Source organism: Streptomyces sp. NPDC040622, assembly GCF_055593965.1.
The window spans coordinates 57,151-114,307 of record NZ_JBVIXD010000005.1 but is presented as its reverse complement, the minus strand read 5'-3'; the positions used below and the strand labels follow the sequence as shown (position 1 = coordinate 114,307).

The 57,157-nt window shown below is 70.4% G+C and carries 48 protein-coding genes and 2 pseudogenes (2 of these 50 running past the window's edge); 27 read left to right on the top strand and 23 right to left on the bottom strand.

What is annotated here, in order from left to right; translation table 11 throughout:
• The 3 genes from ACZ592_RS15340 to ACZ592_RS15330 all read right to left on the bottom strand — a co-directional run.
• Window positions 1-542: the 5' portion of a sigma-70 family RNA polymerase sigma factor gene (locus ACZ592_RS15340; protein WP_471582025.1), read on the bottom strand. The gene continues 43 nt to the left of window position 1, outside the view; the window shows 542 of its 585 coding nt (coding positions 1-542); the start codon lies at window positions 540-542; its stop codon lies off the left edge, out of view.
• Between the two features lie 140 nt (window positions 543-682).
• The gene (gene aceB / locus ACZ592_RS15335; RefSeq protein WP_471582024.1) at window positions 683-2,302 is read right to left on the bottom strand and encodes a malate synthase A; all 1,620 of its coding nucleotides are present in this window, start codon (window positions 2,300-2,302) and stop codon (window positions 683-685) included.
• 227 nt (window positions 2,303-2,529) lie between these two features.
• Window positions 2,530-3,207, bottom strand: coding sequence for a nucleotidyltransferase family protein (locus tag ACZ592_RS15330; RefSeq protein WP_471582023.1), 678 nt, complete (start codon window positions 3,205-3,207; stop codon window positions 2,530-2,532).
• Between the two features lie 159 nt (window positions 3,208-3,366).
• On the opposite strand from ACZ592_RS15330, the gene ACZ592_RS15325 reads away from it, so the two are divergent.
• Window positions 3,367-3,678 carry a DUF5955 family protein gene (locus tag ACZ592_RS15325; protein ID WP_471582022.1) on the top strand — a complete coding sequence of 104 codons (312 nt, stop codon included), beginning with the start codon at window positions 3,367-3,369 and terminating at the stop codon, window positions 3,676-3,678.
• Window positions 3,679-3,770: 92 nt separating this feature from the next.
• Here ACZ592_RS15325 and ACZ592_RS15320 read toward each other — a convergent pair whose 3' ends face one another.
• Both ACZ592_RS15320 and ACZ592_RS15315 read right to left on the bottom strand, forming a co-directional pair.
• Window positions 3,771-4,493: a response regulator gene (locus ACZ592_RS15320; protein WP_471582021.1), complete on the bottom strand. Its 723-nt coding sequence runs from the start codon at window positions 4,491-4,493 to the stop codon at window positions 3,771-3,773.
• Window positions 4,490-5,815, bottom strand: a complete 1,326-nt coding sequence (locus tag ACZ592_RS15315) for a sensor histidine kinase (RefSeq protein WP_471582020.1) — start codon at window positions 5,813-5,815, stop codon at window positions 4,490-4,492. Before ACZ592_RS15315 ends, ACZ592_RS15320 begins: the two co-directional genes overlap by 4 nt.
• A gap of 191 nt (window positions 5,816-6,006) precedes the next feature.
• On the opposite strand from ACZ592_RS15315, the gene ACZ592_RS15310 reads away from it, so the two are divergent.
• The gene (locus ACZ592_RS15310) at window positions 6,007-7,092 is read left to right on the top strand and encodes an ABC transporter permease (RefSeq protein WP_471582019.1); all 1,086 of its coding nucleotides are present in this window, start codon (window positions 6,007-6,009) and stop codon (window positions 7,090-7,092) included.
• Complete coding sequence (locus ACZ592_RS15305; RefSeq protein ID WP_471582018.1) at window positions 7,089-7,775, top strand: ABC transporter ATP-binding protein; 687 nt, start codon at window positions 7,089-7,091, stop codon at window positions 7,773-7,775. Before ACZ592_RS15310 ends, ACZ592_RS15305 begins: the two co-directional genes overlap by 4 nt.
• A 52-nt stretch (window positions 7,776-7,827) precedes the next feature.
• Here the strand turns inward: ACZ592_RS15305 and ACZ592_RS15300 are convergent, their stop codons facing one another.
• A complete protein-coding gene (locus tag ACZ592_RS15300) occupies window positions 7,828-8,646 on the bottom strand; it encodes an IclR family transcriptional regulator (RefSeq protein ID WP_471582017.1) in 819 nt (272 codons plus the stop codon).
• A 366-nt stretch (window positions 8,647-9,012) separates the two neighbouring features.
• Here ACZ592_RS15300 and allB point away from each other — a divergent pair, with 366 nt between their 5' ends.
• Complete coding sequence (gene allB, locus ACZ592_RS15295) at window positions 9,013-10,386, top strand: allantoinase AllB (RefSeq protein WP_471582016.1); 1,374 nt, start codon at window positions 9,013-9,015, stop codon at window positions 10,384-10,386.
• 4 nt (window positions 10,387-10,390) lie between these two features.
• Window positions 10,391-11,506 (top strand): allantoicase, encoded by a 1,116-nt coding sequence (alc, locus tag ACZ592_RS15290; RefSeq protein WP_471582015.1) that lies wholly within the window; start codon window positions 10,391-10,393, stop codon window positions 11,504-11,506.
• Between the two features lie 72 nt (window positions 11,507-11,578).
• Here the strand turns inward: alc and ACZ592_RS15285 are convergent, their stop codons facing one another.
• Window positions 11,579-12,319, bottom strand: coding sequence for an SDR family NAD(P)-dependent oxidoreductase (locus tag ACZ592_RS15285; protein ID WP_471582014.1), 741 nt, complete (start codon window positions 12,317-12,319; stop codon window positions 11,579-11,581).
• A gap of 311 nt (window positions 12,320-12,630) precedes the next feature.
• On the opposite strand from ACZ592_RS15285, the pseudogene ACZ592_RS15280 reads away from it, so the two are divergent.
• Window positions 12,631-12,771: pseudogene (locus ACZ592_RS15280) on the top strand (TetR family transcriptional regulator); the annotation flags it as partial.
• A gap of 77 nt (window positions 12,772-12,848) precedes the next feature.
• Here the strand turns inward: ACZ592_RS15280 and ACZ592_RS15275 are convergent.
• Window positions 12,849-14,234, bottom strand: a complete 1,386-nt coding sequence (locus ACZ592_RS15275; RefSeq protein ID WP_471582013.1) for an AMP-binding protein — start codon at window positions 14,232-14,234, stop codon at window positions 12,849-12,851.
• A gap of 398 nt (window positions 14,235-14,632) precedes the next feature.
• Between ACZ592_RS15275 and ACZ592_RS15270 the strand changes: the two genes are divergently transcribed.
• Together ACZ592_RS15270 and ACZ592_RS15265 are read left to right on the top strand one after the other, a co-directional pair.
• Window positions 14,633-15,484 carry a DMT family transporter gene (locus ACZ592_RS15270; RefSeq protein ID WP_471582453.1) on the top strand — a complete coding sequence of 284 codons (852 nt, stop codon included), beginning with the start codon at window positions 14,633-14,635 and terminating at the stop codon, window positions 15,482-15,484.
• 150 nt (window positions 15,485-15,634) lie between these two features.
• Window positions 15,635-16,060, top strand: coding sequence for a ribonuclease (locus tag ACZ592_RS15265; protein WP_471582012.1), 426 nt, complete (start codon window positions 15,635-15,637; stop codon window positions 16,058-16,060).
• 16 nt (window positions 16,061-16,076) lie between these two features.
• Here ACZ592_RS15265 and ACZ592_RS15260 read toward each other — a convergent pair whose 3' ends face one another.
• Window positions 16,077-16,286, bottom strand: coding sequence for a hypothetical protein (locus tag ACZ592_RS15260; protein WP_471582011.1), 210 nt, complete (start codon window positions 16,284-16,286; stop codon window positions 16,077-16,079).
• Window positions 16,287-16,678: 392 nt separating this feature from the next.
• Here ACZ592_RS15260 and ACZ592_RS15255 point away from each other — a divergent pair, with 392 nt between their 5' ends.
• The 4 genes from ACZ592_RS15255 to ACZ592_RS15240 all read left to right on the top strand — a co-directional run bounded on the left by ACZ592_RS15255 (window position 16,679) and on the right by ACZ592_RS15240 (window position 20,485).
• Window positions 16,679-17,914, top strand: coding sequence for a sensor histidine kinase (locus tag ACZ592_RS15255; protein ID WP_471582452.1), 1,236 nt, complete (start codon window positions 16,679-16,681; stop codon window positions 17,912-17,914).
• Window positions 17,911-18,582 carry a response regulator gene (locus ACZ592_RS15250; protein ID WP_471582010.1) on the top strand — a complete coding sequence of 224 codons (672 nt, stop codon included), beginning with the start codon at window positions 17,911-17,913 and terminating at the stop codon, window positions 18,580-18,582. Before ACZ592_RS15255 ends, ACZ592_RS15250 begins: the two co-directional genes overlap by 4 nt.
• A gap of 103 nt (window positions 18,583-18,685) precedes the next feature.
• The gene (locus ACZ592_RS15245) at window positions 18,686-19,891 is read left to right on the top strand and encodes a cytochrome P450 family protein (RefSeq protein WP_471582009.1); all 1,206 of its coding nucleotides are present in this window, start codon (window positions 18,686-18,688) and stop codon (window positions 19,889-19,891) included.
• Window positions 19,892-20,092: 201 nt separating this feature from the next.
• Window positions 20,093-20,485, top strand: a complete 393-nt coding sequence (locus tag ACZ592_RS15240; RefSeq protein WP_471582451.1) for a PaaI family thioesterase — start codon at window positions 20,093-20,095, stop codon at window positions 20,483-20,485.
• A 55-nt stretch (window positions 20,486-20,540) separates the two neighbouring features.
• Here ACZ592_RS15240 and ACZ592_RS15235 read toward each other — a convergent pair whose 3' ends face one another.
• The gene (locus tag ACZ592_RS15235) at window positions 20,541-21,542 is read right to left on the bottom strand and encodes a Gfo/Idh/MocA family protein (RefSeq protein ID WP_471582008.1); all 1,002 of its coding nucleotides are present in this window, start codon (window positions 21,540-21,542) and stop codon (window positions 20,541-20,543) included.
• A 133-nt stretch (window positions 21,543-21,675) separates the two neighbouring features.
• Between ACZ592_RS15235 and ACZ592_RS15230 the strand changes: the two genes are divergently transcribed.
• The 8 genes from ACZ592_RS15230 (at window position 21,676) to ACZ592_RS15195 (ending at window position 29,895) form a co-directional block, all read left to right on the top strand.
• Window positions 21,676-22,434, top strand: a complete 759-nt coding sequence (locus ACZ592_RS15230) for a GntR family transcriptional regulator (protein WP_471582450.1) — start codon at window positions 21,676-21,678, stop codon at window positions 22,432-22,434.
• 152 nt (window positions 22,435-22,586) lie between these two features.
• Window positions 22,587-23,585, top strand: coding sequence for a sugar ABC transporter substrate-binding protein (locus ACZ592_RS15225; RefSeq protein WP_471582007.1), 999 nt, complete (start codon window positions 22,587-22,589; stop codon window positions 23,583-23,585).
• Window positions 23,586-23,680: 95 nt separating this feature from the next.
• Window positions 23,681-24,700: a sugar ABC transporter substrate-binding protein gene (locus ACZ592_RS15220; protein ID WP_471582006.1), complete on the top strand. Its 1,020-nt coding sequence runs from the start codon at window positions 23,681-23,683 to the stop codon at window positions 24,698-24,700.
• Window positions 24,697-25,752 (top strand): ABC transporter permease, encoded by a 1,056-nt coding sequence (locus tag ACZ592_RS15215; RefSeq protein WP_471582005.1) that lies wholly within the window; start codon window positions 24,697-24,699, stop codon window positions 25,750-25,752. Before ACZ592_RS15220 ends, ACZ592_RS15215 begins: the two co-directional genes overlap by 4 nt.
• Window positions 25,749-26,579, top strand: coding sequence for an ATP-binding cassette domain-containing protein (locus ACZ592_RS15210; protein WP_471582004.1), 831 nt, complete (start codon window positions 25,749-25,751; stop codon window positions 26,577-26,579). Before ACZ592_RS15215 ends, ACZ592_RS15210 begins: the two co-directional genes overlap by 4 nt.
• 211 nt (window positions 26,580-26,790) lie before the next feature.
• Window positions 26,791-27,948 carry an ROK family glucokinase gene (locus tag ACZ592_RS15205; RefSeq protein WP_471582003.1) on the top strand — a complete coding sequence of 386 codons (1,158 nt, stop codon included), beginning with the start codon at window positions 26,791-26,793 and terminating at the stop codon, window positions 27,946-27,948.
• Window positions 27,949-28,551, top strand: coding sequence for a sugar kinase (locus ACZ592_RS15200; RefSeq protein WP_471582002.1), 603 nt, complete (start codon window positions 27,949-27,951; stop codon window positions 28,549-28,551). It begins immediately after the preceding gene.
• 72 nt (window positions 28,552-28,623) lie between these two features.
• Complete coding sequence (locus tag ACZ592_RS15195) at window positions 28,624-29,895, top strand: sulfite oxidase (protein WP_471582001.1); 1,272 nt, start codon at window positions 28,624-28,626, stop codon at window positions 29,893-29,895.
• 49 nt (window positions 29,896-29,944) lie between these two features.
• Here ACZ592_RS15195 and ACZ592_RS15190 read toward each other — a convergent pair whose 3' ends face one another.
• Window positions 29,945-30,898, bottom strand: coding sequence for an ornithine cyclodeaminase family protein (locus ACZ592_RS15190; RefSeq protein ID WP_471582000.1), 954 nt, complete (start codon window positions 30,896-30,898; stop codon window positions 29,945-29,947).
• 224 nt (window positions 30,899-31,122) lie between these two features.
• On the opposite strand from ACZ592_RS15190, the gene ACZ592_RS15185 reads away from it, so the two are divergent.
• Window positions 31,123-31,947, top strand: coding sequence for an SAM-dependent methyltransferase (locus tag ACZ592_RS15185; RefSeq protein ID WP_471581999.1), 825 nt, complete (start codon window positions 31,123-31,125; stop codon window positions 31,945-31,947).
• Between the two features lie 76 nt (window positions 31,948-32,023).
• On the opposite strand, the gene ACZ592_RS15180 is transcribed toward ACZ592_RS15185, so the two are convergent.
• Together ACZ592_RS15180 and ACZ592_RS15175 are read right to left on the bottom strand one after the other, a co-directional pair.
• Window positions 32,024-32,920: a helix-turn-helix domain-containing protein gene (locus ACZ592_RS15180; RefSeq protein WP_471581998.1), complete on the bottom strand. Its 897-nt coding sequence runs from the start codon at window positions 32,918-32,920 to the stop codon at window positions 32,024-32,026.
• Between the two features lie 82 nt (window positions 32,921-33,002).
• Window positions 33,003-33,245 (bottom strand): DUF397 domain-containing protein, encoded by a 243-nt coding sequence (locus tag ACZ592_RS15175; protein WP_471581997.1) that lies wholly within the window; start codon window positions 33,243-33,245, stop codon window positions 33,003-33,005.
• Between the two features lie 213 nt (window positions 33,246-33,458).
• Here ACZ592_RS15175 and ACZ592_RS15170 point away from each other — a divergent pair, with 213 nt between their 5' ends.
• Window positions 33,459-34,004 carry an ATP-binding protein gene (locus ACZ592_RS15170; protein ID WP_471581996.1) on the top strand — a complete coding sequence of 182 codons (546 nt, stop codon included), beginning with the start codon at window positions 33,459-33,461 and terminating at the stop codon, window positions 34,002-34,004.
• 1,330 nt (window positions 34,005-35,334) lie between these two features.
• Here the strand turns inward: ACZ592_RS15170 and ACZ592_RS15165 are convergent.
• Window positions 35,335-36,300, bottom strand: coding sequence for a restriction endonuclease (locus tag ACZ592_RS15165; protein WP_471581995.1), 966 nt, complete (start codon window positions 36,298-36,300; stop codon window positions 35,335-35,337).
• A gap of 626 nt (window positions 36,301-36,926) precedes the next feature.
• Between ACZ592_RS15165 and ACZ592_RS15160 the strand changes: the two genes are divergently transcribed.
• The 4 genes from ACZ592_RS15160 to ACZ592_RS15145 all read left to right on the top strand — a co-directional run bounded on the left by ACZ592_RS15160 (window position 36,927) and on the right by ACZ592_RS15145 (window position 49,088).
• The gene (locus ACZ592_RS15160) at window positions 36,927-37,082 is read left to right on the top strand and encodes a hypothetical protein (protein WP_471581994.1); all 156 of its coding nucleotides are present in this window, start codon (window positions 36,927-36,929) and stop codon (window positions 37,080-37,082) included.
• 682 nt (window positions 37,083-37,764) lie between these two features.
• Complete coding sequence (locus ACZ592_RS15155; RefSeq protein WP_471582449.1) at window positions 37,765-41,508, top strand: LamG-like jellyroll fold domain-containing protein; 3,744 nt, start codon at window positions 37,765-37,767, stop codon at window positions 41,506-41,508.
• 107 nt (window positions 41,509-41,615) lie between these two features.
• Entirely contained in the window at window positions 41,616-48,599 is a 6,984-nt protein-coding gene (locus ACZ592_RS15150) for a polymorphic toxin-type HINT domain-containing protein (protein WP_471581993.1), read from the top strand.
• A gap of 6 nt (window positions 48,600-48,605) precedes the next feature.
• Window positions 48,606-49,088, top strand: a complete 483-nt coding sequence (locus tag ACZ592_RS15145) for a hypothetical protein (protein WP_332885865.1) — start codon at window positions 48,606-48,608, stop codon at window positions 49,086-49,088.
• 118 nt (window positions 49,089-49,206) lie between these two features.
• On the opposite strand, the pseudogene ACZ592_RS15140 reads toward ACZ592_RS15145, so the two are convergent.
• The 7 genes and pseudogenes from ACZ592_RS15140 to ACZ592_RS15110 form a co-directional block, all read right to left on the bottom strand.
• Window positions 49,207-50,515 (bottom strand): annotated as a pseudogene (locus ACZ592_RS15140) (tyrosine-type recombinase/integrase).
• On the bottom strand, window positions 50,515-50,742 hold the full coding sequence (locus tag ACZ592_RS15135; protein WP_189702397.1) for a helix-turn-helix domain-containing protein: 228 nt from the start codon (window positions 50,740-50,742) through the stop codon (window positions 50,515-50,517). Before ACZ592_RS15135 ends, ACZ592_RS15140 begins: the two are co-directional and overlap by 1 nt.
• On the bottom strand, window positions 50,742-52,187 hold the full coding sequence (locus tag ACZ592_RS15130) for a replication initiator (RefSeq protein WP_365597173.1): 1,446 nt from the start codon (window positions 52,185-52,187) through the stop codon (window positions 50,742-50,744). The genes ACZ592_RS15135 and ACZ592_RS15130 overlap by 1 nt, the downstream gene beginning before the upstream one ends.
• A 151-nt stretch (window positions 52,188-52,338) precedes the next feature.
• Window positions 52,339-53,097: a DUF2637 domain-containing protein gene (locus ACZ592_RS15125; protein ID WP_365597170.1), complete on the bottom strand. Its 759-nt coding sequence runs from the start codon at window positions 53,095-53,097 to the stop codon at window positions 52,339-52,341.
• 36 nt (window positions 53,098-53,133) lie between these two features.
• Window positions 53,134-54,525 (bottom strand): FtsK/SpoIIIE domain-containing protein, encoded by a 1,392-nt coding sequence (locus ACZ592_RS15120; protein ID WP_435885835.1) that lies wholly within the window; start codon window positions 54,523-54,525, stop codon window positions 53,134-53,136.
• Between the two features lies 1 nt (window position 54,526).
• Window positions 54,527-54,715 carry a hypothetical protein gene (locus ACZ592_RS15115; RefSeq protein ID WP_365597167.1) on the bottom strand — a complete coding sequence of 63 codons (189 nt, stop codon included), beginning with the start codon at window positions 54,713-54,715 and terminating at the stop codon, window positions 54,527-54,529.
• On the bottom strand, window positions 54,712-55,065 hold the full coding sequence (locus ACZ592_RS15110; protein ID WP_365597164.1) for an SCO3933 family regulatory protein: 354 nt from the start codon (window positions 55,063-55,065) through the stop codon (window positions 54,712-54,714). Before ACZ592_RS15110 ends, ACZ592_RS15115 begins: the two co-directional genes overlap by 4 nt.
• 179 nt (window positions 55,066-55,244) lie before the next feature.
• Here ACZ592_RS15110 and ACZ592_RS15105 point away from each other — a divergent pair, with 179 nt between their 5' ends.
• Window positions 55,245-56,114, top strand: a complete 870-nt coding sequence (locus tag ACZ592_RS15105) for a winged helix-turn-helix domain-containing protein (RefSeq protein ID WP_365597161.1) — start codon at window positions 55,245-55,247, stop codon at window positions 56,112-56,114.
• A 591-nt stretch (window positions 56,115-56,705) separates the two neighbouring features.
• Here ACZ592_RS15105 and ACZ592_RS15100 read toward each other — a convergent pair.
• Both ACZ592_RS15100 and ACZ592_RS15095 read right to left on the bottom strand, forming a co-directional pair.
• Window positions 56,706-56,951, bottom strand: a complete 246-nt coding sequence (locus ACZ592_RS15100; RefSeq protein ID WP_471581992.1) for a DUF7848 domain-containing protein — start codon at window positions 56,949-56,951, stop codon at window positions 56,706-56,708.
• Window positions 56,939-57,157, bottom strand: partial view of a hypothetical protein gene (locus tag ACZ592_RS15095; protein WP_397923807.1) — the 3' portion only. 24 nt of this gene lie beyond the right edge of the window; the window shows 219 of its 243 coding nt (coding positions 25-243); its start codon lies beyond the right edge, outside the window — the gene reads right to left on this strand; it ends in the stop codon at window positions 56,939-56,941. The genes ACZ592_RS15100 and ACZ592_RS15095 overlap by 13 nt, the downstream gene beginning before the upstream one ends.

Sequence of the window (57,157 nt, the reverse complement as noted above, 5' to 3'; positions counted from 1 at the left end):
TCGCGCAGGCGGGTCTTGACGGTGCCCAAGGGCAGGGCGAGGAGTTCGGCCACCTGCCGGTAGGTCAGGCCGCGGTAGTAGGCGAGCGTCACGGACTGGCGCTGCACCTCGGTCAGGGCGCGCAGGCACCTGCGCACCTGCTCACGCTCCAGGCGCGTCTCCACCTGCTCGCTGACCTCGTCGAAGTCGGGGGTGTGGGAGAGCAGGGCGGCCTTGTACTCGCGGGCCGCCGACGCCTCCACCGAGCGGACGCGGTCCACCGCGCGGTGGTGCGCGAGGGTGAGGACCCAGTTCATCGCCGTCCCGCGGTCCGGCCGGTAGCGCGGCGCGGTGCGCCACACCTCGACCAGGACTTCCTGGGCGACCTCCTCCGACTGGGCGTGGTCGCGCAGCACGCTGCGCACGACGCCGAGGACGGGGCCCGCGACGGCGTCGTACACGCCGGAGAAGGCCTGTTGGTCACCGCGGGCGACCCGGGCGACCAGTTCTTGGAGATCGGGACCCGGGGCGGACCGGGATCCGATGGGGACGACTTCATTCACGCGGTGTTCCTCCAGGGCGCGGGCCTACGTACACCTCTGATCCGGAGCCGTCCGCGTCCCGGATTGGTCGGTGGCCGCACGCGATCCGCCCCCGGCGCTGTGCGGTGCCGGGGGCGGATCGGGGAACGTGTGCGCGAAGGTCAGCGCAGCTGCTCGTACGCGGGCAGGGTGAGGAAGTCCGCGTAGTCGGCGTCCAGGGAGACCTGGAGGAGCAGGTCGTGGGCCTGCTGCCAGGTGCCGGCCGCGAAGGCCTCGTCGCCGATCTCGGCGCGGATGGCGTCGAGCTCCTGGGCCGCGACCTCGCGGGCCAGGTCGGCGGTGGCGGTCTGGCCGTTCTCGAAGACGACGCCCGCGTTGATCCACTGCCAGATCTGCGAGCGCGAGATCTCGGCGGTGGCCGCGTCCTCCATGAGGTTGAAGATGGCGACGGCGCCGAGGCCGCGCAGCCAGGCCTCGATGTAGCGGATGCCGACCTGGACGGCGTTGACCAGGCCGTCGTAGGTGGGCTTCGCGTCGAGCGAGTCGATGGCGATGAGGTCGCCCGCGGCGACGTTCACGTCCTCGCGCAGGCGCTCCTTCTGGTGGGGCTTGTCGCCCAGGACCGCGTCGAAGGACTTCATGGCGATCGGGACCAGGTCCGGGTGCGCCACCCACGAGCCGTCGAAGCCGTCGCCGGCCTCGCGGTCCTTGTCGTTCTTGACCTTCTCGAACGCGACCTTGTTGACCTCCGCGTCCTTGCGGGACGGGATGAACGCGGCCATGCCGCCGATCGCGTGCGCGCCGCGCTTGTGGCAGGTGCGGACGAGGAGTTCGGTGTACGCCCGCATGAAGGGGGCGGTCATCGTCACCAGGTTGCGGTCCGGCAGGACGAACTTCGAGCCGCCGTCGCGGAAGTTCTTGACGATGGAGAAGAGGTAGTCCCAGCGGCCCGCGTTCAGCCCGGAGGCGTGGTCGCGCAGCTCGTAGAGGATCTCCTCCATCTGGTACGCGGCGGTGATCGTCTCGATCAGGACGGTCGCGCGGACCGTGCCCTGCGGGATGCCGACGTAGTCCTGCGCGAAGACGAAGATGTCGTTCCAGAGGCGCGCCTCCAGGTACGACTCCGTCTTCGGGAGGTAGAAGTACGGGCCCTTGCCGAGCTCGATGAGGCGCTTGGCGTTGTGGAAGAAGTACAGGCCGAAGTCGACGAGCGCGCCGGGCACCGGGGTGCCGTCGACCTGGAGGTGGCGCTCGTCCAGGTGCCAGCCGCGCGGCCGCATGACGACCGTGGCGAGCTCGTCGGCGCCCTTGAGGGCGTACGACTTGCCGCTGCGCTCGTCGGTGAAGTCGATGCGGCGCCCGTAGGCGTCGGAGAGGTTGAGCTGGCCGAGGACCACGTTCTCCCAGGTGGGAGCGGAGGCGTCCTCGAAGTCGGCGAGCCAGACCTTGGCGCCCGAGTTGAGGGCGTTGATGGTCATCTTGCGGTCGGTCGGGCCCGTGATCTCCACGCGGCGGTCGTTCAGCGCGGCCGGGGCCGGCGCGACCTTCCAGGAGTCGTCCTCGCGGATCGCGGCGGTCTCCGGGAGGAAGTCCAGCGTGGAGGTGCGGGCGATCTCGGCACGGCGCTCGCCGCGCCGGGCGAGGAGCTCGTCACGTCGCGGCGTGAACAGCCGGTGCAGCTCGGCCACAAAGGCCAGGGCCGCGTCGGGGAGCACCTCTTCCTGCCGGGGCAGGGGCTCTGCGTCGACGATGGCCAGCGGCGACGGCGCTAGTGCGGACATGAGCTTGTCACTTCCTTCAGAGAGCTGCACGGACGGTGCCGGGCGAGCCGCCGGGCAGACACGATGGCACTGGGTGCCACAGGAGCCGAGGTACGGCTGCGGGGCCCCGTCCGAGGTAACGGGCCTTCTGGTCAGTGGATACTAGTTTCCTCATAGTGGAAGTTCAATGGTTTGTTGACGTCGAGATTCTTCTCGTCGACAGAACGTGTCGCTGAGTGCCATGCCGGTCACTCCATGTGGACGGTACGCCCTGCCGCCCCGGACGCCCTCGTTCCGGGCCCCGGCGCCAGACGCCCCAAGTCCTCCTCCGTGTCGATGTCGTACGCCTCCGCCACGTCCCCGCACTCGACGAGTGTGATCTCTCTCGCATGCTCCCGGACGTAGTCGCGTGCCCCCCGGTCGCCGACCGCACTCGCCTCGATCCCGGCCCAGTGCTCGCTGCCGAAGAGGACGGGGTGGCCCCGCCGTCCGTCGTACGCGGCCGCCGCGAGCGTCGCGGGCGAGCGGTAGGCGCCACGCACGCGTGCCGTGGCGCTCGCGCCGATTCCCGGCTGGTCGACGAGCGAGACCAGCGCGGCCGTCGCGCCGCTCGCGCGCAGGGAGGCGAGCCCGACCCGCAGCGACGAGCCCATGCCCTCCTCCCAGTCCGGGTTGTCGACCAGGACGCAGCCGGGCAGCGAGGCCCGCGCCCGTACGACGTCGGCGCGGGCTCCGAGAACCACGTGCACCCGCGCGCACCCGGCGTCGCGCAGCACGCCCACCGCGTGCTCCACCAGCGGTCGGCCCCGGTGCTCCAGGAGTGCCTTCGGCCGCCCGCCGAGCCGCCGCCCGCCCCCCGCGGCGAGCAGCAGCCCGACGACCTCGCCCGCTCCGTCGGCCCGCTCGTTCATCGGTTCTGTCGTCATGACTCCTGGATACACGTCGGGAGGCGTCCGCGAAGTGGCGCATCCCGCATCGGGAACGGTTTACTGGCCCGCGGTCCCCGGGTGCCCGACCAGCACCAGTGGACCGTGGAACATGCAAGGAGAGCAGTCGCACGACGGCGTGCGAGGGGGAGAGCTGAGTTGCGGAGCGTGGAGCAGGAGCGGGTGAACGGGAGCGACGAGGACCCACGGGTGGCGGAACTGCACGCGGCGGTCGCCCGGCTGCGGCGTGAGCTCGCCGCGCATCCGGCCGAGTTCGCCGACCGCGGCATCGCCGAGGACGAGCTGGCCGCACTCGCGGAGATGGCGTACGGCGGCGCCCCCGAGATCCCCAGGATGCGCAGGTCCCTGCTCCTGGTGGCAGGCGCGATCGGCTCGGTCAGCGCGCTGGCCGCCGGCCTGGCGGGAGTGCGGATCGCGGTGGAGATGTTCGGGGACCCGGGCGGCCGCTGAGCGGAAGAAACGGTTCTGCGGCCCATGGGCCCGACGGTCGTGCGTGACGGGGGCCGCGGTGTGTGACGGGGGCCGTGCGGGTCCGTGCGCCGTCAGCCCTGGCTGCGGATCAGGCCCTGCGCCGTCGCCGCGGCGACCGCCGCGGTGCGGGAGTCCACGCCCAGCTTGGCGTAGATGTGCACCAGGTGGGACTTGACCGTGGCCTGGCTCAGGAAGAGCTCCTTGCTGATCCGCTGGTTCGACAGACCGTCCTTGACCAGCCGCAGCACCTCCAGCTCGCGGCGGCTCAGCGCCTGCGCGGGCGCCCGCATCCGGTCCATCAGGCGGTGCGCGATCGCGGGCGCCAGCGCCGAACGCCCCGACGCCGCCGTGCGGACCGCAGCCGCCAGTTCCTCGGGCGGCGCGTCCTTGAGGAGGTAGCCGGCCGCGCCCGCCTCCACCGCCGCGAGGATGTCCGCGTCCGTGTCGTACGTGGTGAGCACCAGGACCCGCGGCGCCCCCGGCCGCGCGGTGATCGCCGCCGTCGCGGCCGCGCCGTGCATCCCCCCGCCGAACTGCAGGTCCATCAGGACCACGTCGACGCCTTCCGCGCCCGCGGTGCCGTGCGCGGCTGCCCGCTCCACCGCGGCCTCCGCCGTCGCCGCCTCCGCGACGATCTCGAAGTCGGGCTCCGCGTCGAGGACCGCGCGCAGTCCGGCGCGGACGACCGGGTGGTCGTCGGCGAGCAGGAGCCGGACGGTGGGGCGGGCCCCCGTCCTGGTACCGGTGCCGGTTTCCACGGCGTCCGTCCTGCTGCCTTCCCGGGCGTCCGTCATGCGGCGGTCTCCTTCGCGTGTGCGGGCAGCGGCAGCGAGATCGCCACCGCGGTGCCCTGACCGGGCGCCGACTCGACGGTGAACGTCCCGCCGAGCGACCGCGCCCGCGACCGCATCGCCACGAGCCCGAAGCCCCCGTCACCGTCGCCGTTCCTGTCGCCGTTCCGGTCGCTGTGGCGCGCCTCGCCGGGAGACTCCCCGGCGGGGTCGAAGCCGCGGCCGTCGTCCACCACGTCGAGCGTGACGGAGGCGTCCATGAAGGTCAGCGTGATCTCGGCGCGGTCGGCCCCCGCGTGCCGCACGGTGTTGGCGAGGGCGGACTGCGCGACGCGGAGCAGTGCCACCTCGTACGGGGTGGGCAGTTCCGTCGGCGTACCGCTGAGCGAGAAGTGGACGCGCGGCGCCGGGCTCGCCGCGCACAGCCGCTCCAGGGCCCCGGCGAGCGACCCGTGCGCGAGACCCGGCGGGGCGAGCGCGCGGACGAAACGGCGCGCCTCCGCGAGGTTGTCCTGCGCGGCCGCCCGCGCCTGCTCGACGTGGGGTGCGGCGGGCGAGCCCGGCGGCAGCGCGCGCTGGGCCGCCCGCAGCAGCAGCTGGATCGAGGACAGGCCCTGCGCCAGCGTGTCGTGGATTTCCCGCGCCAGCCGCTCGCGCTCGGCGAGGGTGCCCGCGGTGCGCTCGGCGGCGGCGAGTTCGGCGCGCGTGGTCATGAGCTCGTCGATGAGTTCACGACGGTGCTCGCTCTCGCGGTACAGGGCCTCGTAGCCCCGCACGGTGGCGACGGCGACGGCGGCGCCGAGCAGCGGTCCGATGAAGCTGCCCGGCGTGATGTGCGCGCTGTGCACCAGGAAGCTCGCGATGGCGGCCGCCGCCGTGGCGAGGACCACGGGCAGCGCCCAGCGCGTCGGCAGCAGGTGCAGCTGCAGGAAGTACAAGGGAAAGGCCGCCCACAGACCGTCGGGGGAGAGCACGAGCAGCACCAGCCAGCTCGCGCCCAGCGCCGCCAGCCACCAGGCGGCCGCCCGCCGTGAACGGGCGACGGCCGGGCTGACCGTGCCCGCTGCGTACACCGCGCCCATCACCAGCGCCGCCGCGACGACCCCGGCCCGGTGCGCCGTGTCCCCGCCCGCGCCCGTCAGCGCCTTCACCGCGGCGAGTGCCAGCAGGCCCGCGAGGAGGGCGTGCAGGCAGAGGCGGAGGGCGAGGGTGACGGGAGTGCGGGGGCGGACGCGGGGGCGGACGCGGGCGCGGGCGTCCGGGCCGGCGCCGGTTTCGGGGCGAGGGCCAGGGCGGGTGCGGGTGCGGGGGCTGGGGACGGGCATGGCGTGTGGCGGGTCCGGGGAGGTGGGAAGGGGCCGGGCGAGGGTGGGGGAGCGTGCGTCCTTTCCACGGTACGGGTGCGGCGCCCCCGGCTCGTCAACCGAAAGGTTGACCGGCCGCCCCGCCCTTCGATGCGGCGGAAGCGTGCCGCGGCGCGATGCCCCGGGGGCGGGCACGGCCGCAGGGTGGGGGCATGTTCGTCGCATGGAGAGACCTGCGGTTCGCCAAGGGGCGGTTCGCCCTGATGGGAACCGTCGTCGTACTGATCACCCTGCTCGTCGGCCTGCTGTCCGGGCTGACCGCGGGACTCGCCAGGGAGAACACCTCGGCGATCACCGGCCTGCCCGCCGACCACCTCGCCTTCGCCGCGCCGCCCGACGGCCGGTCCGTGTCCTTCACCGACTCGCAGGTGCGCGAGCGGTCCTGGGAGCGGTGGGCACGGCGCCCCGGGGTCGTCTCCGCACAGCCCGTCGGCATCAGCACCCTGGACGCCACCGCGGGCGAACGGTCCGGCGCAGTCTCGGCCTTCGGCGTCGAGCCGGACTCCGGGATCGCCCCGGACGGCGTCGCGGCGGGCCGTGCCGTGCTCTCGGCGCAGGCCGCCGCCGACCTCGACGTGGGCGTGGGCGACACGGTCCGGCTCGGCTCCCGGCCGGTCGAGGAGCGGGTCGCCCGCATCGCGTCGGACGCCTCGTACAGCCACACACCCGTGGTGTGGGTCTCCCTCGACGACTGGCAGGCGCTCGGCCACCGCGGCACGTCGACGGACGAGCAGGCCACGGTGGTGGCGCTGCGCACCGAGGGCGGGGCCGATCTGGCGGCCGGGGACAGGGCCGCGGGCACGGAGACGAAGTCGCTCGACGACGCGCTGTCCGCCATCGGCTCCTACCAGGCGGAGAACGGCTCGCTGCAGTTGATGCGGGGGTTCCTGTTCGTCATCTCCGCGCTGGTCACAGGGGCGTTCTTCACGGTCTGGACGATCCAGCGGGGCGCCGACGTGGCCGTGCTCAAGGCCCTCGGGACGTCCACGCCCTATCTGCTGCGGGACGCGCTGGGGCAGGCCGTGGCGGTGCTCGTCGTGGGTACGGCGCTGGGCACCGGCATCGCCGCCGCGGTGGGCGCGGCCGTCGGCGGCGGTGACGTCCCGTTCGTCCTCGAACCCTCCACCGCGCTCTGGCCCGCCGCCGTGATGATCGCCCTCGGGGCGCTCGGAGCCGGTCTGTCCGTACGGCGGATCACCGCCGTCGATCCGTTGGTAGCCCTGGGGAGTGCTCGATGAGCCGGTCGTTGTCGCTGGAAGACGTCACGCTGACGTACGCCGACGGCGCGGGGCGGCTGACCGCGCTCGACTCGGTGGACCTGGACGTGCCCGCGGGGACCATGACGGCGGTGGTCGGGCCCTCGGGGTCCGGCAAGTCGAGCCTGCTGGCCGTCGCGGCGACACTGGTCACCCCCGACGAGGGGCGGGTCGTCCTCGACGGCGTGGAGACGGCCGCACTGAGCCGCGCCGAACAGGCACAGCTGCGGCGACGGCGTCTGGGCATCGTCTTCCAGCAGCCCAGTCTGCTGCCCTCGCTGACGGCGGTGGAGCAACTGGAGCTGATGGCGCACGTGGACGGGCGCAGGCGCAGGGGCGCGCAGACCCGGCAGGTGCGGGAGCGGGCACGGGAGCTGCTGGACGCGGTGGGGCTCGCGCGGGAGGCGGGCAGGCGGCCGCACCAGTTGTCGGGCGGACAGCGTCAACGGGTGGGCATCGCACGGGCGTTGATGAACGGCCCGGCGGTGTTGCTGGTCGACGAGCCGACCAGCGCGCTGGACCACGAACGGGGCGCGGCGGTCCTCGACCTGCTCGCGCGGCTCACCCGGGAGCGGGGGACCGCGACGGTCCTCGTCACGCACGACCGGGCGAGGCTCGGTGTCGCCGACCGGGTCGTCGAGATGGCGGACGGGCGGCTGACCTGAGGTCCTCCGCCCGTCGTCCCGCCCCAGGTCTCCCGTCCAGGAGCTCCCTGGCTCAGGCGCCGGCGCCGGGCCCCGCGGAGACGAGCGCGGCGGAGAGTTCCACCGCCACCTCCTGCAGCACCGGCACGATCTTCTCCGTGGCCGCCTCCGTCACGCGGCCCGCGGGCCCGGAGATGGAGATCGCGGCGGCCGTGGGGGAGTCGGGGACCGGCACGGCGAGGCACCGGACGCCGATCTCCTGCTCGTTGTCGTCCACCGCGTACCCCGTGCGGCGCACCTCTTCGAGCGCGTCGAGGAAGCCCTCGGGGGTGGTGATCGTCTTCTCCGTGGCGGCCGGCATCCCGGTCCGGGCGAGCAGCGCCCTGACCTCCTCCGGCGAGGTGTTGGCGAGCAGCGCCTTGCCGACGCCGGTGGAGTGCGGCAGGACCCGTCGGCCGACCTCGGTGAACATCCGCATGGAGTGCTTGGACGGCACCTGCGCGACGTACACGATCTCGTCGCCGTCGAGCAGCGCCATGTTCGCCGTCTCGCCGGTCTCCTCGACGAGGCGGGCGAGGTAGGGCCGGGCCCAGGTGCCGAGCAGGCGCGACGCGGACTCGCCGAGGCGGATCAGGCGCGGGCCCAGCGAGTAGCGGCGGTTGGTCTGCTGGCGTACGTATCCGCAGGCGACCAGCGTGCGCATGAGGCGGTGGATCGTGGGCAGCGGCAGGCCGCTGCTGGCGGAGAGTTCGCTGAGACCGACCTCGCCCCCCGCGTCCGCCATCCGCTCGAGCAGATCGAAGGCGCGCTCGAGGGACTGGACACCACCGCTGGCGGGGGTCTTGGAGGCGGCGAGTTCAGCAGGGGCGTCGCTGGCGCTTGACGTCGGCACGGCGCGTTCCTTTCGGTGCTGGCGGGCAAGGAAGCAGCCTACCGGTCGGTTCTTCGCGAGGACTCTTGCTCGTCAGCCCGTCGTCACCGGTCAGGGGTCCTTTGTCCGTTTCTTCGCGGGGTTGTCCGGGGATCCCTCGACGCTCTCGTTGTGCATAGCTACGTTCTGGTCAGCGGAATTCTAATTCCACGTTGTGGAAACGTCCAGTGCGAGGCGGAATCCGGGCCGATCGCGGCGAGGTGCCGAAGCCCACCCTTGACGTCCTGGATGCAAGCGTGAAAACTCCTTCAACAGAACGTTGAATTCCGTTAAGCGGAAGCAAAAGGTCTGTGTAGCGGAACAGAAGAGAGCAGAGAGGGGACGCGGGTGTCCGAAAAGGACGTGGACGTGGACGCGACGGTCGGTGCGGAAGTGGAACTGGTGCTCCGCTCGACCCGTGTCGTCACCCCGCAGGGGACTCGGCCCGCTTCGGTCGCCGTCGCCGGCGGGACGATCGTGGCCGTCGGCGCGTACGACGCCGACGTGCCCGAGGGCGCGCGCCTCGAGGACTTCGGCGACGACGCCCTGCTGCCCGGCCTGGTCGACACGCACGTCCACGTGAACGACCCGGGCCGTACGGAGTGGGAGGGCTTCTGGACCGCCACCCGCGCCGCGGCCGCCGGTGGCATCACCACCCTGATCGACATGCCGCTCAACTCCCTGCCGCCCACCACCACGGCGGACAACCTGCGGGTCAAGCAGGACGTCGCTCGCAGCAAGGCGCACATCGACGTCGGCTTCTGGGGCGGCGCCCTGCCCGACAACGTGGCCGACCTCAAGCCGCTGCACGACGCCGGTGTCTACGGCTTCAAGTGCTTCCTCTCGCCCTCGGGCGTCGAGGAGTTCCCCGAGCTGAACCAGGACCAGCTGACCGCCTCCATGGCCGAGATCGCCGGGTTCGGCGGGCTGCTGATCGTGCACGCCGAGGACCCGCACGAGCTGGACGCCGCCCCGCACCACAGCGGCCCCAAGTACGCGGACTACCTGGAGACCAGGCCCCGCGTCTCGGAGGACACGGCGATCGAGGGGCTCATCGCCGTCGCCAAGCGGATCGGCGCGCGCGTGCACGTCCTGCACCTCTCCTCCTCCGACGCCCTGCCCCTCGTCGCCGCCGCGAAGCGCGAAGGCGTCGAGCTGACCGTCGAGACGTGCCCGCACTACCTGACCCTGACCGCCGAGGAAGTCCCCGACGGCGCCAGCGAGTTCAAGTGCTGCCCGCCCATCCGCGAGGCCGCCAACCAGGACCTCCTCTGGGACGCGCTCGCCGACGGCACCATCGACTGCGTGGTGACGGACCACTCGCCGTCCACCGCAGACCTCAAGACCGACGACTTCGCGACCGCGTGGGGCGGCATCTCCGGGCTCCAGCTCAGCCTCCCCGCCATCTGGACCGAGGCCCGCAAGCGCGGCCACAGCCTCGACGACGTGGTGCGCTGGATGTCGACGCGCACCTCCGAACTGGTCGGACTCGACCACAAGGGCGCCATCGAGGCAGGCCGCGACGCCGACTTCGCGGTCCTCGCGCCCGACGAGACCTTCACCGTGGACCCCGCGGAGCTGCAGCACCGGAACCGAGTCACGGCGTACGCGGGCAAGACCCTCAGCGGCGTCGTGAAGTCCACCTGGCTGCGCGGCGAACGCATCCTGCACGGCGGCGAGTTCAGTGAACCCGCAGGCCGACTTCTGGAAAGGAACAACTGAAACAGTGACGGCGATACCTTCCTTCACCGGCGACGCCAGCCCCTACGGCGGCGGCGAGCCCTTTGCCGACTACCGCACGGCCGACTTCCCCTTCACCCAGTACGCCAACCTCGCCGACCGGCAGCTCGGCGCTGGTGTCATCGCCGCCAACGACGAGTTCTTCGCGATGCGTGAGAACCTCCTCCTGCCGCACGACGCCGTCTTCGACCCCGAGCACTTCGGGCACAAGGGCAAGGTCATGGACGGCTGGGAGACCCGCCGTCGGCGCGGCGTGTCCGGCGAGCACCCGTGGCCGACCGAGGACGACCACGACTGGGCGCTCGTCCGGCTCGGCGCCCCGGGCGTCGTGCGTGGCATCGTCATCGACACCGCCCACTTCCGCGGCAACTACCCGCAGGCGATCTCCGTGGAGGGCACGAGCGTCGACGGCGCCCCGACCCCCGAGGAGCTCCTCGCGGACGACGTGAAGTGGACGACCCTCGTACCGCGCACGGCGGTCGGCGGCCACGCGGCCAACGGCTTCGCCGTCGACGTCGAGCAGCGCTTCACGCACCTGCGCGTCAACCAGCACCCGGACGGCGGCATCGCCCGCCTGCGCGTGTACGGCGAGGTCGTCGCCGACCCCAAGTGGCTCGAGGCGCTCGGCGCGTTCGACGTCGTCGCCCTGGAGAACGGCGGCCAGGTCGAGGACGCCTCCGACCGCTTCTACTCCCCGGCCACCAACACCATCCAGCCGGGCCGCTCCCGCAAGATGGACGACGGCTGGGAGACCCGCCGCCGCCGCGACAACGGCAACGACTGGATCCGCTACCGGCTCGTCCAGCAGGCCGAGGTCCGCGTCGTCGAGATCGACACCGCCTACCTCAAGGGCAACTCGGCGGGCTGGGCGTCCCTCTCCGTCCGTGACGGCGAGAGCGGCGAGTGGGTCCAGGCGCTGCCGCGCACCCGGCTGCAGCCCGACACCAACCACCGCTTCGTCCTCGACGCGCCGGTCGTCGGCACGCACGTGCGCGTCGACATCTTCCCGGACGGCGGCATCTCCCGGCTGCGCCTGTTCGGTTCGCTGACCGAGGACGGCGCGGCCAAGCTGGCGGCCCGCCACCAGGAGCTGGGCGGCTGATCCGCCCCCGCAGAACGTGGGGCGCACCGGGTGGACAGCCCCGGTGCGCCCCGCACCCAATCCCGCGCCGCGCTACGCCGAGTGGCCGCCGTCCACGGTGAGTTCGGCGCCGGTGAGGTATGCGGCGTCCTCGCCGGCCAGGTAGTTGACCAGCGACGCCACCTCGTGGGCCGAACCGAACCTGCCCAGCGCGGTGTTGCTCCGCTGCGGCTCCGCGAACGGGCCGTCCGCCGGGTTCAGATCCGTGTCGACCGGGCCCGGGTGGACCAGGTTGACGGTGATGCGGCGCCCGCCGAGCTCGTGCGCGAGGGCCTTGGTCATCCCCGTGAGCGCCGACTTGCTCAGCGCGTACAGGGTGCCGCCGGGACCGCCCGCGTACCGGGTCAGGGCCGTGCCGATGGAGACGATCCGGCCGCCGTCGCGCAGCAGCCCGGCGGCCGCCTGCGAGGCGAGGTAGACCGAGCGCACGTTGACGGCGAGCACCCGGTCGACGTCGGCGAGCGTCAGGCCGCCGATGGGGCCGAGTACGCCGATGCCCGCGTTGTTGACCAGGATGTCCAGGCCGCTCAGGTCGTCGGCCACGCGCGCCACGGCACCCGCCGCGTCTCCGGCGTCGGCCGCGTCCGCCCGGATGGCGAAGCCGCGGCGCCCCATCGACTCGATCTTCGCGACGACCTCACGTGCCGTGTCCTCGTTCCGCACGTAGGTGATCGCCACGTCGGCGCCCTCCGTGGCCAGGCGCAGCGCGATCGCCGCGCCGATGCCACGGCTGCCGCCGGTGACCAGTGCCGTCTTGCCGGTGAGAGAAGACATGTCCGAACCTCTTCCGAATGACTTCAAGCGATATCTGTCGGTATCCGCCGCAGTGGGCGAGAAGTACTTGCGGGTTCAATGGAACGCGCTCGGAAGGGGGCGGGCTGGCGGCGATCGGACACGTATCTCCGGTGGCCACTGACGGCTCAGGGGTGTGCCGTTGCCAGGCGGGCCGCACGGCGGACGGCACCGGGACGGGGATCTCGTGGGCCGTGCCGGTCTCGCGGAGGGGCAGCAGGCCCGTGAGCGATCAGCGCCGGCGTCGGGCCGGGGAAGCCGGCCAGGAACCGCGCCGAGGCCTGCGGGTCACGGACGGCGTCGAACCGGGGCTTCTCACCGCGGTGTTCCGGGCGTCCCTGTCCGGCGTGGCGACCCTGACCCGGTCGGGACGGCTGCCGCGGGCGGACGCGGAGGCGCGGGTGGAACTGCTGGTGCACCGGCTCGCCGTGGTGGGACACGCCGTCCCCGACGGTGACACGCCACACTCGGCGGTCGGCGTCACCCGCGAGCCCCCGTCGGCCCGGTGGGGCTACGCGCCGGGCGGGGCGTCCTCGTCGACGCGGCCGGTCACCACGACGTCGCCGTCGGGGGTGCGCCGCGCGAGGGTGCCGGTGCGCAAGTAGCCGTCGGGGGTGTAGGCGCGCGCGGTGCGCTCGGGTGCCCGGTAGTAGCCGCGCGGGATGTACGGGCCGCGGGCGAGGAGTTCGCCGGGCTCGCCGTCCGGCACGTCCTTGCCGTCGGCGTCGACGACGCGGATCTCGTCGTCGGGCGAGAGGGGGCGGCCCTGCGCGCTCAGCACGGTCTCGACCGGATCGGCGGGCCGGGTGAGAGTGAGCGCGCCCTCGGTCGTGCCGTGGACGTGTTGCAGGCGGCAGCCCAGTTCGGCGCCCAGGCGCTCGGCGACCGCCCGCTCCGACGGAGCGCCGCCGATCTGCACCAGACGCAGACTGGTCAGATCGCACCGGACCGTGGCGAGCGCGTCGAGCCAGCGCCGTGCGGCGTCGGGCGCCAGTGACGTGAGGGTGACCCGCTCCCGTTCGACGGCCGTGAGGCACGCGGCGGCCTCAGCGGTCCCAGCGGGACCGGAGTCCGTGGCGAGGACGACCGTGCCGCCGACGGAGAGGGTGCCGACGATGCCCGGACAGCCGAAGGCGAAGTTGGACTCGACGGGCTGCGCGGCGAGATACACGTCGTCCTCGGTGAGCGACAGCAACTCGGCGGCGGCCCGAACCTGATAGGCGTAGTCGTTGTGGGTGCGGGGCACCAGCAAGGACTCCGTGCTGTCGTCGCCGGCGAGCAGGAAGAACGCCACCCGGTCGGCGCTCTGCGCGAGCGCACGCTCCGGCGGGGCGTCGATCGAGCCCAGCGGGAAGTAGTGGCAGCCCGCCGAGTCGGCCGTGAGGCCGCCGTACGGGGACGAGGTGCCCGGCGGTTCGAAGGTGAACACCCGCCGCAGGAACGGCGCGCGGGCCGCGATGTCCGCGGCCATCGCCGTGTGATCGAAGCCCTCGTGCGTCGAGGGGCCGACGTAGCCGACGGCCTGGGAGATCCGCACGAGCCCGGACACCTCGGGCGTGCGGTGCGCGACAGGGCAGAACACGGGAACCGCGCCGGCGCGCATCAGGGCGAACACGGTGACGACGAACTCGGGGACGTTCGGGAGTTGGACGACGACCCGCCCGCCGGGCCGCAGTCCGCGCAGCCGGAATCCGGCTGCCATGCGGTCCACACGGCGGTTCAGGGCCGCGTACGTGAGGCGCGCCCCGCCGTGCACGAGCGCGGTCCGCGGCCCGTGCCGCAGGGCCCAGTCGCGCAGCAGGTCGTCCAGCGTGATGCCCCGCCAGTGCCCGGCCGCCCAGTAGCGGTCGGCGAACGTCTCGGGCCAGGGCGTGCGGCCGTCGGGCATGGCGGTCATTCACTTCCTTGAGAAGGCGGGGTTCTGCGGACGCGGCTTTGAGGAGGACGCGGTTTTGGGGGTGAGGTTTTGGGGTGCGGTTTTGAGCGGGGGTGCTCGGGGGCGGTGGGTCCGGCCAGTCCAGACCGGTCGCGCCCGCGTACGCAATGCGCTGTCCCGACCAACGGCGTCGGGCCCCCTCGGCGGATAGTCCAACGCACCCACCTGACCAGGGAGGACGGTCGGCCCGCGAACGGGACGGCGGCAGGCATTCCCGGCGCGATCTTCGCCGGATACGGTGTGCGCTCCGCGTGCGAGCCGCCGAAGCCTCCACCTCGTCCCGACCGTGGGAGACCGCGCCCCGTGACGACGCTTGCCGCCCCGCCCCACCCGCCCCGCGCCGCGCCTGGCTCACCGATCTGCCCGTGCTGCTCGTCGCCGCGGTCTGGGGCGCCGGCTATCTCGCCGCGAAGGGGATCATCACGACCCACACGGTCGTCGCCGTGCCCGTGCTCTGCTTCGGAGTGGTCCTGCCCGCGCTCGTCGCGGCGGGCCTGCGTCCGCTGCGCGCGCCGACCGGGGCGCAGCGGCGCGGCGCCGGGATCCTCGGGCTGATCCTCGCCGCGATCTTCCTCCTGGAGACGTACGGGGTCGTCCACACCTCGGCGACCGACGCGGGGCTCATCATCAGCCTCACCATGATCTTCACGCCGCTCGCGGAGGCCGCGCTGGGGCGGACCGGACCGCCGCGCGCGTTCCTCGCGGCGGCCGGGCCCGCCGTGCTCGGCGTGGTCCTGCTGACCCGGGGCGGCGGGTTCACCCGGCCCTCCCTCGGGGATCTCCTGATCCTCCTCGCGGCGCCGGCCCGCACCGCCCACGTCCTGACGATGTCCCGCATGAAGGCCGTGCGGGGCGCCGACTCGCTCTCCCTCACCACAGTCCAACTGGGCTCCGCGGTCGCGGTCTTCGCGCTGCTCGCCGCGGCCGGCATGGGGAAGGCGCCGTGGTCCGTCGCCGCGGGCTTCGGGGCGCGGGAGTGGGCGGGACTGCTCTTCCTTTCGGTCTGCTGCACGCTGTTCGCCTTCTTCGTACAGATGCGGGCAGTACGAAGGTCCTCACCCTGCCGGGTGAGTCTCCTGCTGGGCACGGAACCGCTGTGGGCGGCGGCCGTCGGCATCGCGAGCGGCGGCGAACGGCTGGGTGTGCCGGGGCTGGTGGGTGGCGTGCTGGTCCTGGTGGGGGCCGAGTGGGGGCGTCGGACAGCCGCTTGAGGGGCGGAGTGCGGCGGAGTGCGGCGGAGCGGGGCGGGGCGGTGACGGGCCGTCCACCGGGTGGCCGGACGGCGGCGGCTGGTTAACTCCCGGAAAACTTCACGAACTTGACGTTGACACGCCAACCTCTACGCGCGTCACACTGGTGCCATGCGAATCCCCCCACGAATCGTGAGCATCACCGCCCTCGCCGCCGCCCTCCTGGTCGGCGGCCCCGTCGCGGCCACCGCGAGCGCCGCGCCCGCCGCCCCCGTCGTGCACTCCGCCTCCGTCGCGCACTCCGTCGCCGCGGTCGGCGACATCTGCCTCTCCGCGCTGCCGGCCGAGGCGCACGACACGCTCGACCTGATCGACAAGGGCGGCCCCTACCCGTTCCCGCAGGACGGCACCGTCTTCCAGAACCGTGAGGGTGAGCTGCCCCAGCAGGGCTCCGGCTACTACCACGAGTACACGGTCATCACGCCGGGCTCGGACGACCGCGGCGCCCGCCGCATCGTCACCGGTGACAAGGCCCAGGAGGACTACTACACCGCCGACCACTACGCCTCGTTCGACCTGGTCGACCACGGCTGCTGAGCCCTCCACGCACAGGTCAGCCCTGTCGCTGCCGGCTCCGCGCGGCGGCGAACAGGGCGACCGCCAGCACGAGCATCGCCACGCTCGCGTAGGTCTCGTACCCGTCGAGGAAGGCCAGGCGCTGCACCAGGCCCCAGCCGCGCAGCTCACCGGTGAGCCGGTGGACCAGGCCGACCGCGCCCTGGAACAACAGGAACACGCCGAGAAACTCCAGTAGCTGCTTCATGCCGGAGATCCTCGACCCGCGCCTTCTCCGCGGGCATCCGCCGCGGGGCGAGGATCCTGCCGGGGGACAGTCCGAAAGTCGGCGACCTGCGTGACTTTGGTCGACGATCACGCGTGCGACGCGTCCACGGCCGACCCGGGTGCGTAGATTTGTCGACCATGAGCGGCACTGATCCCACGCGGCGATCCCGGCCCGACCGGGTGGGCGAGCCCGGTCCTGAGGCGGATCCCGGTCCTGAGGTGCAGCCCGGTCCTGAGTCGGATCCCGGTCCTGAGGCGCAGCCCGGTCCGGAGGCGGAGCCCGGCTCTGAGGTCGAGCCTCAGGCGGTGACCGAGCCTCGCCCGGCCGCCGAGCCCCGCGCCGTCACCGGCCCCCGCCCGCACCCCCACCCGGTGACCGAACCCGTCGGTGACCCCCTGGCCAAGAGCCCCTGGACGCTGCCCTCCGCGCTCGCGCGGGAGTTCGACCCGAGCCGTGCCGGGCGCAGGCCCCGGCGGACCGTACGTGACTGGCTCACCGACTTCAGCTGCTTCGGGGCCGCCGTCCTCATCGGGATGATCGGCGCCGACGCGGTGACTTCCAACCCGCACCTCTCCCAGGGGTACGCCGAGTTCGACCAGGTGCTCGGGGCGCTCGCCTGCGGCGCGGTCTGGCTGCGCAGGCGCTGGCCCGTCGGCCTCGCCCTCGTGATGGTGCCGGTGTCCGTGGCCTCCGACACGGCGGGCGGCGCGGCGGCGGTGGCCCTCTTCACCCTCGCCGTGCACCGGCCCTTCCGGTACGTCGCCTGGATCGGCGGGGCCTCGATCGCGGCCGTCCCCCTCACGTACTGGCTGCGCCCCGACCCGTCCATGTCCTACGGACTGGCCATCGCCTTCGGCGTGGTGATGACCGCGGCGATCGTCGGCTGGGGCATGTTCGTGCGCTCCCGCCGCGAACTGCTGCTCAGCCTGCGCGACCGTGCCCTCCGCGCCGAGAACGAGGCGGCCCTCCGTGCCCAGCAGGCCCAGCGGCTCGCCCGCGAGGACATCGCCCGCGAGATGCACGACGTGCTCGCGCACCGCCTCACCCTGCTCAGCGTCCACGCGGGAGCCCTGGAGTTCCGCCCGGACGCACCCCGCGAGGCCATCGCCCGGGCGGCCGGTGTGATCCGGGAGAGCTCCCACGAGGCCCTCCAGGACCTCCGCCAGGTGATCGGCGTCCTGCGCGGCGGCGAGACGGACGCCTCCGGCCGTCCCCAGCCCACTCTCACGGCCCTGGACACGCTGGCCGCCGAGTCCCGCGACGCGGGCATGAAGGTCGTCCTCGACAACCGCGTCGCCGACCCCGAGGCCGTGCCCGCCGCCCTCGGCCGCACCGCCTACCGCATCGCCCAGGAAGGCCTGACCAATGCCCGCAAACACGCTCCCGGCGCCGAGGTGACGGTGCTCGTCACGGGCGCGCCGGGCGAGGGCCTGACCCTGTCCGTCCAGAACCCCGCACCACCCGGCGACGTGCCCGATGTGCCCGGCTCGGGCCAGGGCCTGATCGGGCTCGCCGAGCGGGCCACGCTCGCCGGCGGCAGGATCGGCCACGGCCCTGGGCCCGGCGGGGGCTTCCACCTGGAGGCGTGGCTACCGTGGGCGTCATGAAACCGATCAAGCTGCTGCTCGTCGACGACGATCCACTGGTGCGCGCCGGGCTCTCGTTCATGCTCGGCGGTGCGGACGACATCGAGATCGTGGGCGAGGCGGGCGACGGCACACAGGTCGCCCCGCTGGTCGGCGAACTCCGGCCCGACGTCGTCCTGATGGACATCCGGATGCCCACGATGGACGGTCTCGCCGCCACGGAGGCCCTGCGCAGGCGGCCCGACGCCCCCGAGGTCATCGTCCTCACCACCTTCCACGCCGACGAGCAGGTCCTGCGCGCCCTGCGCGCGGGCGCGGCCGGGTTCGTCCTCAAGGACACCGCGCCGGGCGAGATCGTCGCGGCGGTGCGTGCCGTGGCCGCGGGCGAGCCGGTGCTCTCGCCGACGGTGACCCAGCAGCTGATCACGCAGGTGACCGGCGTCGACCCCCAACTGGACCGCAGGCGCCGAGCGCTGGACCGGCTCGCGACGCTGGGGGAGCGGGAGCGGGAGGTGGCCGTCGCGGTCGGCCGCGGCGGATCCAACGCGGACATCGCCTCCGAACTGTTCCTGAGCGTCGCCACGGTCAAGGCGCACGTCTCCCGGGTCCTGACGAAGCTGGACCTCAACAACCGGGTGCAGATCGCCCTCCTGGCGCACGACGCGGGGCTCCTGGACGAGAACGGCTGACGCCTGGAAGAGGGCGGCGCGACGGACTCACGCGCCAGAATGGCCGAGGGGAACTGATCGCCCCGACCGGCACGTTGGTCACGTGAGCATCGGAGGAGCCCTCATGGCGGAGAGCATCGACCTGGAGACGTACGGCACGCGGTTCAGGGACGACCCGCACTCCGTCTACGCGGACCTCCGCGCCCTCGGGCCCGTCCACCGCGTCCGTCTGCCGCCGCCGGAGGACATCGGCGACACCTATCTGGTCGTGGGGTACGAGGAGTGCAGGTCCGCGCTCGTCGATCCCCGTTTCGCCAAGTCGGCGGCGGCCGCGGGCTTCGCCTTCCACGAGGAGGCGCTGATCGGCACGCACCTGCTGATAGCCGATCCGCCCCACCACACGCGGCTGCGCAAGCTCGTCACCCGGGAGTTCACCGGCCGTCGGGTCGAGGCCCTGCGGCCCCGCATCCAGCGCATCACCGACGACCTGCTCGACACGATGCTCCAGCAGGGAGACACGGCCCGCACGCGCCGGGGCGACCTGCTCGAAGCGCTGGCCTTCCCGCTGCCGATCACCGTCATCTGCGAGCTGCTCGGCGTCCCCGACATCGACCGCTCCGCCTTCCGCCGGATGTCGAACGGCGTCGTGGCATCACCGAACCAGGAGGCCGAGCGCGCCGCCTTCGAGGAACTGGCCGTCTACCTGACCGAGTTGGTCGAGGACAAGCGCGCATCGGCGCCCGGCGACGACCTGCTGAGCGCGCTGATCCGCACCACGGGCGACGAGGACGGCGACCGGCTCTCGCCCGCCGAGCTGCGCGCCATGGCCTTCGTGCTGCTGATCGCCGGACACGAGACGACGGTCAACCTGATCGCCAACGCCGTGCACGCCCTCTTCACCCACCCCGGCCAACTGGCCGAGCTGCGCGCCGACATGTCCCTCCTGGACGGAGCGATCGAGGAGGCGCTGCGCTTCGAGGGGCCGGTGGAGAGCGCCACGTACCGCTTCGCCACCGAGCCCACCGAGCTGGGCGGTCTCGTCATCCCCACCGGCGCCGTCGTCCGCATCGGCCTTGCCGCGGCCGACCGGGACCCCGCCCGCTTCCCCGAGCCCGACCGCTTCGACATCCGCCGCGCCCCGCAGGGCCACGTCGCCTTCGGGCACGGCCTGCACCACTGCCTGGGCGCGCCGCTGGCCCGGGTGGAGGCGCGGGTGGCGCTCGGCTCGCTCCTGGAGCGCTGCCCCGACCTCGCGCCGGACGGGCCGCCGGGGGAGTGGCTGCCGGGGACCCTGATCAGGGGGATGCGGCAGCTTCCCGTCCGGTGGTAGTAGTCGGTCATGACCGAGCCCTCGCCCGCGCAGCCGACCGAGCCCGCCGCCGGGCTCCCCGGATCCGCGCAGCCGACCGACCACCCTCCGACCGGCCAACTCCCGCCGGTGCCGCCTCAGTCCGTACAGCCGCAGCCCGTGCAGCAGCAGTCGGCCCCGTCGCCGTCCGATCCGCCGGCACCCGATCCCATCGACCACGGCATGGCCCAGAAGGTCCTGGACGCCCAGCCGTTCAGCCGTCTCGTCGGGGCCCGCATCACGTGGTTCGGTGAGGGCGCGGCGACGCTGGAGATCGCCGTCCGTGCGGAACTCCAGCAGCAGAACGGGTTCGTGCACGGCGGCGTGCTCGCCTACGCGGCCGACAACAGCATCACCTTCGCCGCCGGCACCACCCTGGGCCCCGCCGTGCTGACCTCGGGCTTCTCCATCCAGTACGTACGTCCCGCGACCGGCGTCCGGCTCGTGGCCCGCGCCGTCGTCGTCCACTCGGGCCGCCGTCAGGCGACGGTGCGCTGCGAGGTGCTCAGCGTGGGCGGCGAGGGCATGGAGACGCTGTGCGCCATCGCGCAGGGCACGGTGCTCGCCACGGGCTGAGGGGAGCGGCACGGGGGAGGGGCGAGGCGGGGTGGGATGCGGGCGGGATCCGGGTTCAGCCCTCGTCGACCTCCGTCAGCCGCACCGGCCGCCGCTCCCGCCGTGAGCGTTCGCACGCCTCCGCGATCCGCAGCGCGTGCAGCGCCTCCCGGCCGTCGCAGGGGTTCGCCCGCTCACCCCGCACGACCTCGACGAAGGCGGCGAGCTCCGCCTCGTACGCGGGAGCGAAGCGCTCCAGGAAACCGGTCCAGGGCTTGAGCGGGGCGGGCGGGCCCGCGGGCTCCACCGAGGTGAGGGGAGTGCGCTCGTCCGCGCCGACCGCCAACTGATCGCGCTCCCCGGCCAGTTCCATGCGGACGTCGTAACCCGCGCCGTTGCAGCGGGTCGCCGTCGCCGTGGCGAGCGTGCCGTCGTCGAGGGTGAGGACCGCGGCGGCCGTGTCCACGTCGCCCGCCTCGCGGAACATCGCGGGCCCCGCGTCCGAGCCGGTCGCGTACACCTCGACGACCTCGCGCCCCGTCACCCACCGCAGGACGTCGAAGTCGTGGACCAGGCAGTCGCGGTAGAGGCCGCCGGAGAGCGGCAGGTACGCGGCCGGGGGCGGGGCCGGGTCCGAGGTGATGGCCCGCACGGTGTGCAGCCGCCCGAGCCGGCCGGAGCGCACCGCCTCGCGCGCCGCCGCGTACCCCGCGTCGAAGCGCCGCTGGAAGCCGAGCTGCAGCACCGTCCCCGCGCCCTCGACGTCGTCGAGGGCGGCCAGCGTGCCGGGCAGGTCGAGGGCGATGGGCTTCTCGCAGAACACCGGGAGCCCGGCCCGGGCCGCCCGGCCGATGAGCTCGGCGTGCGCCGAGGTCGCCGCGGTGATCACCACGGCGTCCGGTCCCGCGGCGAACAGCTCGTCCACCGAGGCCGCCGTCGCCCCGGTGCGCGCCGCGAGGCCGGCCGCCCGCGCGGCGTCCGCGTCGGCGATGACCAGGGACGTCACCTCGGGCATGCGGCCGAGGACCGCAGAGTGAAATGTGCCGATGCGGCCCGTTCCGATCAGTCCGATGCGCATGGCTCCACCCTCGCGACGCCGGACCCTCCTGTCAATCCTTTGTCCGGACAACAGAACTTAAGAACTTCCCGTCATCTTCTCCTGGCACTACGCTCGCCCCGTGCCCAAACCAGTCGCCAAAGCAGCCCGGGACATGTCGGTCCAGGACCCCACCGTGGTCCTCCGGCTCGGCGTCGACCGCAGCAGCCCCGTCCCGCTCTACTTCCAGCTGGCCCAGCAGCTGGAAGCGGCGATCGAGCGCGGCGCCCTGACCCCCGGCAGCCTCCTCGGCAACGAGATCGAGCTCGCGGGCCGGCTCGGCCTGTCCCGCCCCACCGTCCGCCAGGCCATCCAGTCCCTCGTCGACAAGGGCCTGCTCGTGCGGCGCAGGGGCATCGGCACCCAGGTCGTGCACAGCCAGGTCAAGCGCCCCCTGGAGCTCAGCAGCCTCTACGACGACCTGGAGGCGGCGGGCCAGCGCCCCGAGACCCGGGTCCTGCGCAACACCCTGGAGCCCGCCTCCGCCGAGGTCGCCGCGGCCCTCGGGATCGGCGAGGGCGACGAGGTGCACCGCGTCGAGCGGCTCAGGCTCGCCCACGGCGAGCCCATGGCGCACCTGTGCAACCACCTGCCGACCGGCCTCCTCGACCTCGACAGCGCGCACCTGGAGGCCACCGGGCTCTACCGCCTGATGCGCGCCGCGGGCCATACCCTGCACAGCGCGCGCCAGTCCGTCGGCGCCCGCGCCGCCACCGCACAGGAGGGCGAACTGCTCGCCGAGCCGGCCGGTGCCCCGCTGCTCACGATGCGGCGCACGACCTTTGACGACACGGGCCGGGCGGTCGAGTTCGGCTCGCACGTCTACCGGGCCGCGCGCTACTCCTTCGAGTTCCAGCTCCTCGTGCGGCCGTAGCGCTCCCTGCGCGGCCCGAGGCTCCTCGTGCGGCCCAGGGCTCTCGTACGTTCGTAAGAATGTTCTGACAAATCCATTGACGCTCGCGCGCACCCGCCGCTAGAACTCCCCCAGCCGCACCGAGGCGGCCGGGAGAAGAGGGGTGGTCCACCATGCGCACATCCCGCACGGCGAGGGGCGTCACGGCCTGCGTGGCGGTGATCGCGCTCGCGGCCGGCTGCAGCGGCTCCGGCGGCAAGGACGACGAGGACTCCTCCGGCGACGGCGGGGGCGGCAAGGGCGTGAGCACGCCCCGCCTCAAGATCGCGATGATCACGCACTCCGGCGAGGGCGACACCTTCTGGGACATCGTGCGCGGCGGTGCCAAGCAGGCGGCCCGCAAGGACAACGTCGACTTCCTCTACGCCAACGACAAGGAGGCCAAGGAACAGGCCGAGCTCGTCCAGTCCTTCGTCGACAAGAAGGTCGACGGGATCGTCGTGACCCTGGCCAAGCCGGAGGCCATGCGGTCGGTGCTGGCCAAGGCGAAGGCGGCGGGGATCCCGGTCGTCACGATCAACTCGGGCGGCGAGTTCTCCGCGAGGTTCGGCGCGCTCGGCCACATAGGCCAGGACGAGTCGGTGGCGGGCGAGGCCGTCGGCGACGAACTCGACACGCGCGGCAGAAAGAAAGCCCTCTGCGTCATCCACGAACAGGGGAACGTCTCCCTCGAACAGCGCTGTGCCGGCGTCAAGAAGACCTTCGGCGGCACGGTGGAGAACCTGAACGTCGAGGGCACCAACGCGCCCGGCGCCCAGTCCTCCATCAGCGCGAAGCTCCAGGCCACGAAGGGCATCGACGCCGTCGTCACGCTCGGCGCGCCGATCGCCGCCCTCGCGGTCAAGGCCAAGGAGGACGCGGACAGCACGGCGGAGGTGGACACCTTCGACCTGAACGCCGAGGTCGTCAAGCGCCTCAAGGCCAAGGAGGTCGGCTTCGCCGTCGACCAGCAGCCCTACCTCCAGGGCTACCTCGCCGTCGACGAGCTGTGGCTCTACAAGACCAACGCCAACGTTCTGGGAGGCGGCAGGCCCGTCCTGACCGGACCCGCGATCGTGACCGGGAAGGATGTGCCGAAGCTGGAGAAGTACACCGCTCGCGGTACCCGATGAACACACGCGTGATCCGCGTGGTCGATACTTGGGCGGCTGGGGCCGGGGATCCGGACCGGCCGCACAGAGCAGTAGAGCTAGAAGGGCACGGCGTCGTGGCAAGGGTGAAGACAGGGGTACGTGCGGTGGGCGCCGTGCTGGTGGCGGTGCTCGGAGTGACCGCGGGACTGACCGGATGCAGCAGCACCGGCGGAAAGCGCGCGGAGGACGCCCGCAAGGCGGCGTCCGCGGGCGGGAAGGCCGCGGTGAACACGCCGCGCTGGACCTTCGGCATGGTGACCCACTCGGGCGACGGCGACACCTTCTGGGACATCGTCCAGAACGGTGCCAAGCAGGCCGCCGTCAAGGACAACATCAACTTCCTGTACGCCCACGACGACGAGGCCCAGCAGCAGGCCCAGCTCGTGGACTCCTACATCGACAAGAAGGTCGACGGGATCATCGTCACGCTGGCCAAGCCGGACGCGATGAAGGGCGCCCTGGCCCGCGCCGAGAAGGCCGGCATCCCGGTGATCACCGTGAACTCCGGCTCCGCGGAGTCCAAGAAGTTCGGCGCGCTCACCCACATCGGCCAGGACGAGACGATCGCGGGCGAGGCCGTCGGCGAGGAGCTCAACAAGCGCGGCAAGAAGAAGGCGCTCTGCATCCTGCACGAGCAGGGCAACGTCGGCCACGAGCAGCGCTGCGAGGGCGCCAAGAAGACCTTCGACGGCACGATGCAGAACCTGTACGTGACCGGCACCAACATGCCCGACGTGCAGTCTTCCATCGAGGCCAAGCTGCAGTCCGACAAGGCCGTCGACGCGGTCGTCACACTCGGCGCGCCCTTCGCGGACACCGCCGTCAAGGCCGCGGACAGCGCGGGCAGCAAGGCCAAGGTCGACACCTTCGACCTCAACGAGAAGGTCGCCGCCGGCCTGAAGTCCGGCTCCCTCGGCTTCGCCGTCGACCAGCAGCCCTACCTCCAGGGGTACGAGGCCGTCGACCTGCTGTGGCTCTACAAGTACAACGCCGACGTCCTCGGCGGCGGCAAGCCCGTCCTCACCGGACCGCAGATCGTCACCAAGGACCAGGCCGCCGAGCTGGAGGAATACGCGAAGCGAGGGACCCGATGATCGCGACAGCACCCGCGCCCGCCCCGGATGCCAAGGCCGACGAGCGCCTCGTCAAGGCATCGCCCCTGAAGAAGCTGATGGGCCGCCCCGAGCTCGGTTCGGTCGTCGGCGCCATCGCCGTCTTCATCTTCTTCGCGATCGTCGCGGACAGCTTCCTGCAGGCCAACAGCCTCGCGACGGTCCTGTACGCGGCCTCGACGCTCGGCATCATGGCGGTGCCGGTGGCGCTGCTGATGATCGGCGGCGAGTTCGACCTGTCGGCGGGCGTCCTCGTGACGACGTCCGCCCTCGTGTCGTCGATGTTCAGCTACCAGATGACGGCGAACGTCTGGGTCGGCGTCGGCGTCTCGCTCCTGGTCACCCTCGCCGTCGGCGTCTTCAACGGCGTGATGCTGACCCGCACCGACCCGCCGAGCTTCATCATCACGCTCGGCACGTTCCTGATGCTGACCGGCATGAACCTCGGCTTCACGAAGCTGATCAGCGGCACGGTCTCCACCAAGTCGATCTCCGACATGGAGGGCTTCTCCTCGGCCAAGGACGTCTTCGCCTCGGCCGTCACCATCGGCGGCGTCGACTTCAAGATCACCATCCTCTGGTGGCTCGGTCTGATCGCGATCGCCACCTGGATCCTGCTGCGCACCCGCGTCGGCAACTGGATCTTCGCGGTCGGCGGTGGCGAGGACGCGGCCCGTGCCGTCGGCGTCCCGGTCGCCAAGACCAAGATCGGCCTCTACATGGGCGTCGCGTTCGGCGCGTGGATCTCCGGCCAGCACCTGCTGTTCTCGTACGACACCGTGCAGTCGGGCGAGGGCGTCGGCAACGAACTGATCTACATCGTCGCGGCCGTCATCGGCGGCTGCCTCATCACCGGCGGTTACGGCTCCGCGGTCGGTGCGGCCGTCGGTGCGCTGATCTTCGGCATGGTCAGCAAGGGCATCGTGTTCGCGGAGTGGAACTCCGACTGGTTCAAGTTCTTCCTGGGCGTGATGTTGCTGCTGGCGACCCTGCTCAACCACTGGGTCCGCAAGCGCGCGGAGGCGACGAAATGATCTCGGACGTGACGAAGGACGACGCGGCCCCCGAGGGCGGGCGCACCCCGCTCGTCGAGCTCGACGACGTCAGTAAGTACTACGGCAACATCCGCGCCCTCGAAGGCGTCTCCCTGGAGGTGCACGCCGGCGAGATCTCCTGCGTGCTCGGCGACAACGGCGCGGGCAAGTCCACCCTCATCAAGATCATCGCGGGTCTGCACCGGCACGACTCCGGGAGCTTCACGATCGAGGGCGAGGAGACCCGGCTCGCCAACCCGCGCGAGGCGCTGGACCTCGGCATCGCCACGGTCTACCAGGACCTCGCGGTGGTCCCCCTGATGCCGGTCTGGCGGAACTTCTTCCTCGGCTCCGAGCCGACGAAGGGCGTGGGCCCCTTCCGCCGGATGGACGTCGACCTCATGCGCGAGACGACCCGCGCGGAACTGCTCCGCATGGGCATCGACCTGCGCGACGTGGACCAGCCCATCGGCACCCTCTCGGGCGGCGAGCGCCAGTGCGTGGCCATCGCGCGGGCCGTCCACTTCGGTGCGAAGGTCCTCGTCCTTGACGAGCCGACGGCCGCGCTCGGCGTGAAGCAGTCGGGCGTCGTCCTGAAGTACGTCGCCGCGGCGCGGGACGCGGGACTCGGCGTGGTCCTGATCACGCACAACCCGCACCACGCGTACCTGGTCGGCGACCGTTTCGTGCTCCTCAAGCGCGGCACGATGTTCGGCAGCTACGCCCGCGACGAGACGACCCTCGACGAACTGACCCGCCAGATGGCGGGCGGCTCCGAGCTGGACGACCTGCGCCACGAGCTGGAGGGCCGGGGCGCCCAGGAGTGACGTGAAGGGGCGCGGGGAACCGCGCGCCCAGCCCGAGAAGGGCCGCAGCCGCGTCTGCCGGGTCGCCCGACAGACGCGGCTGCGGCTTCTCTGCGGCCCGTCGCGCGGTTCCCCGTGCCCCTGAGGCCCCGGCCCCGGGCCACCCGGACGCCACTGCGGCCCCGGGGGCCCGTCGTGCGCGCCCCCGCGAGCGTGAGGCAGAATCGCCGCAATGAGCACCTACCGCGACCTCGCGCACCGCGGCTCCGCACGAGCCACCGTCCTGCGGACCGTGGGCACCCGCGAACGCCGATCGCACCTCACGGCGCCGCGCGTCAACACCGTCGGCATCGACATCGGCGGCACCAAGGTGATGGCGGGCGTCGTCGACCCCGACGGCAACATCCTGGAGACCCTGCGCACGGAGACCCCGGACAAGTCCAAGAGCCCCCGCGTCGTCGAGGACACCATCGTCGAGCTGGTCCTTGACCTCTCCGACCGGCACGACGTGCACGCGGTGGGCATCGGCGCGGCGGGCTGGGTGGACGCGGACCGCAACCGCGTGCTCTTCGCCCCCCACCTGTCCTGGCGCAACGAACCGCTGCGCGACCGCATCTCCGGCCGCCTCGCCGTCCCCGTCATGGTGGACAACGACGCGAACACGGCGGCCTGGGCGGAGTGGCGCTTCGGCGCGGGCCGCGGCGAGGACCACCTCGTGATGATCACCCTCGGGACGGGCATCGGCGGCGCGATCCTGGAGGACGGCCAGGTCAAGCGCGGCAAGTTCGGGGTGGCCGGCGAGTTCGGGCACATGCAGGTCGTCCCCGGCGGGCACCGCTGCCCGTGCGGCAACCGGGGCTGCTGGGAGCAGTACAGCTCCGGCAACGCCCTGGTCCGTGAGGCTCGCGAGCTCGCCGCCGCCGACTCCCCGGTCGCGTACGGGATCATCGAGCGCGTCAAGGGCAACGTCCCCGACATCACCGGGCCGCTCATCACCGAGCTGGCCCGCGAGGGCGACGCCATGTGCGTCGAACTCCTCCAGGACATCGGCCAGTGGCTGGGCGTCGGCATCGCCAACCTCGCCGCCGCGCTCGACCCCTCCTGCTTCGTGATCGGCGGCGGCGTCTCGGCCGCCGACGACCTCCTGATCGGCCCGGCCCGCGACGCCTTCCGCCGCCACCTGACCGGCCGCGGCTACCGCCCCGAGGCCCGCATCGCCCGCGCCCAGCTCGGCCCCGAGGCCGGCATGGTCGGTGCCGCCGACCTGGCCCGGCTGGTCGCCCGCCGCTTCCGCCGCGCCAACCGCCGCCGCGTGGAGCGCTACGAACGCTATGAGCGCTACGCCGAGGCGCGCCGCACCGACGACCGCACCTCCCAGGGAACCCAGTAGATGACCGTGCCCCGCCAGCCCTCCTCCCCGGACCTCCCCGGCGCCCCCGAACCACCGCGCCGCGGCGGGGGCAAGACGGAGGACCGCAGCCACATGATCCGCCGCCGCTGGCTGACGGCGATCATCATCGTGCTGCTCATCGGCGTGCCCGCCGGCTACCTGGTGATCTCCGCGAACCAGAGCCGCAACAGCGGCCGCGACAAGGAGGACAAGTACTCCGCGACGGGCCTCACCGCGGGCTGGCCCTCCAAGGTCCAGCGCCGCCTGTACGACGTGCCGGTCCCGGCGTACTCGGAGGAGGTCGCCTACTACGAGACGAACAACTGGCGCACCAGCCGCCTCTACGTCCAGTTCCTCACCAGCAACAAGGGCCTCAACAAGTTCCTCAAGCGGGTCGGCACCTCCGAGGGTGAGCTGGAGCCGAACGACATCACCATCAGCAAGCGCGACCGGAAGGTCGTCGGCTGGGAGTTCACGGGCCCCGGCCCCTGGTCGGGCCTCACCCACGAGCAGAAGGACCCGACGCCGACGCTGGACATCGTCGTGGACCGCTCGAACACGCAGCACCCGATGGTCTACGTGGTGTCGTCGACGACCCCCTGAACCTTTTTGCCCGCATGTGAAGATCAAGGCGATCCCGGAGCGGCCCGCCGTCCGGCCTTCTAGCGTGTGGCCATGACAAAGAATCCGGAATCGGAGTCGGCGTACGACCGGCACAGACTCGACCAGTGGTTGGCCGGTGAGGCCCGCGCCGAGGGGGTGGGCCGCCGCGACCTGCTGGGCCTCCTCGCCGCCGCGGGCCTCGTCTCGGCGATGCCCGTCGCCCTGTCGGCGGCGGAGGCGGGGGCGGCGGAGGCGGCGGGGGACGGCATCGTCAAGCCGCTGCCGCCGGAGCGGTTCATCATCCACGGCACGAACGCGGAGACCCGCTTCGAAGCCCTCGCGGACACCGGCCACACCACGCCCGTCTCGCACTTCTTCGTCCGCAACCACACGACGACGCCCCGCATCGACGCGGCGACCTGGCGGCTGAACGTCTGGGGGGACGGACTGGCGGGCGGCGCGCGGCAGTTCACCCTCGCGGACCTCAAGCGCATGCCTGCGGTGACGCGCACGGCGTTCGTCGAATGCGCGGGCAACGCCAGGAACTTCTTCACGACCCAGCAGCACCAGCCGGCCACCGGCACCCCGTGGACCACGGGCGCGATCGGCACCGCACGCTGGCGCGGCGTGCGCCTTGCCGACGTCCTGCGCAAGGCGGGCCTCTCCCGCCGGGCGGTGGACGTGATGCCGCGCGGCCTCGACGACGAGTACGTCACGGCCAACGGCACGAACTACGGCCGCGTCCGCCGCCCCATGCCCGTCTCCAAGGCACTCGACGACGTCCTCCTCGCCTACGAGATGAACGGCGCGCCCCTGCCGCCCGACCACGGCCACCCCGTCCGCGTCCTCGCCCCGTCCTGGGTCGGCATCTCCTCGATCAAGTGGGTCGGCGACATCGAGGTCTCTGCCGTGCCCCTCTTCTCGCCCTGGAACACCGAGTTCTACCGGCTCTACGGCGACGCCTACCCGCCCGAGGGCAGCGCCCCGCTCACCCGCCAGACCCTGAAGTCGGCCTTCGAGCTCCCGTGGAACGCCAACCTGTCCGCGCAGACCCGGCACCGGCTCACCGGCCGCGCCTGGTCGGCATCGGGCGCGATCACCCGGGTCGAGGTCAGCACGGACGGCGGCGGATCCTGGCGGCGGGCGCGGCTCCACGACGCCTCGCACCGGGGCTCGTGGACCCGCTGGTCGGTGCCCTGGACACCCGACAAGCCGGGCCCCGCCGAACTCCTCTCCCGCGCCACGGACACCACCGGCCGCACCCAGCCGGAGACGACGGTGCCCAACACCCAGGGGTACCTGTTCGACGCGGTGATCCGGCACGCGGTGACGGTGGAGGCCTGAGGCACTCACCCGGGACCCCCCAGTCACTCACCCGGCGGGCCCGAGGCACTCACCCGGCGGCCGTCCACCCTTCGTACGCGGCGGCCGCCACCGTCAGGTCCTCCCAGGCCATCCCCGCCGACTTGAAGAGCCGCGGCCGGTCCTCCGCGACCTTCACCTCGCCCCTGACCAGGGCGTCCAGGGTGTGCAGCCCCGCCATCGCGAAGGTTCCCTGCGCGGCGGCGAGGACGAGGTCGCCGCACTCGCGCTCCGCCACCGCGCGGGACTCCGCCACCACCGTGGCGCGGCCCACCAGCGGGGCGTCGACCTCGCGGGCGTCCGGCTCGTGGGAGCCGACCGCGGCGACCGTCGCGTGGTCGGGGAGCAGGGAGCCGTCGAAGAGGGGCTCGCGCGCCGTGGTGCAGCAGCAGACGATGTCGGCCCGCGCCGCGGCCTCCGGCGTCGCCACGGCAGCCGAGAGGCCCGCGGCGCGGCAACGGTCGACGAAGGCGGCCACCCGGCCCGCGTCGCGCGCCACCACGTCGACGTGGCGCAGGGCCGGTCGCACCGCCCGCACCGCCTCGACGTGCCCCCACGCCTGCGGGCCCGACCCGAAGACGAGCAGCCGCTCGGCTTCCGTGACCGCCAGGTGCCGGAGCGCGACCCCGGACACCGCGGGAGTGCGCAGCGATGTCAGCGCGATGCCGTCCAGGAGGGCGAGCGGCGTGTGGGTCACCCCGTCCAGGAGGAGGTACAGGCCCTGGATGCGGGGCAGGCCCCGGTCGGCGTTGCCCGGCGTGACCGTGGCGACCTTCACGCCGGTGTACGAGGCCGTGGCCGACGGCATCAGGAGGAGCTGGCCGCCGGGGACGTCCACGACGGAGCGGGGCGGTTCGGCCGCCGGATCGAACCCGGCGGCCAGCACGGCCTCCAGCGCGTCGACGGCGGTGGACATCGGGACGTGACGGGCCATGGTGGCGGCGTCGAGGTGGGGCGGGGCGGGGGTCGGGTGCGGCGCGCTCATACGGTTCCTCGTGGTGCGGGCGATGTGGATCCGACGTGGATCTGTCGGGGACTCCCTACCCGCTTCCACGGGTGACAGCGACCGTCCAGTGCCTGATGTGCCCGACGTGCCCGACGTGCCCGACGCGCCTGAGTGCCTGACGTGCCTGGAACCGGTGGCCAGGGCCCGCTCCACCCCGATACGTTGTGCGGTGTCGTGCCCGCCTCCCGTCGGGAGATGCCCCCGTGAGCGAAGACGCCGTGCCCCGGCCGGGGAGCCCCCTCGACCCCGCCGTCGACATCACCGTGCCGCACTCGCCGCGGATCTGGAACTACTGGCTCGGCGGCAAGGACCACTACCAGGTCGATCGCGCGGTCGGCGACGAGTTCGTCCAGGTGTATCCGGACATCGTGCCGATCGCCCGGCATTCACGTGCCTTCCTGAGCAGGGCGGTCACGCACCTCGCGGGCGAGCGGGGGATCCGCCAGTTCCTCGACGTCGGCACCGGACTGCCCACGCTCGACAACACGCATGAGGTGGCCCAGCGCACGGCTCCCGAGGCGCGGATCGTCTACGTGGACAACGACCCGATGGTCCTGGCCCACGCCCGGGCGCTGCTGACGTCCAGCGCGGAAGGGGCCACCCGGTACGTGGACGCGGATCTGCGCGATCCCGACGGCATCGTGGCGAGCGCGAGCCGGCTGCTGGACTTCGAGCGCCCCATCGCCCTGATCCTGCTCAATGTGCTGGGGCACGTGGAGGACACCGCCGAGGCCGTCTCCCTCGTGCGGCGGCTGACCCGCGCCCTGCCGGCGGGCAGCTACCTGGTCTCGGCCGACGGGACGAACGTGATCACCGGCGATGCCTTCGAGCACGCCATCTCCCTCTGGAACCAGGTCGGCCGGCCGACCTACCACCTGCGCCGCCCCGAGCAGCTGGCGCTCTTCTACGAGGGGCTGGAGCTGCTGGAGCCGGGCGTCGTGTCGTGCTCCCGGTGGCGCCCGCCGGAGAATCCTTTCGGCGAGCCCGCGGAGGTCGACGAGTTCGGCGCGGTCGCGCGCAAACCCTGAGGCACGCGCAACGTGTGAAGCGCACGCCATCCCTGAGGCCCATCCCTGAGGCGCCGTCGCGGGCCGGCCGGCTCCGTCAGTCGAGCAACTGCTCCAGGAAGCGGACGCTGGCCACCGCGTCGGGTGCCGCGGTGCACACCCGGTCCATCACCAGCATGTAGTTCTCGACGTCCGAGCGCTTGTCCAAGTACAGGGCGCTGGTGAGCTGTTCGAGATAGACGATGTCCGGCAGGTCGGGTTCCAGGAAGCGCAGGATCGTCACCGGGCCGCCGACGGCGGTCGCCGCACCCGCTTCGAGCGGCGCCACCTGCACGGTGACGTTGGGCAGTTGGGACATCTCGATGAGGTGACGTATCTGCTCCTGCATCACCGCGTGGCCGCCCATGGGGCGGCGCACCGCCGCCTCGTCCACCACGAACCACAGCTTCGGGCCGCCGGGCTGGGTGATCAACTGCTGTCGGCGCAGACGCACTTCGACCTTCCTGGCGATGTCGCGCAGGGATCCCTGGGCCTCGCCGAGACTCGCCACGGCCGTCGCGTAGGCCGGTGTCTGCAGCAGGCCGGGCACGAACTGCACCTGGTAGCTGCGGATCACGGACGCGGCTTCCTCGAGGCCGAGGATGGTCTCCAGCCAACTGGGCACCACATCGCCGTACTGCTGCCACCAACCAGGGGTGCCCGCGCGCTTCGCCAGGCCGATGTACCCGGCGCGCTCGTCCGGATCGAGGACGCCGTAGAGCGTCAGGAGGTCGGCGACGTCACGCTCCTTCTGCGCCACCCGCCCCAGTTCCAGCCGGCTGATCTTCGCGTGCGAACCGCGGATCGCGTCACCGGCTGCTTCCCGGGTGATGCCCCGGCTCTCGCGCAGCCTGCGCAACTGGGTGCCGAGCACGATGCGCAGGACGGTCGGGCCGCCTCGCCGCTGCCCGAGGGACTCCCCGATCCGCGGAACACCTTCTGCTGGAGGGGACATCGCGCCGCCTCGCCCTCCCCGTGACCCGCTCGTCCGTCGGCTCAGTGTTGCACCGGGCCCGTTCGTCTGTACAGCAATTCCGTCAGCTTCTGGGCAGTTCCAGATCGTCGAAATCCCCGTTCTTGGCACCCCGGATGAAGGCCGCGATTTCCGCCTTGGTGTAGATGAGCGCAGGCCCGGCGGGGAAGCGGGAGTTGCGTACCGCGACGTGTTCGTCCGCCAGGACGGCGAGCTCCACGCATTCCCCGTTCGGATTGCTGTGACCGCTCTTGCGCCAGCTGACTCCGAGAATGTTCACGGCAGGAATGCCGTTGTCATATTCCATGTCGCAGTTGTGCCGAGTCTGCATATGGGCTCCCTGACCTGGCCCCGAGCCCGCACCTGGCGGGGCAGGCTACTCCGGATGCACGTGCACCTGCACGTGCAGACGTACTTACGATTGTACTTGCAGATGTGCTTGCAGATGTAAGTACGCCACATCACCATGGGTGCAGGGGACCTATTGCGCCAAGTTCCCTTTCAGGTAGGGGGAGTTCTGATGACGGAAACCATGGGCTGGACCGCCGGCCTGGCCCTTGACTGCGACGTTCTTTCCTACTCCGCCTGCTGCCTGCTGGTGGACAGTGCCGAGTCCAGGGAGGCGGCCCGTGATTTCGTCGGGTCGACGCTGGAGAACTGGGAGTTGTACGAGCTGGCCCCCCGGGCCCGCGCGGTCGTCGACGAGCTGGTCGTCAACGCGCTGGCCCACGGACCGCGACAGCTCTGCCCGCAGCCCTTCCCGAGTGCGGGGATGGTGACCCTGCTCCGCGACGGACGCGACCTCACGTGTGCCGTCTTCGACCCCGGCACGGCCACACCGCGCCTGTCCGGCAGGGGAGTCGGCCTGCGGGTCGTCGAAGCGGCGAGCGACGTGTGGGGCTGGACGGCCCCGGGGCCGTACGGCAAGGCGGTCTGGAGCTACTTCGGCGGCTCCAGCACCGCCCCCGTCATGCCCGAGCCGCTGGTCGAGCAGTTGTTGATGATGGTGGAGATCTATACGGGCACCAGCGATCCACGAACCGTCACGGCCCAGCCCACGTCCTGACCGGGCCGGCACGGCAGGGACGATTCGCCTCGACGGCGGGCGCCCTGCCGTCCGCGGCACGGACCGGCATGCCGCTGCCTCGTCGCGCGCGCCACGGCGCCCATCCTCATGACGCGGGGAGGCGAGCGCGGGCATCCCGCGGGACTTGACCCGGTGGAGTTCCGTCGGCGCGTGCAGCCGCCGGATGTGATGCTCATCGCCGGGTCGGACGAACGTCGGATGCACGGCCCGTGCGTCCACGACACGCCACCCCGAGCCCTTCCGAATCACCCGTCCTGCACGGCGTGCCCCGAAGGGCTTCCCGCCTCGTACGGGAAGCCCGACGGGGGGCGGAGTCAGGGCCTTCGCGGAGAGGCGAACCCACTTCACCGGGCCCCCGAGCGTGAGAGCTGAGCTCTCGCCCATACCGGGTGCGTTGAGACCGGGTCTGAATTCCACGGATTCTCAGGTGCTGCTCGTCTTGCTCGGCGGGCCTCTGCCAGTGGTGGCCATGGCAGAGGCGGGTCCACCGCCTCACGGAGCTTCTCAAGGGCCGCCGGGTGCGTCTGTACGATGCTCGCGCGTCGTGCTTCACCTCCTGGCCGACACGGGCGTGGCCGACCACGTCCTTGCGCGGCGGGTCTGACACGCGAACGTGAAGACCACGAGGAAGTGGTATGTGAAGCCGTCTGCCGAGGATCTTCGCGAAGCCGCCACAGTGTGGGGCGGCTTGCACGGGTCCGCAACCCGAGCCCGTCAGATTTTGTGAGATGTGAGAACGTGCAGGACGTGAGTGAGACACCGGCAGACACCCTGCAATACCGCTTCGACGGGCCAGAAGACGCACCCGTCCTCATCCTGGGTGCCTCACTGGGTACGACCTGGCACATGTGGGCGAATGCGTCTCGTGGTGTCTAGGTAATCCAGGTCGGGAGTGTTTGCCCTGCTTGGGTCCTTGTGGTTCAGGTGCGTCGACGCTGTTGGTGACTCGCGTGTGACTGCTGTGACTGCTGTGGACCCCTGTCGGCTTGCATCCGCGGCGGTCCCTCGTGCGTCAGGTTTAGGCTAGGAACGCGTTCGAAACGCTCGGCCCGGATCCTGGCGAGGCCGTTGCACCGCTTCCTGTGGTCGGGTGTGCCTCTGATTGCCTGCTCGACTTCCTCGTGGGCGCTCGTGTCGCGTCTGGCGTCCAGGTGCGCCCGTCTGCCGAATTCGGTACAGCCCCAGCCCTGGTCAGCGCAGGTCGGCTCCGGATGCCCAGGTGTCACAACGGCTGGGGTCCTTGCCCCGCTCCGGCGGTGGCTGGCGCAGTGACGCGCATGTGAAGTCTTGCTCCTGGGTCAGGGGTGATTCAGAAGTCGGTGCCCAGTACGGCGAGGGGGCGCCGGTCGAGCTGAGCGATGCGGACCTTCTCGCGCAGCCAGTGTGCGACTTCACCTTCCTGTTCGAGCAGGAGGACGAGTTCTCGTAGTTCACCGAGAACGATCACTCGCTGGTTCAGGGCCCGCTCGCTTTCCTTGATCGCCGGCCCGGTGAACCCGGAGGCCGATATGAACAGCGCGCGGACTTCCGAACGTCCGTAGACCCGAACGAGGTGGCGGCTCATTGCGTTGATCTCGACGGGTTCGCCCCGCCACTTGATTTCCACGAGGTACTGGGCCCCGTCCATTTCCAGCGCGCCGTCGATCTGCTCGGCCACATGGCCGTCCTCGTCACGCAGGAGGAAGGATTCCCTGATCAGGACCCCCTCGGCCTTGAACAAATCGTTCAGTACGTCTTCGAGGGCGGTGCCCCGCTTCCGCGGGTCCGCTTCGTTGCAGAGTTTGGCGAGTCGGCCGCGAAGTGCTTGAAACTCCGCGCGCCGCCGAGCCAGACGTTCCGACTCGGCGGTGCGTGCCGCGAAGCGTGCTGCCCGTTCATCGTCACGCGCCTGGCTCATCCTGGTGAATGAGTCCTTGACGTTCACCAGGCTTCGCACGTTTGCCTGCAACCCTTGTGCCGGTAGTCGATCGTCCGGCCACAGTGTGGAGAAGTCCTCGAACTCGATCGCCCGCTTGAGCAGCTCTCGTCGAACCCTCAGGCCGGCGTCGCCTTGCTCGTTGATCTGACTGAGCACGGTACGAACAATCTTGTATTTGCTAATCGTTGATCTGTCAGCGGCGAGCTGCTGCCGGTGGGCGGCGAGCAGCTGCTCACTGACGCCCGCTCCGCGCAAGAACCCGAGGACTCCGTCCTTGCTTCGGCTCAGCCGTGGCACCAGCTCGATCAGAAGCTCCAACAGCTCGGGAGGCCAGTGGTAGGCGTCATCGTGGGCCATTCGATATCCGCACCTTCACGTCGCAGCCGTTTCGCAGGCCCTTGCGGCCTGCGCTCGATCGGAACAGTGCATCCTTCAAACCTGATTGTGCAGCGCGCGTATCAACTTGAACCCGGTTTCACGCGATAGAGCACGTCCAGCTCGCGCACTACCGGCTCCTCGTTCCGTGGAAGGTGCAGACAGCTGTCACGGGCACGGACACACGGCCTGGCCTTCGTCGAGGGGGGCGACCGTGACCCCTGTCGACAGCTCGCCCTTGAACATCGGGCCTACCGGTTCGTCCTGAGCGTGCACGATGCCGCGCGTGCCCGAACGTCGGCCGTGGCCCCGGGCCTTGGACCACCGGATCACGTTTGGGGGAATGCCCCGGATGTCTAGCGGCTCGGTGCGGTCATGGGGGGAGGTCGAAGTGCCGAACAGGTACGTGAAACTCGCGGGGTTCGACCGAGACCTGGACTTGACCAAGCCGGATCTTGGAGTGGCAGGCGGGGTCGTGCTCCTGGAACGCTTGTTGGCAGACCGCCGATTGCCCGTAGCCGTGCGCGGTCTCACATGTGCGGAGATCTGCGAAACACTTGTTCGGGCGGGCTCTACCGTGACGCTCCTGCGGAACACGAGGGGGCGACATGCGCAGGGTGGAACTCACAGATCAGGCAGAGGGCGTGATGGAGGCGCTGCCGGACGACGCACACGAGATGGTGCTTGCCCTCATCGACGCGGTGGCCGACACCGCGGCTGCGCAACCAGTCGCAGCGGTCACGGTGTTCGGGGCATCAAGCTGAGTCACGTGCACCGTGGGGAGCGATGTTGTCGAGGTGCTCGACATCAGGTGGATGTGATGACGCCAGGAGGAGGCGGTGAGGGGCGTACGTGAGCTGAATCCGGCGGCGTCGAGCGGACGAAGCTGCTTCGGGGGAGCCGGCCTGCTGGAGCCTCCACTGAGTTTGGATGCTCTTCTGCTGCGGACACATGAGGCGGTCGTCAGACCAACGTTGGGTAATCGTACTGGTCGGGCGGTTTGTAGGGGTGGCTGGTTCTCGTTGGTGCAGACCATGAGCTGAGAGGCCTCCTTGCCGGGCTCTGGTGCCTGGACTACCGGCTGTCTCTGGTGTTCTCCGTCCACGCTTTCGGTGGGTGGGGGCGCCCGTCGGTGACTGAGCGCCCATGGCGGGTTCCACACGGGTGGCTCTCCACTAGCAACTACTCTGAGTAGTTTCCTGGCGTCAGCACCCCAAAGGGGCAAGTGGGCCATTTGCCGCCGTTTCTCCTGCTTACGACCGCCTGAATGCGGGAAATTGTGGCCCAGTTCACATTGACGCAGGGAACTGTTGAGGCGTTGACTCGCCCAGTCTGTAAACAACTGGTGACTCTGGGGTGGGGACTGTGGAGTTGAGGCGGGGGCACGGCTATGCTGGCGCGCGAAGACAGTCACGTTGCGTGATCGGAGGGGTGGCGACAGCGGCGATGCTGCTGTCGCTTTTGCCGTCCGTGGCGCATGCGGCAGTCGCTCGGACGCCTGCGGGCCCTGAGACACCCGGGGTGAGCGAACAGACCGCTTCCCAGCGGGCCGTGGCCTCAGGGGAGCCGGTCGAGGTGACCGAGGAGCGCACCGAGTACACGACGACGATGGCGAACCCGGACGGCACCTTCGTCATCACGCAGGCCACCGAGCCGCAGCGGGCCCGGACCGCGGACGGGGGCTGGCGGGGCATCGACGTCACCCTGGAGAAGCGCTCGGATGGCACGGTCGGCCCGAAGTCGGCCGTTGTCGACCTGTCCTTTTCCGGCGGAGGCCGCGGCGCGGACATGCTGCGGCTGGGCCGCGAAGGCCAGCGCCTGAAGCTGGGCTGGCCAAGTGCTCTCCCCACGCCGTCTCTTGACGGGGCGACAGCTACCTACGCGGATGTACCGATCGAAGGCGTGGACCTGCAGCTGACTGCGACGGCCGAGGGCTACCGCGAGGTACTGGTGGTCAAGACGGCCCAGGCCGCGGCCAGTCCCGACCTGGAGAAGGTCAAGCTCACCGCCAGGGGAGAGGGGCTGAGCCTGGTCCCCGGTGAGGGCGGTGGTTTGCGGGCCGTCGACGCGGACGGCAACGCGGTGCTCCGCGGCCCGGCCGGGCAGATGTGGGACTCCGCCGGCGACACGGCTGAGCAGCCCCGACCGCAATCACGGCCGGTGAAGGCCGCCGCTGGGCAGGCCGAACCGGACACCACAGAGCCCCCGGCTCATCCCGGCGAGGGCGATGCCAGCGCCGAACTCCCGGTGAGCGTCGGCGACGGCACGGTCTCGGTCTCGCCGGACCTGGATCTGCTGCGGGGCAAGGACACGGTCTATCCGGTGTTCATCGATCCGTCGGTGGGGCTGGGCAAGTCGGAGTGGACGAAGCTGTCGTCGGACGGCGACAAGTTCTGGAAGTTCAGCGAGCCCAAAGGTGTGGGCCGCTGCGGCATCGCCGACGGCTACTACTGCAGCACCAGCGGCTATACCGACCGGATGTACTTCGAGTTCGGGGCGTCCAAGCTGTCCGGCAAGCAGGTCCTGGATGCCACCTTCCGCGCCTATGAGACGTGGTCGTTCAACTGCACCCCGTACTGGGTGGACCTGGAGCGCACCGACAACATCACTGAAGGCACGCGCTGGCCGGGCCCCAAGCGGTTGGATCAGATGGGTGACCGCTACGTCTCCGCGGGCCGCGGGGACCTGTGCAGCCCGGACCAGCCCAACTCCTGGGTGGAGTTCAATGACAACCCCGACGAGAAGGATGAGAACCTCACCTCCACGGTTCGCTCCCTCGCGGACGGCAAAATCGCCCGGCTGACCCTGATGCTGCGGGCCAAGGACGAGGGCGAGCCGCGGGCCTGGAAGCGCTTCGACTCCAACGCCGAGCTCAAGGTCTGGTACGTCCACAAGCCTGGCGTGCCCACTTCAGTCGGCGCCATCCCGGGCGCCGGGACCAAGGCCTACTGCCGCCCTTCATCTGCACCGTTGACGGTGACCACGGCGACACCGACGGTGCAGGCCCGGGTGCAGACCAAGGTCGAGCAGCACCAGGGCGAGGAGGAGGGCTACCTGCAGGCCGAGTTCGTCATGCAGCGGTCCAGTACCGACACGGCATCGGGTAGTTGGTCCGAGGTGTGGAAGGACTATGAGCCGGATGCGGGATGGCATCCGGACGGCGCGCTGGAGAAGACGGTCACGTCGAAGCGGGCCGATGGCGGGCTCTACCGGTTCAAGGCCCGCACCCAGTCGCACTGGAATTACAACGGCAGAGATGGGGATCTGTTCTCGCCGTACTCCTCCTGGTGCTACCTGCGGATCGACTCCACCGCGCCCAAGGCACCGAGCATCGTCACTGGCGCCCCCTACACCGAATGTACGACCAACGACTGCGCCGCACACGGCGGTCCGGGCCAGCCGGGCAGCTTCACCTTCAAGCCGAACACGGCCGACAGGGACGTGAAGGCCTACCGGTGGCGGCTGCTGACCTCGGACGCGGACGAGACGAAGACGGTGAACGCGGCCACCACGAACGCCCCGGTGACCGTCAAGAACGTCAAACCCGGCCTGCCGGGCACCCAGACCCTCGCCGTGGAGGCCAGCGATCTGAAGCTGGACAAGGACGGAAGGGTGCGCTGGGGGCCGCCGGCTGAGTTCGCCTTCAAGGCCAGCCTCTCCTCGGGCCCCACCGGACGCTGGCGCTTCGACGACGGCGCCCCGGGATCGGGGCTGATGACGGCCAAGGACACCGGTGAGACCGGCACCCGTCACGACGCGGTGCTGCGTGATGAGGCCGGGACCGGATGGTCGACCATGGGCAGGCGCGGCGCCGGCGACTTCGCGCTGCGGCTCAACGACAACCTCAACGACCCCGCCCAGCAGGTCGGCTACGCCTCCACGGACGGGGTGCCGGTCAACTCCCAGGACTCCTTCACGGTGTCCGCCTGGGCCTACCTCACCGACGCCTCCGCCAACCGCACCGTGCTGGCGGCTCCCGGCGAGCATGGCTCGGCATTCACTCTCTACTACTCGGCCACCCACAAGCGGTGGGTGTTCAACCGCACCGACCAGGACAAGGACGGTCCGGTCTACATCCGCTCCATGGCGGACGCGCCCAACCCTCCGCTGAAGGTCTGGACCCATCTGACGGGGGTCTACGACACCCAAGACGACGGGGACAAGAGCAACGACACCATCCAGCTCTTCGTCAACGGCCGTGCTCAGGGACCTCCGGTCGTGTTGGCGGACGCGGCGGCCACCTACACCCCGTGGCCGGCCGACCGGAACCTGATGGTCGGCCGCTCCAAGGTCGGCGGCAGCTACGGCGAGTACTTCCACGGCCGCATCGACGAGATCGCGACCTGGCAGGAGCCGCTGACCGCCGAGCAAGTCCGCGAGGAGAATCGGCTGCTGGCACGGAACGGAGCGCCGGCCAACGAACTGGTCGCCCACTGGGACGCCACCATCTCCTCCGGCAGCCAGGTCACCGAGAGCCCAGAAGATCCCGACGACCCGGGCAGCACCTCCTTCCCCTACCGCCGCGGCGCTCTGGCGCTGTCGGGATCGGGGGCCAAGCTGGCAGGGGAGGACGCGACCGCTCTCGTCCTGGACGGCGCCTCCGGCTACGCATCGGGGGCGGGCCCGGTGGTCGATGAGACCGGCTCCTTCACCGTCTCCGCGCGGGTGCGGCTGAACAAGGCGCTGCTGGCGGCCAAACCGGTCGGCTACCGAGGCCTGGCCGCCGGACAGGCCACCCCCGTGGGCAGGGAATCGTCCTGGGCACTGTGGGTGGAGAAGGTGTCCGCCGACGGCTACCTGTGGAAGTTCGGCCGCAGCACAGTGGATACCAGCGGCAAGGTGGTCGACACGGCCTTCGCGCCGGCCCAGGAGCCGGTCGGCGAGAAGGAGTGGGACACCTGGATGGACGTGACCGGCATCTTCGACGCGGGCCGGGACTTCACCGACGACACCGGCCAGCAGCAGTTCGGCCTCACCCAGCTCTACGTCGGCCCGTTCGTACAGCCAGGCGACGAGGACCCCGGCCTCGGCACACCGCAACAAGGCGGCGGCGCCCTCACCGCAGGCCGCGGATCGGCAAAGGGCACGACCGGCCACTACCTGCCGGGCGACCTGGCGAAGCTGCGCGTGTGGACCGGTGCGATGACACAGGACCAGGTGAACAGCCAAATCACGGAGCTCTCCACCTAGGCACTGGCTCAGCCCGTCCGCTCGCCAGCCCGCCTTGCCTACTTCTTGCTGCCCTTCCTTCGAGAGCGTGCGGCCCCAACCCGGGGCCGCACGCGAGGAGACGTGTGATGAACCTGCCTGCCTTCGGCCTGCCCCGCACGGTCGGTACGCAAAGACCCGCGCGGAAACGGACTCGGATCTGGCGGCGACGGATCGCAGTAGCGACCGGCTTCGCTCTGCTGTCCGGCATGCTGAGCCCAGTGGTGGCCGCCGCGGACACCGGCCCGCTGGGCCGACCGCAGCTGGAGGCGCCGCGCGCGTCCAAGGTCACCCCGCTCACCGCGAACGCGAGCAAGAAGAACCTGGCGGCGGTGGAGAAGTCCACGACGGCCGACCACACCGCAGCCCGCCGCGCCCGTGCCGACCAGCGCCGCACCGTCACCTGGCCCAGGAGCGGAACAGCCACCCTGAGCATCCCCAAGGCGGGTAAGACCAAGGCGAATCCCGGATCCCTGCCGCTTACCCTCGCGGCACCGCAGCAGGCCAAGAACAAGAAGCAGACGGCCACCACGGACAGAGTCCAGGTACGGGTCCTGGGCCAGCAGGAAACCAGGAAGCTGGGCGTCAAAGGTGTCGCGCTCACCGTCACCGGCCCCACGAGCGGCGGCACGGCGCAACTGGGCCTGAACTACCAGGCATTCGCCTCCGCCTACGGCGGAGACTGGGCCGGCCGCCTGCAGCTGGCGAAGCTGCCCGACTGCGCGCTGGAGCACCCCGGCAAGGCCAACTGCCGCACCCACACTCCACTTGAATCCACCAACCACCGCAAGAACCAGCAGCTCACCGCACCGCTCACCTTCCCCGTCACAGCGCAGGGCGGCACCACCGGGAAGACGATGGTGCTGGCCCTGGCCGCCGGCACTCAGTCGGGGGCCGGCGACTACAAGGCCACCCCGCTGACGGCCTCCTCCACCTGGGAGGCGGGCGGCTCCTCGGGATCTTTCACTTGGTCCTACCCGCTGCGCACCCCGCCGGCCGCTGCCGGCCCCGAGCCTGACCTGTCGATTGCCTACGACTCCGGCAGCGTGGACGGCCGCACTGCCTCCACCAACAACCAGGGCACCGCGATCGGTGAGGGCTTCGACCTCACCTCCTCCTACATCGAGCGCAAGTACGGTTCCTGCGACGACGACGGCCAGGACAAGAAGTACGACCTGTGCTGGAAGTACGACAACGCCTCCCTGGTCCTGAACGGCCAGGCCGCCGAACTGGTCAAGGACGACACCAGCGGCACGTGGCGGCTGAGGAACGACGACGCCTCCACCGTCACCCACCGAACCGGCGCCGACAACGGCGACGACAACGGCGAGTACTGGACCGTGGTCACCGGCGACGGCACCACCTACACCTTCGGCCGGAACAAACTAGACGGCGCGGGAGCCGAGGAGCGCACCCAGTCGGTGTGGACGGCGCCAGTCTTCGGTGACGATGAGGGCGAACCCGGCTACGCCGACGGCAGCAGCTTCTCGGGCAGGGCCAAGAAGCAGGCCTGGCGCTGGAACCTCGACTTGGTCGAGGACACCCATGCCAACGCCATGACCTACTGGTACGTGGCCGAGCACAACAACTACGACAAGCTGGGCGACGACACCACCGGCACCGACTACACCCGCGGCGGCCGCCTCGAGGAGATCCGCTACGGCCAGCGCGCCGGCGCCCTCTTCTCCGCCAAACCCGCCGCCTCCAACAAGGTCACCTTCACCTACGCCGAACGCTGCCTGGCCAGCGGCACCGGCTGTGACGCACTGACCGAGGACAAGCGTGACAACTGGCCCGACGTGCCCTACGACACCGTCTGTAAGGACGGCGACAAATGCACCGGCAACGTCAGCCCGTCCTTCTTCACCCGCAAGCGCATGACCGGCATCACCACCCACGCCTGGGACGCCGCCGCGCCCACACCCGGCTTCACCCCGGTGGACGCCTGGGAGCTCAAGCAGCTCTACCTCGACCCGGGCGACACCGGCGACACCACCGACCAGTCACTGTGGCTGGACGAGATCAAGCACACCGGCAAACACGGCACCGACCTCACCCTGGACCCGGTCAAGTTCACCCACGTCTTCCTGCCCAACCGGGTCGACGGCGCATCCGACGACATTCTCTCCCTGGACAAACCCCGCCTGCGCACCGTCACCTCCGAAAGCGGCGCGCAGACGATCGTCTCCTACGCCCCGGCGGACTGCGTGGCCGGGCAGACCATGCCCAAGGTGGATGAGAACACCCGCCGCTGCTACCCGGTGTACTGGTCACCCAACGGCGAGAAGACCCCTGTCCTGGACTGGTTCCAGAAGTACCCCGTCACCGCCGTCTCCACCACCGACCCGCACGGCGGCTCGGAAGCCGTCCAGCACACCTACCAGTACTCCGGCGGTGGCGCCTGGCACTACGACGACGACCCCATGACCCCGGCCAAGGAACGCACCTGGTCGATCTGGCGCGGCTACGGCAAGGTCACCCACCTCACCGGCGACAAGGACAGCGCCCAACTCAAAGAGGTCAGCCTCTATCTGCGGGGCATGCACGGCGACCGGGTCCTCGGCCCGGACGGGAAGACCCCCGATGCGGACAAGCGCAAGAGCGCCAAGGTGACCGGCATCAAGGCCGCCGAAATCACCGACTCCGACCAGTACGCCGGCTTCGCCCGCGAAAGCGTCACCTACAACGGCGACACCGAGGTCTCCGGCACCATCAACGACCCGTGGTCAAAGCGAACCGCCACCCAGCACAAGTCCTATGCCGACACCGAGGCCTACTACGTCCGCACCGTCGCCAGCCACGCCCGCACCAACATCACCAGTACCGCAACACCTCGCGATCGCACCCGCACCACCAAGACCACCTACGACGACTACGGCATGGCCGACACCGTCGAGGACACCGGCGACAACGCGATCCCGGGCGACGAGACCTGCACCCGCACCTGGTACGCCCGCAACGACGACAACGGCATCAACTCCCTGATCTCACGCACCCGCACCGTCGCCAAGCCGTGCGCCGTCGCTGATGCGGACCTGGACCTGCCGGCCGACTCCGACAAGCCCGGCGATGTGATAGCCGATACGGCCACGGTGTACGACAACCCGGCCGCGACCGTGTGGTCGGCCTCCCAGAAGCCCACCAAGGGCGAGGACACCTGGAGAGGCCGGGCCAAGTCCTACACCACCGGCAACACTCCGGCCTGGCAGAAGACGGTCGCCACCAGTTATGACACTCTCGGCCGCCCTCTGACGGTCAAGGACACCAACGACCTGACCATCGCGACCACCAACTACACGCCTGTTGTTGCGGGCCCGCTTACCTCGAGCAGCATCACCAATGCCAAAGCGCACAAGGACACCACCGATGTGGACTTCGCCACCGGGTCCACGGTGAGAACAACCGATGCCAACGGCAAGGTCGCGGAGAAGGCGTACGACAGCCTGGGCCGAGTCATCAAGGTGTGGCTGCCCAACCGCTCCAGGGCGCTGGGCAAGACCCCCAACTACGTATACGACTACAAAGTCACCAGCAAGAACCTCTCCTGGCTGTCCACCGGCACGCTCAAGGGCGACGGCTCCGGCTACAACACCACCTACGAGTTCTACGACTCCCTCCTGCGGGCCCGCCAGTCCCAGACTCCGACCCCGGTCGGCGGCCGCCTCGTCTCGCTGACGCTCTACGACGACCGGGGCCTGGCCAGCAGTGCGCAGCGCGACATCTGGGACAACACCTCGGCCCCCTCCGCCACCCCGGTCCAGACCGAGGGCAGCCAGGCCCCGATCCAGACCGACACCACCTTCGACGGTGCAGGACGTGCCACCAAGGCGGTCACCAAGAACTACGGCGTCACCCGCTGGACCACCCACACCACCTACAGCGGCGACACGACGGTCACCAGCGCCCCTGACGGCGGCCAGGCGACCGCCGAAGTCACCAACGCGCTCGGGCAGGTGACGCAGCGCCGCGAGTACGGTGGCCCGCAGCCCACCGGCACCGACTTCACCACCACTGACTACACCTACACCCCCGGTGGTCAGCAGGACACAGTCACTGGCCCCGACGGTGCCAAGTGGGCCTACACCTACGACCTCTTCGACCGCCGGGTCACCTCCCAGGACCCGGACACGGGCACCACCAGCACCACGTACGACTCCCTCGACCGGCCCGTGAGCGTCACGGACATGGAGAAGAGAACACTCCTGTCCGGATACGACGACCTGGGCCGCAGGACCGGCCTGTGGCAGAAGGAGAAGACGAACGCCAACAAGCTCGCCGCCTGGACCTTCGACACCCTGGCCAAGGGCCAAGAAGACACGGCTGTGCGCTACGACGGCGGCACGAGCGGCAAGGCGTACACCCAGAAGGTCAATCGGTACGACAGCCTCTACCAGGTCATGGGCAGCGAACTGACGCTGCCCGAAGACGACCCGCTCGTGCAGGCGGGCGTGCCCAAGACGCTCTCCTTCACCACCGGCTACCGCTTGGACGGCACGGTCAGCCAGGCTTCCCAGCCCGCGGTAGCGGGCCTGGCATCCGAGACGCTGGGCTACACCTACAACGCCACCGGCCAACTGCTCACTGCCCAGGGCACCAGCGGCTACCTGCAGGGCGCGGCCTATTCCCCGCAAGGAGACCTGCGTCAGCTCACCCTCGGGATGAGCGGCGGAACCTCAGCCAAGAAGGCCTACCTCAACCACGACTACGAACCCGGCACGCGCCGCCTGACCCGCTCGTACGTCACCGACGACGTCCACGGCTACATGCCGCAGGAACTCAAGTTCACGCAGGACGACGCCGGCAACGTCACCTCCATCTTCGACGCCACCACCCAGGGCGGCACCGCCAAGCCTGACTACCAGTGCTTCTCGTACGACGGTCACCGCCGTCTCACCGAAGCGTGGACCCCCAAGACGGCCGACTGCGCGGCCGCGGGCCGGACGACAACCAATGTCGATGGCGCCGCACCGTACTGGACCAGCTACACCTACAACCAGTCCGGCCAGCGCAAGACGGAAACACAGCACGCCAGTTCCGGCGACCAGACCACCCAATACACCTACCGCACGGATCAGAACCAGCCGCACCCGCTCGTCAAAACCGAGCGGGCCGGAAAGATCCAGACCTACACCTACGACAAAACCGGCAACACCACCTCCCGCCCCGACGGCACCGCTCAGCAGAACCTCACCTGGAACACCGAGGGCAAGCTCGCCCGGACCACCGAAGGCCCGGCCCAGACGGACTACCTGTACGACGCGGACGGTGAACTCCTCATCCGCCGCGCCAAGGGCGACGGCGATACCGTCCTCTACCTGGGCGCCACCGAGGTGCGCCTCACAGCCAAGGGCGCCAGCAACTCCCTCTCCGGTTCCCGCTACTACACAGCCAGCGGCCAGACCATCGCCGTCCGCACCGCCACAGCAGGCACCTCAGGCACCAAACTCAGCTTCCTGGCAGCCGACCACCACGGCACGTCCAGTCTCGCCCTGGACGCCACTACATACGCTGTCACCGAGCGTCACTCCACTCCCTTCGGAGCCTCCCGTGGAGCGAAAGCCGCCAACTGGCCGGACGACAAGGCGTTCCTCGGCAAACCCGCAGACGCCACCACGGGCCTGACCCACATCGGAGCCCGCGAATACGACCCGGGCATCGGCCAGTTCATCAGCGTTGACCCCCTCCTGACCCTCAGCCAGCACCAATCCCTCAACGGCTACGCGTACGCGGACAACAGCCCCGTCACCTCCAGCGACCCCACCGGACTCACCAAGCTGCCCCCGCTCGGCGGCGGACACGAACGCGACCGGCAGAAGGACTTCATCGATTCGCATGCCTCACCGGACTTCGGATCCGGACAGTCCTGGGGAGACAAGTACCCAGACTTCCCCGGCGGCACTGCTCACACCAGCAGCGCCGGCGGATACATCACCAGCCGAAACGCCGCACAGTGCTCCCTGAACATCTGCAGGCCAGTCATCCCCGGGCCGGGCGATGCCTACTTCAACACGGAATACGACGGCACTCGCTCAGGCAGTGGAGAGCTATTCGACATCGTCGGATTCATGAAGAGTGCAGTTCTCCCCGACTTCAAGGCATGGAAGGGATGCTTCAGTGATTTCGGGTTCAGTGCGGACTGCGGCAGCACTATTTCGGATCTGCCCATCCCTGGAGCCAAAGCGCTCGCGTTTCTGAAGCTGCGCAAACTGGCGAAGGCGAAGAAGGCTGACGGTGCGGTTGAAGAGGCGAGTGATGATGCACGAAAGGCCAAGGGTTCTGGCCGCGTAAAGTGCGACCAGTGTTTCCTGGCGGGAACCGATGTCCTCATGGCCGACGACACCACGAAGAACATTGAGGACGTCGAACTCGGCGACAAGGTAATGGCAACCGATCCGGAGACAGGTGAAACGGGTCCACGCGAAGTGGTCCGCCTCATCGTCACCGAAAATGACAAGTACTTCAACACGCTTTCGATCGCTACAGATAGCGGTATCGAGAAGCTCACTGCCACACACGAGCACCCGTTCTGGTCCCCATCCGAAGAGGAGTGGGTCGAAGCTGGCTCCCTGAAGCAGGGGATGACACTCCTCACCGATGACGGAAGTACCGTCATCGTCACAGGCAACCACGCTTTCACTCGGCATGCCCGAACCTACAACCTTACGGTTGAGGGCCTGCACACGTACTATGTGCTGGCAGGGGAGACGCCGGTCCTCGTTCACAACAGCAATGGGAACTGTGGCGTCACGTATCTCGCAGCCAAGATTGATGTTGAGAACCTTTCGATGACCAAGACCGTCGAAAACCACACCTGGGACATTGCTGGTACTCGGGATGTCGATGCCCCCAACTTCGGTAAGGCTGCACGCCCTTACATGAACGGCAACAATGGGCAGCTCCTTCGGGGAATCATGGAGGGATCCGCACCCAGGATGGATTCCCGTGGCGCTCCTGGGGTTGTCGAGTGGAGAACGCCCGGAGCGATGAACGGAAGCAACGGGATCTGGGAGCTCAACATCGACGCAAATTCCAACAGGATCGTTCACTTCCTCTTCAAGAGCACAAAAGGCTAGGCCGAAATGAAATTCTCCATCCAAGACGGATCTCCTCTTGAGGGTGTTCTCACCTATGACGAGTCCGAGTACGGATTCTCCTTCAGTGCGCAGAGCGGGGAGTCGTTGAGCGAGAGGCTCGGCTCGAAGGGGGTTGCAAGTGTGCTGATCGGCACGCTCCAACTTGAGGTCGATATTGAGTCTCGGGAAGTTCTGTTCGCCTGGGGATACTTCCCAAACGTTCGGGGTGTGGTGGCCGAGTTGATTGCTCCACAGTTCAATCCCGGACGGGTATTCATCTCGTCAGACCACTCCTTCGAGCCTGGGGTTTCTTTCGAGGTCCCTGGAGACAGGTGGCGGGTTTCGTATGATCCTTCCTCCGGGTGGGTCGCCATTCGTCTGAACAATGCCGTCGGCGCTAAGTTTGTCCAAATCGCTAGCGGAACTGTATTGGGCGTCGACAATGGTGATCTGGTTTCGGTCTGGCTCAATCCTGTTTTTGCAGAGTGACAGGCGATGAGGCGGACGGGTAAGTAGAAGATCCGTTAGCAGCAGCAAAAATGAAGCCCCGCCAGGTGCGTCCTGGCGGGGCTTCTGCGGTGCGTGACGGCAGTAGTTGACGGCAACGTCAGCGGACGGGGACGGCGGAGGGTGGCGGTTCATCGCCTTCGTCCCGGGCCGTATGGCTGCTCTCCGGGCTGCCGAGCGCGGTGCCGAGGGCGTCGAATGGCGTCGCGCTGGAGGCGGAGTCGGACGTGGGCGTAGACGGTGGCGGTGACGCCGATGTGGGCGTGGCCGAGGAGTTCCTTGATCACGACGAGTTCGATGCCCTGTTCCAGGAGGAGGGTGGCGGTGGAGTGGCGGAGGTCGTGGAAGCGGATGCGGCGGAGGCCGGCCTTGCGGAGGAGCGTGAGGAAGGCGCGGGTGAGGTTGGTCGGGTCGATCGGTCGGCCCTGCGCAGTGGTGAACACGTGCCCGTCGTGCCGCCACGTGGTGCCCGCGGCCTCATGTTCGCGCTGCTGCTGTTCGTGGTGGAGCTTCAGCGACTGGACGCAGCGGGTGGGAAGGGCGATGCGGCGCTCGGAGGCCCGCGTCTTGGTGGGCAGCGTAGTGAGCCCGCCTGCGGCGGTTCGCTGAAGGGTGCGGCGGACGGCGGCGGTGCCCGCGTCGAGGTCGAGGTCTTCCCAGTGCAGGCCGAGGAGTTCGCCCTTGCGGAGTCCGGTGTGGAGGGCGAGTTCGAACAACGCGTGCAGCCGGTGGCCCTGGGCGGCGGTGAGAAACTGCCGGGCTTCGTCGGCGGTGAGGGGTTCGAAGCGTCGGGGGCGGGGGGTGCCGGTGCGGACGTTACGGGCGACGTTGCGCGGGATCTCTTCCTCCCGTACGGCGTGCTCCAGGGCGGACTTGAGCACGGAGTGGATGTAGGTGAGCGTCAGCGGAGAGAGCAGCTTGTGGCAGCACCGGCCGGCGGCACAGCAGCGGGGCTCATTGCGCCGGGCGTCGAGGCCGCGCGTGCAGCACTGGCAGGTGGTGCGGAGCTGGTTGAACCAGGTGCGGACGTCCTTCGCGGAGAGCTTGGCGAGCTTCTTCTTGCCCAGGCCGAGGATGAGGTACCGGTTGACGCAGGCGGTGTAGCGGGTGTGGGTGTTCTCGCGCAGGTGGTGGGCGGCCACGTTCTCCAGCCAGTACGTCAGGTACGCGGCCACGCTGCCCTGCGCGGTGGGGACGGGGAGGCCGCGGTTGCTGGCGGCGATCTTCTCGGTGAGCTTGGCCAGGGCGTCTTTGCGGGTAGTGCCGTAGACGCGGACGCGGCGGCGGGTGTTGCCCTGTGCGAGGACGTATCCGGCGGCTTCCCAGCGGCCGTCCTTGCGCTGGTAGACCGTTCCGTCGCCGTTGGCCCGTACGCGGCGGGAGGCGGGGGTGTCTCGGGGCGTGGTCATCAGGCGGCGGCTTCCTGTTCGAGGCGGGTGCGGATGAAGTCGGTGAGGGCATGGGTGGGGATGCGGCGGGCGCGGCCGAGGGTGATCGAGGCGAGTTGGCCGGAGCGGAGCAGGTCGTAGACGGCGGAGCGGCCGAGCTGGAGGCGGGCCATGACCTGGGGAACCGTCAGCAGCTCCTCCGGCGTACTCAGCGCCTGGTGGGGCGCGGCGGGCGCGTGCGTGGTCATCAGCAGCCCCCTTCGAACGCGAACTGGCGTGCCAGTTCTCTGCGGTGCCAGACGGCAGCGGCCAGGAGGGCGGCGCCGGGGCTGTAGCCGGTGCCGAGGTAGGCCCAGTGGCCGACGACGAGGGTGGTGTCCGGGTCGGGCTCGGGCAGGCTGGCGTGCTCGTGGACCTGTTCGGTGCGCCAGATGCGGCGGGCGTCGCGCAGCGCGCCGAGGGTGGTGGAGTAGCGGCGGGACTTGGTGGAGAAGTGGCCCCGGAAACCGAGCATGTGCGCCCACTTCCAGAGCTTGAGATCAGCGAACTCGGGCAGCCTGCCCAGCTCCCAGCAAGTGCGGATCATCTGCCGCACGTGCCGGGCGACGGCGAGCCGAGGCAGCGGCCGGGCCTGCCCGGTGCCGCCGCAGGCGGTGCAGGGGAGCGCGGCCCCGTGGGGCAGGAGGGTGGCGCCGCGTCCCTGGCAGGGGCGGCAGAACAGGGCGCGGTCGAGGGTGCCGGAGGCGTCGGCGGACTTGGTGGCGTACTTGGCCACGTAGGCGGCGACCGCTTGATCGGTGAGTTCGGTGTCGGTGCCGAAGGCGGCGATCTCGCGCACGTCGAGCTGTTCGCCCCAGGTGAGTTCGCGTTCCCCGATCGCGTCCGACACGACGGCCACTCGGACACGAAGGGCGGCGGCCCGGATGGCGTCAGCGAGCATGGCGACGGTGGCATACGGGGGCGGGGGCGTGGAGTTGCCGTCCGGGCCGTCGAGGCGGATCACGGCGTGGAAGTGGACCAGGCCGCGCTTCTGGTACTCGGCGACCTTGGCGAAGGACACGCGCAGGACCGTGCGGGCGGCCTTCTGGGTCATGCCGAGCCGGGCGGCGATCTCGCGGCGCAGGTAGGTGGTGAAGCGGGCCCACAGGGCGGAGGCGTGGGCGTTGAAGAGGATGGCGCCCGCGTAGTCGTAGGTTGCGGGGTTCAGTGGCGTGCCGAGCAGGGCGTCCGTGGGTTCGTGGAGCTTGCGGCAGCTGCAGGGCCGGGCATTCCCGCCGGGCGTGGTGGGGCGGTTGTGGACGGGGCCGAAGGAGGGGGCGGTGAGGGTGGCGAAGACGCGGGGGTGGGTGCGGACAGTGTCGGGCACGTTCTTGCCGCCGGACAGGCCGGCCCGGATGAGGTGGTAGGTGTCGGCGGCGTAGACGCGGGAGCAGGCCGGGCAGCGGGAGGCGCGGCGATTGCCGCATGCGGTGAGCAGGCTGCCCGTGGGCTCCCCGGAAGCGGTGTACGCGCGCAGTACCTCGCCGGTTGTGGTGTCGATGGTAGTGCTCTGGCCGGTCAGGCGGACGGGTTCGGTGCAGCCGCCGAGGTGTTCGATCTGCTGCTGTGCGCGGTCGAAGTCGGGGTGGTTGACGAGGTGGAGCAGGTCCCGCACGGCGGGGCTTGCCACGTGGCGCAGGTCCAGGGTGACCATTCGGGGCGTATCCCTTCTGTTCGGGGTGGGACCCGAGCAGCAACCGACCTTCAGGGAAGGCATGTTGGTGCTGCTCGGGGCATGACGAACCAGGCCCATCGGGTGGCCGTGGATTTCAGGGAGGAGTTATCCGGCCAGTGGCCGGGGTGGCTCAGAGCTGAGCGAGGGCGGCGGTGGCCACCGGCAGGGCGACGCCCATGCGGGTTGCGAGCTGGGCGGCGGTGACCGGTGCTCCGTGCTCGGCGTGGTAGGTGTCCGCGATGCGCCGGGCCGCACTCAGCAGTGCGGCGGGGAGGACCGGTCGGGAGCCGGTGGCAGGCGCCTTGGCGACGGCCTGGGCGGGGGCGGGGACCTTGAGCACGGTAGGCACTGCGGCCGGAGGCGGCGTAGGTGTCGAGGCGGGGACCGGCTCAGGGGCCGGTGCCGCCGTTTCGGGAGCGGGCGCCGAGGTGGGCACCGGCTCAGCGAGGGGTGCGGGGGTGATGGTTGCGGTGGTGTCCTCCCGGTGTGCGGCCGTGTGGAAGTGGGCGAGGAAGGCGGGGCCGACGTGCCCCCAGCCCAGGAGCAGGAGCGGGGCGACGGTGTCCAGGCAGGCCCGTCCGTAGCGTCCGGTCAGCAGGGGCTCGGCGGTGTTCAGCCCGAGGGTGAGCAGCCCGCACAGGTGCAACAGCCGGGTGCCGGCCTTCAGCTCCGTCTTGGGGACGCCGCGCAGGGCCAGGAACCGCAGCGCGACCAGGAGGCCGACGACGGACAGGTCCACCATGGGCGCGATCAGCGGCGCGATCGGGCGCGGGACGCCGAGCCGCAGGGCGAGCGCCCAGACGTTGCCGAAGGAGAAGACGAAGGCCAAGGCCGCGATGACCGCCATCACCATGGTCACGGTGCGCCGGGTGAACCGTTCCTCCGCCATGTCCTCAACCTCCTTTCTGGCGTGAGCTGTTCGGGATCATTTGGTGAGCGACGACGCGGGCGTTGCCGTCCGGCCGGTCGAGCGGAGGAGGGCGTCCAGGCACAGGTCCGGGTCTGCGGTCAGGTGCGAGGTGGCGTCGGCGATGCGGGCGGCGTCGGTGTCGGAGACGTAGGGGGTGCGGATGCGGGTGTAGCCGGGGCGGCCCTGCATCGCCATCACCGCGACGCCGACGTAGGCGGGGTCCTGCAAGGTCACCGGGCTGGCGTCGGGCCAGTTACGGATGTCCTCACCCAGCGCGGCCACCGCGGCCTCCACCGTCTTCTGCGCGAACGACAGCCCGATCGGGCACACGTCGCGGATGAACGTAGGGATGGCATCGCCGGTGGTCTTCTGGCTGATCAGGATCACCAGGATGCCGACACTGCGGCCCTTCTTGACCAGGTCCTCCACCAGCCGGGCATTCTCCGCCGTCAGCGCGCCGAGCCGCTTGGTGGTGGCGTCGCTGCCCTTGTACTCGCGGAAGAACGTATGCGCCTCATCGATGATCAGAACCGTGAGCGGCCACTGTGGTGACGGGCCGACGTGCCACATATTCTTCACACCCAGCACGTCCCGGATGGTCGCGGAACGCCGCTTGCGCAGTTCCACCAGGCGCTTGAACAGCGCGTTCGCCTCGTCCAGGTCGTCCCCGCAGAATGCGAACATCCGCTTGACCAGGTCGGCGTAATCGCCCTCCGAGGCCCGCGACACCTTCCCGTCCACCGTCGCGATCTGCACGGCGGCCGACGGCGCGAAGTCGCACACGAACTTGTTGACCCCCGAGGTCTTGCCCGCACCCGGGACGCCGGCCACCGTCACCCCGGGAACGTTGGCCAGGGACACGCACACCTGCGCGGCGTACTCATCCACCCCCAGCTCCCAGCGCGTCAGATCCGCAGGTGGGCGGCCAGTGGGCCGATGGCGGGTGGGCGTGGTCAGCGGGTCGGAGCGCACGCCCCGGATCACCACCTTGCCGGGGCCGTCCGGCAGCACGGACACCCGCGTGCACCGCCAGGCATCCGCCAGGAACCGCGCCGACTTCTGGTACTCCTCCAACCCGACCTGCGGCAGAGTGCGCGCCCGCACCATCACCCCGAACTGGTCGGGCTTGACCCTGATCTTCGGCGTCAGTACCCGGGGCGCGGGCGGGGGACTGTCCTTCTGGGCGGTGATCTGCGCGAGCAGGCTCGGGGTCTTGTCGGTGACCGTCAGCCCGGCCATCCGCGCGAGCCGTACCCAGCCCCAGCGGACCCGGACGGCCTGCCGCATGCTGACCCGCGTGCCCCTGTCCGCCCGCACGTAGCGCATCACCGTCCACACCAGCCACACACCGATGAGCGCCGTAGCGATCGGCAGCGCGTACGACACGTATCCCGTCACGGCTTCCACGTCATGCCCCCTCTTCGTGTATCAGGCGGAACACGTCACCCAGGTCGAGGCGGGCCGCCTGTTCCGGGGCCAGGCCGAGCACATCGAGCACGGCAGAAGAGACGGCGAAGGTGGCCTTGCCTTCCGTACCAGGCAGGGGCCGCAGCGAGGTCAACTCCCGCTCCGACGAGTGGTGTTCGAAGCGGGTCACTGGTTTGCCTCCACCGTCACCAGCTCCAGGCGGGAAGCCCGGTAGGCGACGCCGTCGGAGAGCTGACCGTTGAAGATCCGCGCCCACGGGGTCGCGAACAGCTCCACCGGCCGCACCATCGCCCCCGGCTTCAGCCCGGCCGCAAGGCCCGTCTCCGGGACCGTGATCTTCAGAACTTCGGCGCGGCCGTCCTCCATGAGCATCACGGTCACCGTGTACAGCGACGCACCGGTCTCCCGGTCGGTGGCGACCTCTCCGGTCTGCTGGTCCTTGATCTTCAACGCCGGGTCGGTGCCCGCGATGCACACCGCCGACGGCAGCAGGGCAACACGGATTCGAGTCATGGCCATGCCATCACACCCCTTGTTCGGTGGAGCCGCTTGATCGGCTCGACATGGAGCATAGGGAGATAATCGCTTAACTTGCAAGCTCGATTAGGTTGTGACTTCGATCAGGTTGGTAGGTGGTCAGGTGGGGAACCCGGGGATGTGCCTGTAGCGCTACAGGCTGCTGGCGATACCGTGGGGGCATGACCCTGCCCTTGGACGAGGACTCCCGGCCGCCGTACCTCCAGGCCGCCGAGGCCCTGCGGGACGCGATTCTCAATGGCGAGTTCCGCCCCGGTGAGCGCCTGCCTTCGGCCAACGTGCTGGGTGACCGGTTCGGCGTCTCCAGCTCCACCGTCCAGAACGCCCTGCGCGTGCTCAAGCGAGAGGGCCTGGTCTACTCCCAGCTCGGCCGGGGCAGCTACGTCAGCACCTCCATCGGCGGAAGCGACGAAGAGGCCGAGAGCGATCAGGACGAAGCCGACGCCGGGGGGCCTGACTGGCCACTCGACGTCATCCGCAACGACGACGCCCGACCGCCGTATGCCCAGGTCGCCGACATCCTCCGCCGGGAAATCGTGGAAGGCACCTACCCCCCGGGTTCCCAGCTCCCGCCCGCCCGGGAGATCCAAGAGCGGTTCAAAGTCGCCAACTCCACCGCGCAGAACGCCTATCGACGCCTCAAGCAGGACGGGCTGGCGTACGCGGTCAAGGGGCGCGGCGTCTTCGTCCGCCAAGAGCCGGAACCGGGCAAGCAGCATGGGCCCATCACGAACTACCTGCTGCGCGAGGAGATCGACCGCGAGGCGCGCGCAGCCGCCACCGAGTTCGCCGACCTCAGCGATGACGAGCTTCTGGAGCGAGAAGCAGACCTGGACCGGAGATGGGTCGTGGTCCGGGAGGAGCATCAGCGGCTCTTCAACGAGCGCCGGAAGGTTAAGCGAGAGAAGAGCCGCCGCGGCCTGTTCCTGCCATCCCTCCACGACAATGAAGCCGAGCCGGACGTGTCGCCGAGCGAGAAGCTGAAGACCGCGCTGGCCGAATCGAAGAAGCGTCGGCAACAGCGGCCCTGACCTCGACCCAGCAGCCCAACCGGTGGGTTTGATGGGGTGAGCTGTTCAGAGTTTCTTTACTTGATCAAGAACGGCCCGCTGACGCGGGCCGTTGCGCGCCGGCGGCCGGTGGCCGCCGCCCGCTCCTGTCTGCCGCCCCGCTGGCGACGCCCACCGGCCACTCGGCGCGCAGATCCGGGGAGCGCGGGCATTATCAAGTGGAAGCCCATTCCGCCCGACCGTTCAGCAGCAGGCGGGGTGGGTGCCCGAGAGGCCGTCCGGTGGGTTCGTGCCGTGCGTCGGCACCCGGGCCGAGCTGACGTCCCGGCCGCCTGGGCCTGGTGCCTGGCTGAGGCCGTGACGATGGAGATAACTGGGCTGATGCCGGTGCGCGTTGAGCGAGACACACGTGACGGGTGATCGGTCGGCGCGCCCGCCGTCGTGGCTGACTTTCTGTGGCTGAGGCCAGAACCTCGTGGTCATGGGCCCGGCATGTGAGCGCCCGTCCCTGCCGGGGCTGATGAGGACGGGGGGAGCCTCGATCGGTCACGACCGGCAGGGACGGGAGTCGGGTGGGTCAGCGCGGGGCGCCGCCTGGGTGAGCAGGACGGGTCACATCTGCCGCCAGGCCCGCCAGCGCCGGGTGATGATCTCCCGGTAGGTGTGGTGGGACGGGTTCTGGCCGCAGTGGCGCAGCACCCAGCTCTGCGGTTCGGCGAAGTCCTCGCTCGTCGGCGAGGTCTCTCCGTCCACGGCGCACTGCATCGCGTACTGGACCGGCTCCGCATCCGGCTCGCGGTCGGGCTGGAGAGTCCAGGTCTCGTAGCGCAGGACCGAGCGAGGGGTCACCGTCCCCACCTCCGGTTGGCCACGGCCACCTTGGCGCTCAGCTCCTCGGCCGGGGTCGGTGGTCGTACGTCCCTGGGCGGCACGTCCCACTCCCGGCCGCCGCGCGGTGGCCGAAGCTGCACGTACGGCCCCACGTGCCCCATGACCACGCCCACCTTGCCATTCCGTCGGTCGACCACCAGGGCGCCGACATCGGGCGAGACGGTGTGCCCGTC

Bases quoted from the DNA above. Each gene is read 5' to 3' on its own strand.
- ACZ592_RS15180 (WP_471581998.1), bottom strand. From the start codon at position 32,920: ATGTCCCCTCCAGCAGAAGGTGTTCCGCGGATCGGGGAGTCCCTCGGG.
- ACZ592_RS15195 (WP_471582001.1), top strand. From the start codon at position 28,624: ATGACAAAGAATCCGGAATCGGAGTCGGCGTACGACCGGCACAGACTC.
- ACZ592_RS15190 (WP_471582000.1), bottom strand. From the start codon at position 30,898: ATGAGCGCGCCGCACCCGACCCCCGCCCCGCCCCACCTCGACGCCGCC.
- ACZ592_RS15170 (WP_471581996.1), top strand. From the start codon at position 33,459: ATGACGGAAACCATGGGCTGGACCGCCGGCCTGGCCCTTGACTGCGAC.
- ACZ592_RS15230 (WP_471582450.1), top strand. From the start codon at position 21,676: ATGTCGGTCCAGGACCCCACCGTGGTCCTCCGGCTCGGCGTCGACCGC.
- ACZ592_RS15240 (WP_471582451.1), top strand. From the start codon at position 20,093: ATGGCCCAGAAGGTCCTGGACGCCCAGCCGTTCAGCCGTCTCGTCGGG.
- ACZ592_RS15135 (WP_189702397.1), bottom strand. From the start codon at position 50,742: ATGACCACGCACGCGCCCGCCGCGCCCCACCAGGCGCTGAGTACGCCG.
- ACZ592_RS15150 (WP_471581993.1), top strand. From the start codon at position 41,616: ATGAACCTGCCTGCCTTCGGCCTGCCCCGCACGGTCGGTACGCAAAGA.
- ACZ592_RS15105 (WP_365597161.1), top strand. From the start codon at position 55,245: ATGACCCTGCCCTTGGACGAGGACTCCCGGCCGCCGTACCTCCAGGCC.
- ACZ592_RS15315 (WP_471582020.1), bottom strand. From the start codon at position 5,815: ATGCCCGTCCCCAGCCCCCGCACCCGCACCCGCCCTGGCCCTCGCCCC.
- ACZ592_RS15320 (WP_471582021.1), bottom strand. From the start codon at position 4,493: ATGACGGACGCCCGGGAAGGCAGCAGGACGGACGCCGTGGAAACCGGC.
- ACZ592_RS15250 (WP_471582010.1), top strand. From the start codon at position 17,911: ATGAAACCGATCAAGCTGCTGCTCGTCGACGACGATCCACTGGTGCGC.
- ACZ592_RS15275 (WP_471582013.1), bottom strand. From the start codon at position 14,234: ATGACCGCCATGCCCGACGGCCGCACGCCCTGGCCCGAGACGTTCGCC.
- ACZ592_RS15305 (WP_471582018.1), top strand. From the start codon at position 7,089: ATGAGCCGGTCGTTGTCGCTGGAAGACGTCACGCTGACGTACGCCGAC.
- ACZ592_RS15175 (WP_471581997.1), bottom strand. From the start codon at position 33,245: ATGGAATATGACAACGGCATTCCTGCCGTGAACATTCTCGGAGTCAGC.
- ACZ592_RS15235 (WP_471582008.1), bottom strand. From the start codon at position 21,542: ATGCGCATCGGACTGATCGGAACGGGCCGCATCGGCACATTTCACTCT.
- ACZ592_RS15310 (WP_471582019.1), top strand. From the start codon at position 6,007: ATGTTCGTCGCATGGAGAGACCTGCGGTTCGCCAAGGGGCGGTTCGCC.
- ACZ592_RS15130 (WP_365597173.1), bottom strand. From the start codon at position 52,187: ATGGTCACCCTGGACCTGCGCCACGTGGCAAGCCCCGCCGTGCGGGAC.
- ACZ592_RS15245 (WP_471582009.1), top strand. From the start codon at position 18,686: ATGGCGGAGAGCATCGACCTGGAGACGTACGGCACGCGGTTCAGGGAC.
- ACZ592_RS15155 (WP_471582449.1), top strand. From the start codon at position 37,765: ATGCTGCTGTCGCTTTTGCCGTCCGTGGCGCATGCGGCAGTCGCTCGG.
- ACZ592_RS15215 (WP_471582005.1), top strand. From the start codon at position 24,697: ATGATCGCGACAGCACCCGCGCCCGCCCCGGATGCCAAGGCCGACGAG.
- ACZ592_RS15165 (WP_471581995.1), bottom strand. From the start codon at position 36,300: ATGGCCCACGATGACGCCTACCACTGGCCTCCCGAGCTGTTGGAGCTT.
- ACZ592_RS15225 (WP_471582007.1), top strand. From the start codon at position 22,587: ATGCGCACATCCCGCACGGCGAGGGGCGTCACGGCCTGCGTGGCGGTG.
- ACZ592_RS15260 (WP_471582011.1), bottom strand. From the start codon at position 16,286: ATGAAGCAGCTACTGGAGTTTCTCGGCGTGTTCCTGTTGTTCCAGGGC.
- ACZ592_RS15160 (WP_471581994.1), top strand. From the start codon at position 36,927: ATGCGCAGGGTGGAACTCACAGATCAGGCAGAGGGCGTGATGGAGGCG.
- ACZ592_RS15145 (WP_332885865.1), top strand. From the start codon at position 48,606: ATGAAATTCTCCATCCAAGACGGATCTCCTCTTGAGGGTGTTCTCACC.
- ACZ592_RS15210 (WP_471582004.1), top strand. From the start codon at position 25,749: ATGATCTCGGACGTGACGAAGGACGACGCGGCCCCCGAGGGCGGGCGC.
- ACZ592_RS15110 (WP_365597164.1), bottom strand. From the start codon at position 55,065: ATGGCCATGACTCGAATCCGTGTTGCCCTGCTGCCGTCGGCGGTGTGC.
- ACZ592_RS15330 (WP_471582023.1), bottom strand. From the start codon at position 3,207: ATGACGACAGAACCGATGAACGAGCGGGCCGACGGAGCGGGCGAGGTC.
- ACZ592_RS15200 (WP_471582002.1), top strand. From the start codon at position 27,949: ATGACCGTGCCCCGCCAGCCCTCCTCCCCGGACCTCCCCGGCGCCCCC.
- ACZ592_RS15265 (WP_471582012.1), top strand. From the start codon at position 15,635: ATGCGAATCCCCCCACGAATCGTGAGCATCACCGCCCTCGCCGCCGCC.
- ACZ592_RS15205 (WP_471582003.1), top strand. From the start codon at position 26,791: ATGAGCACCTACCGCGACCTCGCGCACCGCGGCTCCGCACGAGCCACC.
- ACZ592_RS15285 (WP_471582014.1), bottom strand. From the start codon at position 12,319: ATGTCTTCTCTCACCGGCAAGACGGCACTGGTCACCGGCGGCAGCCGT.
- aceB (WP_471582024.1), bottom strand. From the start codon at position 2,302: ATGTCCGCACTAGCGCCGTCGCCGCTGGCCATCGTCGACGCAGAGCCC.
- ACZ592_RS15125 (WP_365597170.1), bottom strand. From the start codon at position 53,097: ATGGCGGAGGAACGGTTCACCCGGCGCACCGTGACCATGGTGATGGCG.